This is a genomic window from Methanobrevibacter arboriphilus, from assembly GCF_019669925.1.
Classification (GTDB): Archaea; Methanobacteriota; Methanobacteria; order Methanobacteriales; family Methanobacteriaceae; genus Methanobinarius; species Methanobinarius arboriphilus_A.
This window is the reverse complement of the sequence record NZ_AP019779.1, coordinates 687,051-744,721: the sequence shown is the minus strand read 5'-3', so window position 1 is coordinate 744,721 and position 57,671 is coordinate 687,051. Positions and strand designations below refer to the sequence as shown.

Here is a 57,671-nt window from a genome sequence, read left to right as displayed (position 1 = left end):
AGAAAAGATCTTAAAACTATGCGTGATGCAGAGGAGATCGATGTTACTACTTATCGTAAATTATATAGAATGGCTAAAGGTGGAGCCTTTAGAAGTAAATCTTATATGAAAACCTATGCCAGGGATCATGATTTGATTAAATAAGGAGGAATGAATTTGGCACAAGGATCAAAATATAAAGTAGCATTTAGACGAAGAAGAGAAGGAAAAACTAATTATGATGCTAGAATGAAACTAGTAGATTTAGATAAGTCTAGATTAGTAATTAGGATTTCTAATGCTAATGTTATTGCTCAGATTATTAATGTGGGGGAGAACGGAGATGAAACTGTTGTTTCTGCACATTCTAAAGAATTAAAAAAGTTAGGTTGGTTAGGTGGAACTAAAAACACCAGTGCAACTTATTTGACTGCTTATTTATGTGCTAAGAAAGCTTTAGATAAAGGTGTTGAAAAAGCTGTTTTAGACATTGGATTAAAATCATCTATTAAAGGAGCTAAAGTATTTGCTGGTGTTAAAGCTGCAAATGATGCAGGATTAGATGTTCCTTATGGTGAATCTATTGTACCTGATGATGATAGAATAGCTGGGGTACATATTGCAGAATATGCTAAGTCTTTAGACGATGAAGAAGTTAAAAAACATTTTTCTAAATATTTAGAAAGAGGACTTCAACCTGTAGACTTACCTAATCATTTTGAAGAAATTAAAAATAAAATTGAGAAGGCTTGAGGGGTACTATGAGTTTTAATATGGAAGACTGGGAACCTAAAACAAAAGTTGGTAGAATGGTCAAAGATGGTACCATTACTGATATTGATGAAATATTTGAAAAAGGTCTCCCAATAATGGAATTAGAAATAGTTGATGCTTTACTTCCAGATTTAGAAGAAGAAGTAATGGATGTAAATTTAGTCCAAAGAATGCACAAATCTGGAAGAAAAGTTAACTTTAGAGTAATTGTTGCAGTTGGTAACAAAAATGGTTATGTTGGCTTAGGTCAAGGTAAAGCTCGTGAAGTAGGTCCAGCTATTAGAAAAGCTGTTGATGATGCTAAATATAATATTATCAAAGTTAGAAGAGGCTGTGGAGATTGGGGTTGTGTATGTGGAAGAGAACATACTGTTCCATTCAAAGTAGAAGGTAAAACTGGAAGTGTTAGTGTTATTTTAATGCCAGCTCCTGCTGGTGTTGGATTAGCTGTTGGAGATGTTGGTAAAACAATATTGAAACTTGCTGGAATTGCTGATGTATGGTCTCAAACTAGTGGTCAGACTCAAACTACTGTTAATTATGCTAATGCAACTTTTGAAGCATTAAAACAATTAACTAAAGTTAAAGCTAGTGAAAAAGATCTTAAAAATATGGGTGTATGCTCTAGCTAATAGCTATAAATATAGGCTATTATACAATATTTAGGTGATTAAATGTTTTTTGTTGTTAGAGTTAGAGGTACAACTGGTGTTAAAAAAGATATTGCTGACACTTTAAAAATGTTAAGATTAACTAGAATAAATCATGGAGTTTTAATAGAAGATACTCCTAGTTTTGATGGTATGCTTCAGAAATCTAAAGATTATATTACTTGGGGAGAAATTGACTCTGAAACTTTAGCTGAAGTTATTTCAAAAAGAGGAAAATTTGTTGGTGGAGAAAAAATCACTGATGAACTTTTAGCAGAAAAAACTCAATATTCTTCTATTGAAGATTTATCTAAGGCTCTTATTAATGGTGATGTTAAAGAGGAAGATATCGAGATTAAACCAGTATTTAGATTACATCCTCCGAGAAAAGGTTATGAAGGCATTAGAAGTTCAATTAAAGAAGGTGGATCTTTAGGTTATAGAGGAGAATCTATTAAAGATCTAGTCAAAAAAATGAGCTAATGAGCTATTAATGATCTTTTAACTAATGTAGGTGTTATAATGATTAGAAAAACTCGTAAAATTAATAAAATGAGAGGTTCTAGGTCTATTGGTGGAGGCTGCACTAAAAAAAGAAGAGGTGCAGGTCATAAAGGTGGTAAAGGTAAAGCTGGATTGGGCAAACATCATTGGACTTGGACTGTTAAAAATGATCCAAATCATTTTGGGAAATATGGTTTTAAAAGACCTCAAAAAATGACTAATAAAATTAAACCTGTTAATATAGGATATTTAGATGATAATTCTGAAAAATTATTAGCTAAAGGAATAGCTACTAAAGAAGGAGATACTATAGTTATTGATGTAACTGACTTAGGTTATGGTAAAGTTTTAGGTAAAGGAAATTTATTAAAACCTTTGATAATTAAATCTCCTGCATTTTCTGCTTCTGCAGAAGATAAAATACAGGAAGCTGGTGGAGAAGCTATAAAATTATAGTTACTCTTCTAATATTTAATATATCCTGTATTATATTAGATATTTATTAAAAAGAGATATTAAAAGGTTAATTATTACAAATATCATTATAAATATCTAATTATTAGATATATGGTATTCCAATTACTAAATTATACTATAAATATTAAATATACTATAAATATTAAAAATTAAGATATTAAAAATTAAGAAAAATATTATCATTAAAAAAGATATTATTTAAATTTATTAAATTTAGAACTTTTTAATATTTTCAATTTATATTGAATAATAATGAAATCAAATAATAATCTATAAATACATTGATTTATAGAATACAGTTTACAATTTGTAACAAATATTACAAGTACTGAGGAATAAAATGATCTTAGATTATATAAAACCATTATTTTCTATATTGCCTGAGGTGAAAACACCTATTCATAGGCAAGATTTCAAAGAAAAGCTTAAATGGACTGCCATTGTACTGGTATTATATTTTTTCTTAACACAAGTACCTTTATATGGATTAAGTCCTTTAGCAGTCGATCAATTTGCTCAAATGAGGGCTGTAATGGCCGGTAGTTTTGGTTCAATTCTTACTTTAGGGATTGGTCCTATTGTTACCTCATCTATTGTACTACAACTTTTAGTAGGGGCAAAAATTTTAAAATTAGATCTTTCTCGCCATGAAGATAAGGCATTGTTCCAAGGTACTCAGAAGATTTTAGCTATTGTATTTACAGTATTTGAAGCTGCTGTTCTTGTATATACTGGAAGTTTAATTCCAACAGACCCTTCACTCTTATGGTTATTAATGCTCCAATTAATTATTGGTGCATTATTAATACTTTTCCTTGATGAAGTTGTTTCAAAATGGGGTTTTGGAAGTGGTATTGGACTATTTATTGCTGCAGGTGTATCCGAAGCAATTGTTGTTGGAACTTTTAATTTCTTACCAACTAAAGCAAGTCCTGGTGTTATGCCTGGAATGATTCCTAAATTCATACAATCTATTACATCAGGTTCTCCTGATCCAACTATATTAATTCCACTAATAGCTACAATTGGTGTTTTCTTAGTAGCTGTTTATGGAGAAAGTATGAGAGTAGAAATACCAATTTCTCATGGACAAGTTAAGGGACATGGAAGAATTAGGGGTTCAGTAGCTAAATATCCTTTAAAATTTATATATGCAAGTAATATGCCAGTTATTTTAACTAGTGCACTTCTTGTTAATGTTTCATTAATGGCTAGTGTATTCCAAAAATTAGGATTTCCTATTTTGGGTCAAGTTGAAGGTGGTAAAGCTATTAGTGGCCTTGCTTATTATTTAACCACTCCTTCAAGCTTAGGAGTAGTTTTTACAGATCCTTTAAAGGTTTTAATATATGGTGTTTTCTTTATTGGTTTTTGTATATTGTTCTCTTGGCTATGGGTAGAAATGAGTGGTTTAAATGCAAAAGAAATTTCTAAGCAATTATATAATTCGGGAATTCAAATTCCAGGTTTTAGAAGTAGTAAACGGCAGTTATATAAGATATTAAATAAGTATATTCCTGCTCTTACTGTGCTTGGTGGTGTTTTTGTAGGTTTACTTGCTTTTGGAGCCGATTTAACTCAAGCAGTTGGTGGAGGAACTGGTGTTTTACTTACTGTAGGTATTGTTTACAAACTATATGAAGAAATAGCACAAGAACAATTAATGGATATGCATCCAATGCTTAGAAAATTCTTAGGAGATTAGATATAAATATATAATAATCAATATTGAGGAGATTTAATTGAAATTAGTAGTATTAACTGGGATTCCAGGTTCTGGAAGCACTACTGTTTTAGAGAGTACTTTAAAGAAAGTTGATTATATCCATTTAAATTATGGGGATGTAATGACTGAGATAGCTATAGAAAACAGTATTGTAAAAGATAGAGATGAGCTTAGAAAATTGTCTCCTGAAACTCAAAAAGAAATTCAAAAACAAGCTGCAGCAAAGATAAAAGAAAGCTCTGCTGATAATAATGTCATTGTAGATACTCATTGTACAATATCTACACCATCTGGATTTTTACCAGGGCTTCCTCAATGGGTTCTTGAAGAATTAAAACCAGATATATTTGTTTTAATTGAAGCAGATCCTGATGAGATTATGCTTAGAAGAATTTCTGATGAGTCAAGAACTAGGGATTTAGAGATGTATGAAAGTATTAAGTTACACCAAGAAATGAATAGAGCTGCTTCTATGGCATATGCAACTCTTACTGGTGCTACTGTAAAAATCTTAGAAAATCATAATGATCAACTTGATGTGATTGTTGATAAACTATTTGAAGTTTTATAATATATAAAATATGAAGAAAATAAGAGGATAATAAAATGGTTTTAGAAATAATTTTCGGTGGGCTCAATTGGATTTTTGGTCCGATATTAGCTTTAGATCCTATGCCCAATAATCCGATGCTTACAATTTTTTTGATAGCAACTATCATCGCATTTTTCACTACATTAGCTAATAAATTATTAGTTGATCAAGATGAAATGGAAGCTTCAAGAACGGAAATGAAAGAATTCCAAGAAAAGATGAAAGAAGCTCAGATGAGTGGAGATGCTAAAGCTTTGGCTAAAGCTCAAGCTATGCAAAAAGATGTTATGGCAAAACAAGGAGATATGATGAAAAATTCATTTAAACCATTGCTCGTGACTCTTATTCCAATAATGCTAATGTTTTGGTGGATGGGTCAGCCTACAAATCCAATTAATAATGTGATTGTTCAGCTTCCTGAGTTTGTTTATTATGTATTATTAGTTCCTGTGTGGCATGGTGTTTATGGCATGTTTTATGGAGGAGGACCTTCTGTACCTTTTATTGCAGGTTGGTTAGGTTGGTACATAATGTGTACTTTTGCTATGACACAAATTCTTAGAAAATTTATGGGCTTTAAAACAGGATTTTAATATTAAATATCCTGTAAGCTTTTATTATCATGATTTTTAACCTGTGGATATTAACTATAAAATGAATATTACTATACATATTAAAATATATTCATATATTATATTCAATAGGTTATTAATTTTATAACCTCTCATGATCATCTCGCTAATTACAAATAGATCATGAATTTCAATCTTGAGATAATAATATGAATCATGATGAATCATGGAATTATCTCTAATAGTAAATATTAAATTAAAATAACATTTTAAATGATATATTAAAAAATTAAATAATATTATTAAATAATATTCAAAAATAGGTGAAAAAATGCCTGAATCAAGATATAGATCTAGATCTTATAAAAGAATTAACAAAAAGACTCCTGGTGGACAAAATGTCCTAAGATATAAGAAGAAAAAACCAAGTAAGCATGTATGTGCTGAATGTGGTGCAATTTTGCATGGGGTTCCAAGAGGAAGACCATATGAAATTGGAAAATTATCAAAAACTAAAAAACGACCTAATAGGCCATTTGGAGGAAATTTATGCTCTAAATGTGCTCGTGATTATTTTAAATCAGAGGCAAGGTCCTAATGATTATAACAATCGGTGGTTTAGCGGGTAGTGGAACTACTACAGCAGCTGATGTATTGTCAAAAAAAATTGATATTCCTTTTATTTCTGCTGGAAGTATCTTTAGAGATATGGCAAAAGAAAAGGAAATGTCTCTTATAGAATTCAGTAAATATGCTGAAGATAATACTGCTATCGATATTGAACTTGATAAAAGACAATCTGAAATAGCTAAAAATTCTGAAAATCTTATTGTTGAAGGAAGACTTTCTGCTTATTTTGTTGAAGCAGATCTTCGGATATGGTTACTTGCACCATTAGATATTAGAGCTCAACGTGTTTCAAATCGTGAGTCTAAATCTTTGGAGGTAGTTATTGAAGAAACTATTATTCGTGAAGAAAGTGAGGCTTTAAGATATTTAGATATTCATAATATAGATATTAATAATTTTGATATCTATGATTTAGTGCTTAATACTAATAGGTTTAACCCAGATAGTATTGCAGAGATTATATTAACAACATTAAAGGTGATATAAATGGCATCCATAGAAGTAGGAAGAGTATGTGTTAAAACAGCTGGTAGAGAAGCTGGAGAAAAATGTGTAATTATAGAACTCATCGATGAAAATTTTGTAGAAGTTATTGGAGGTTCTGTTAAAAACAGAAGATGTAATATAAATCATTTAGAACCTCTTGAAGAGACTATAGAAGTTTCTGATGATGTTGAAGCTATTAAAAAAAATTTAGAATCCTTATAGTTTAACATATAATTTTTTATTTTTATTTTTTTATTAATTTTTTATTAATTTTTTATTTAATTTTTTATTTTAGATTTTTATTTATTTTTAATTTTTATATTCTTAATATTTTTAGACAATTATTTTTAGATTAGTTAAATATTTTTAAATACTTTTAAATATTTTTTTATATATTTATTCATGCTTTCATGTTAATACTATATTTTATATTAATATTATTTTTCTTATATTAATATCTTTTTTTATATTAGTATCATTTTCTTATATTAGTATCATTTTTTTTATATTAATGTTATTTTTCTATTTTCTATGTTATAGTATTCTTATTATTTTTGTATTTATTTTTTATATTTTTTTAATTTATTCTAATATTTTTTTAATATTTTTCATATTTTATAAATATCAAAAAACTTATTAATTAGAATACTAAAAATAATGTTACTGTTAATTATAAACTTATTTTAATTTAATCTATTTTGAGGTGTTATATATGACTCTTTTAATAAAATCAAAAGCAAATACAAATCCGAATTATGGTTCCAAACCTCAAGATAGGTCAATTGAAGAACATATATCTAAAGGTGTTATTAATTTAGATAAACCATCTGGTCCAACATCTCATGAAATAGATTCATGGGTTAGAAGAATTTTAAATTCTGAAAAAACAGGGCATGGTGGAACTCTGGATCCAAAGGTTACTGGTGTTTTACCTATTGGAATTGATACTGCAACTCGTGTCATACAGCTTCTTTTAGCTGCTCCTAAGGAATATGTTTGTTTAATGACTTTACATAAAGATGTTGATGAGGAAAGTGTAAGAACTGTTTTTAAAGAGTTTCATGGTAAAATATATCAAACTCCTCCAGTAAAATCTGCTGTTAAACGAGAATTGAGAGTTAGAACAATATATTATGCTGACATTCTCGAGATAGGGGGTAGGGATGTTCTTTTTAAGATAGGATGCGAAGCTGGAACTTATGTAAGAACCTATTGTAAAGATATTGGTGAAGCTTTAGGAGTTGGAGCTCATATGGCAGAATTAAGGAGAACTCAAGTTGGATCTTTTACTGAGGATAATAATTTAGTAACTTTACAAGATTTAACTGATGCATATTATTATTGGAATAAAGAGAATAATGAATCTTATTTAAGAGAATGTATATTGCCAATGGAAACAGCTACTGAGCACTTATCAAAAGTATTTATTAGAGATTCCGCTGTTGATGCAATATGTCATGGTGCAAATTTAGCTGCTGGTGGAATATCTTCTCTTTCCGATGATATTAAAAAAAATGATGAAGTTGTAATATTTACTCTTAAAGGAGAATTAGTGGCTTCAGCTACTGCTCTTTTCAATGTGGAAGATATATTGATGGCTTCTGAGGGAATAATGTTTAATACAAAGAAAGTTTTCATGAATACTGGCGTATATCCGATGATGTGGAAATAATATTTTTATTTTTAATAATTTATTTTATAATTTTTTAATAGACTTTCGTTTTATATTTCTATTAATTTTTGACTTATTTACATGTACAATTATATTAATAGTTTGTATAATTTTTCATGTTTGGGAGAGCATATTTTTGTACTAAAACAATAAGAATCTGCATTGTTAATATGATTTTGATGTAAGGACTATTAAATTAAGTATTATTTGTATTTATAGATATTATTTGCATTCTTTCTTTTATTTTTTATTACCACACTGTTAAATTATCCAGTTATTGTTTTCAATATTAATATTTATAAGTGTATTCATTTACTATTACTATTTTTACTTTTTTAGATTATGATTTTTTAAGATTTAAATATTTATTTAAGAGTATATTGAATATTATTTTTATATTTCATTTTATTTTACTATGTTAAGCATAATTATTGTTATATTAAGGTAAAACTTTCATTGGGCTATTATTATCCTATTAAACTTAAAAACAATTGTTATATTTATTATTACTATTGTTATATTATTTATTACTTTCTATGAAAAGTATTACTTTTTTATTTTATTGTATGCATTAATATTATTGCTAATTTTTTATTTTTAAAGCATTACAATATTTTTTTCCAAGTAATACTTTTTTTAAAAAAATTATTTTTATCTTTAATTGTAATAAAAAGGTTTATTATTCAATGAAAAAGTATTACAAATCTAGGTCGTTAATATTTTTTTATATATAATGCATGTTTTAGTAATAACACAAATCTTATATATGGTATTACTATTTAATAAATTTTAGGCAGATGATCATTGTTTGATTAATTAAATAATGATAAATTTACATTAATTATGTATTTTTAGACTGCCGTAATTAATTTAAAATTTTTTAAGGAGGTAAAAATGGTAAAAACTCTTGAAAATAATCAAAAAAGTAAAAATTTTGTAAAATCAATTTTTGTACTGGCAATTTTTATATTCACTCTATTTATGATTGCTGGAGCTTCAGCAGTTGATAATACTCAAGAGCCAATCGATAACCATAATAAAAACAGCACTGTTAAAATTGATATTAAAATTAATCATGACTATAGTGATGATGAAAAGATAAACCCTAGTATTTCAGTTAAGCACAATAACAATTCTATAAATTATACAAAAAGTTACAATACTGCAACTAAAAAGTATACTTTAATTTTTAATCATTCAGAAGCTACAAAGAATACTATATACAATATATTAATATCAGTACCAGGTTATAATACTAAATCTCAAAATGTAACACTTAATGGAAATTTAACAGCTAGTTCTACATTTCAAATGAAAGCAACTAAAAGCTATAAAATAGGTCGTGAAGCTGCTAAAAAAGCAAATAGCTTGAGAACATTTGCTAATAGTAGTGAAATGTTAGTTATAACTACTGCAGGTATGGTTTATGTTGGTGGTAAAACATCTGAGGATGCATTAGAAGGTATCATAAACGGAGCAAATGGATATGTTGGTTTTGGTTTAGGTAATTTATTAACTCTATCAGCTGTAAGAACAGATCCTCTTAACATAGCTTTTATTTATAAATATAAAAGTAGTGGAAAAGTTTACATGGTATTTTTCAAAAATGGATCTTTAGAACCTGTTTATAATGGGATTATAGGCACTAGTTTAAAATCATCTGAATGGAAAATAATTCAAGATATGCTTGGAAAGGAAGATGCATATTCTTATGTAAGTATTGCTAATTCTTGGGATGCAGGACTACCTGCAGATATTTTAACTCAAGCAGCATATCATGGTCATGTTTGTACTGGACTTATAAGTGGTCAAGCTATGATCGAAGCTTTATTAAAATATTATCCTCCAAAAGGAGAATCTGGTTTACCACTTGAGAATACTGCATACTATGTTTTAGGTGTTCCAGGAGGTTCTGATGATGATGCATTTACTTGGAGTTTAGATATTACTCCTGGTAAAAGAGCTTATATTGGAATTGACACTATGGTTAATAAAACCGCTACTGGTTTTATAAGGTGGAATTCACAGACTAAAACTGGTTTATTAATTATAATGTCTTACAATGAAGACTTAATAATGAAAAAATACAAAAAACTCACGGGTTTAGATCCTAAAGCTAATGTTTCTAATGATTTAAAGTACCAAAAATGGTTAATACAAACTCTTACTAATGATCCTTTATCTTTGGTTGATATACTTTATGAATTTAAAGGTTTAAATGAAACTCATTTGTTTTATTTAATGGGTGAAGAACCAGGTAAAGGCACTGTAACTCAATCAGCACATGGCTTAGACATGGATTATATTCTCAACTTATCTAAAGAGGGATTTTTGACTAATGCAACTCGTGAAACACAAAATACTACAAAACCAAAACCATTAACTAATCATGAACTTGAAAAAATTGGTGAAGATGCAGCTAAAAAAGCTAAACAATATTTCCTTAGTTTAGGTATTGACATAGGAAAAGATAATTCTAAATTTTTTGTTTTAACTTCAGCTGGATTTGTAAGAATTAATGGAACAGTTACTAACAAAGTCTTTGATGGGATTTATAATATATTTGGATCTCAATTAAGTAGAAAAACATTATTACCGGTCCATACCTCATTATGGAAAGATTTAGTATTTGATTTCTTCTGGGTAGATCCTAATAATAGTTCAAATACCTTATCTTATAGTTTGAAATATGATCCTATAACTGGAGAGTTGATTACAACTGGTAATAGTAGTGATGAATCTTCAAATGCGAATTATATTATCCAAGAGGTATTGAAATATGATCCTCCTTATGATGTTTTAATAGCATGGTTATTCCATAACCATGTTTGTGGAGGAAGTAGTCCTGGATATTTAATATCAGACTATATTTATAATGAACATCCTCTTGGTGAAAATGAAAGCTATATTTACATTACAACTAATGCTAATTGTAAAGATGATGTAATTTCAAGACTTTTAGGAGTTTCTCCAGGTATGGGTAATTATTTCAATTTACGTTATGATGATAGTATAACTAATAAATCCAATGTTGGTATCATTATAAAATGGAATAGTGTAACTAAAACAGGTACAGTATCTATTGTTAATTGGGTTCCACCTAAATTTGCACCAGGAAGTGATTCATATGAAGAATATATCAAATTATATAACGGAGATTATTCTTCTCCAAACCTAATCCAAGCACAACAAATATCATTTTTAACTACTAAACTTATCAATGAAGCAGACCTTCAAAAGATAATCTCTGGAGCTAAAAATACTGCAGAAGGAAATGCATTAGCTTTTATAATGGCATTACCTGACAGAACTTTAGATGAACTTATACCACCAATTAATAATGGTTTTACAAACAATGGTGGATCTAAAACTAATAGTTCATCTAATAACCATAAAACAAACAGTGATTCATCATCAAATAGTGATGGAAGTGATTTATTCACTAGTTCAGGAACTTCTCAAGGTTATAGTCCTTTTTCAGCAGGCTTAAATACTGTAAGTGCTTCTGCAGCTACTGAATCTGCTTCTGCAGCTGAAAATGATGGTTCACAAGGTAATTCTTATGAAGTATCTAAAGCTACTACTGAAATTGATGATTTTAACTTAGTTTATGCAATCATTTTAGTTTTAGTAATTAGTGGATTAGCTGGGTTTGGTTATGTAAGACATGCTAGTAAAAAATAAACTTTTTTTGGTTTTTGTTGAATTATCAACAAAAATCTATTTTTTATTTAATTAGTTAGTTTATTAGTTTTTTAGTTATTATCTTTATTATTTTCATTATACTAGATTTTATTTTATTAACTTTATTAAATTAGCCTATATCAATTAATGCACATGTTTAATTTATAATTTTAAATTATATCAATAATTATGGGGGGATACTATTAAAAATGAATTTAAAGTTCTAATAATAATCACAATATTAATATCTGCGGGATGTTTAGGATTTGGATATGCTCATCCAGGACATGGTGACTATACTGAGGTAACTACAGATGATACTCAAAATAGTAATTCTGGTGTTTCTGGATCTTCACAAGATTCTTCTTCAAATCCTTCAAAACAAACTGATTCTTCTTCAAAGAATACAGGAAGTTCTAACTCTCAAGATTCTTCGAAAAATTCAGATGGAGGATCAAATTCAAATAATCAAGGTGATACCAGCAAAACTTCAAGTGTGTCTGATAGTAGTGATAGTGGAAATGGAGTGAATAATCAAAATAATTCTAATAACAGCACTAATAATACTAATGAAACTAATTCCACTAATTTAATAAATGGAGATTCTAATTTAGGAATTTCATTAAATGATGCATTACTTCTTATAGTGGTATTTTTACTTGGATTTGGAGCAATAGTATTTTTATTCAACATATTTAAGAATAAAAACTAAATTTTATTTTATTAATTAACTAGAATGGTGATTTTAATATGGTTGTGAGTATTCCCGGTAGTGATATTTTAACTTCTGGTTTGAATGTTATTTCTCAAAGTTTGTTGATACCTGTGATAGTGATATTGCTGATTTTTGTATTTTATGCGGTGATAACTCTTGGTGGTTTAATTTCAGAGTATACAAGCAGGAAAAAGATAACTGCAAACACAATAAAAGATTTGATCTATGAAATTTCAGATTCTGAAAACCCTGAAGAAGTTAAAAAAGTTATAAATGATTCAATAATTCCCAAAAGTCAAAAAAAGATTCTAACAGAACTAGCATCATCTGAAAATTTAAAAAATAAATCAAGACTTGCACTTGCAAATAAATATATTGAAAGTGAAGAAAACCATATCGACAAAATAGTTGAAAAAACAGACATAGTAACAAGAATCGGCCCTACCTTAGGATTAATGGGAACATTAATACCAATGGGACCAGGACTAGCAGCACTAGGAAGCGGAGATGTAACAGCACTATCACAAGCAATAATAGTAGCATTCGACACAACCGTAGTTGGGATCGGAGCCGGAGCAGTAGCCTACTTAGTATCCAAAATCCGCAGAAGATGGTACGACGACTACCTATCCAACCTAGAGGCACTATCAGACGCTATCCTTGAATACATGGAATCTTCAAATTAACTATGGAGGTAGTATATTAATGGCAAGAAAGGATAGGAAAAACAGAAGGTTTTCAAGGGTTGAAGAGGATCCTATGGCTGGAACAACTAATTTAGTAGATGCAATGTTAGTAATATCAGTTGGATTATTGGTATTTTTAGTAATGTCATGGAATATGCAAAGTGTAGTATTCAGTGACATGACAGCAGAAGAAAAACAAGAAACAATGAAAGAAATGCAAAAAGTATCACAGGTTAACCAAGGAGAAGAACTAAACGACACACCTAACACAACTGAAAGCTCAGGACAAGGATACGTAGAAATGGGAAAAGTATATAAAGACCCATCAACGGGAAAACTCATAATGGTAGAAGGATAAAACTCTCCTTCCTCCAAACAACAAAAATACCAATAAAAAAACCAATAAAAAAACACTAATAAAAAAAATAACAAAAAACCAATATAACAACCAACAAATAAAAAAACAAAAATCAACAATATATTTTTTTTAGAAAAAAATTTTTAATGTTTTAAAAGATTAAATTTAATAAATAACCATTCTTTTGTATAATTATTTATGGTTATAGATAGTTAAGTATTATTTTTTTTAGAATTAGAGATATTTAGTAATAACACAAAACTTATATAATGTATTACTTTATACTATAGATATAATTTATAAAATATCTTTTTATCTAATTGATACTTGTATTATTATAATATTAAAATAGTAAAGGCATTAAAATATTAAAGGAGGCTAATTATTCTTAAAATTAAAAAAATAGGAATTATAATAATTTTAGCTTTGATTTTTTCAATGACTTTTAGTCTTGTAAATGCACATCCTGGACATTCTGGACATGAAAATTATGTAGATGAAGTAACTGTTGAAGATACTGAATATACTGATGATTCAAATCAAAATTCTGAATCTAATACTTCAAAAAAGGAAAATTCTAAAACAAAAACTAATTCTGATAAAAATTTTAAAAATAAGAATTCTAATTCTGAAGATAATACTCAAATTACAAACAATAATACTAATAATAACACTAACAATAATACTAACAATACTAATGAATCCAATAATACTCAAAATAATTTGAATAATAATACAAATAATAGTTTAGATGATGGAATTTCATTAAATAATATATTAATGATTATAATAGTAATTTTAGCTATCATTGGAATAATTGTATTTTTATATTTAAAAAACATTAAATAAAATACTTTTAATAAACTTTTTTATATTTAATTTTTAACTTTTAGTTTTAAAAATTACTTTTAGTTTTAAAAATTATTATTTTTATATCATGTTATTTATTTAGGAGGAAATAAGAATGCATTTACCAGATGGAATAATTCCATTAAATCAAGCTTTAGTTTATTGGGTAATAATGATCATTGCCTTGTTAATATTTTCATATAAGATGTCTAAAAATCAATCTGAGCAGCGTTTTGTCTTAATAGCATTATTATCAGTTGCAACAGTTGTGGCAACTTCAATTTCTATTCCTTCACCATTTGGAGTTCCTATACACTTTTTCTTAATTCCATTAGTTGTGATTTTATTAGGTCCTCTAAATGGGATTGCTGTGTCCTTTTTATCATTAGTAGTCCAATTATTTTTGGGAATGGGGGGCTTAACAACATTAGGTGCAAATGTTTGTGCAATGGGTATTGCTCTTAGTATAGGAACTTATATATTTTACATTCTTGTTTCTAAATTCAGTAAAACTATTGGAATTTTTGTTGCTACATTAATGGGAATTATTTTTGCAACATTAACTCAAATTTCAATATTAGTGATCTCTGGATCTACATCGTTAGAAATATTGATTTATTCATTACTACCTTTCTATTTATTTGTTGGACTAATAGAAAGTTTTGCAACTACTTTGATTGTTTCTACTATTGAAAGAGTAAAACCTGATTTAATGACATTAGATAAATTTTAATCATTGTTATTTATTTTAAACAACTTTTATTAAATAGTTTATTTCAAATAGCTTATTTTAACTTTTTTATATTAAATAGGTTCTGTTAAATATATTTAATTTTTAAAGAGATAAGATTTTAAAGATATAAGAATTACGGAGAAAAGAAGAATGAAAATTAAAGGAATTTTTATTATATTTATATTGTTTTTTGTAATAAATGGAATAAATGCACATGGTGTAGATGTTACTGAAGATGTTATGGTATTATCTGATGATTCAACAGGTGTTATAGCTAAAAAATTAGCTGAACAAATGGATTTTGATGTTAAAGTCTATAAATTTAACTCTGTATCTGATGTAGAACATCAACTTGAACATGCCTTATCAAATAAGAATAAGATGATTTTAGTTGTTGCATATCAGAATGTTAGTAATGAATTTTTACAACAACATAAAGATTTATCTAATAGGATTATCGTGGTTGATTCTGATGATGATTCTATTAAAAATGGTTTGATTAAGTTAAAACAGCTTAATAGTACTGAAAACATTAACTCTAATTCTTCAAAAATTTCTAATAATAATGTTGGGAATATGGATTTAAACTTTACATCATTGATTCTTATAATTGTTATTATTGGATTGGTTTCAGCTATTGGTACATATATAATAAAAAGAAAAAAATAATTTTTTATTTCTTTATTTTTATTTATTTTTAATAATTATTTTTTATTTTAATTTTTTATTTTAATTTTTTATTTAATTTTTTTATTCTAGCTTTTTATTTTTAATTTTTTTATTTATTTTTAATTTTTTGTCTTTGTTATGGAAATTGTAATTTTATTATAATAGTATTATTTTATTGAAAAGTATTACTATTTTTTAAATACTATAATTTTCCTTTAAAATTTAATATTAAATATATAGTAGTTACTTTTTTCCAATATTTATTACCATTGTTATATTTATTGAAATTTACTAAGAATAATAACATTTACTGAATAATTCTTAACTTTATAATGATATTATTTTATCAATGAGTATTACTATCGTACTTTTTAAGGGTTTTTTTAGATTATATAATAGTTTTACAGTTTATTAATAACTTTCACTGGATTTAAGATAATAATATCCTTTTATTTTAATTTTTGCAAGAAATTTTATGGGTTATTTTTTAGAAATCTTTAAATAGTTATTACTAAAAATTCAATTTATATCACGCAATGAGACTAAGAATCAGCTAATTAATACAATTTTTTATGACTATATGTTAATATAAAGAATATATTATTATATTGATATTATATTTATGCTATTTTCATATTATTGGGTATTGTTTGCTGTTTTTAGTAACTTTTTCTTGATATATCAAGTTTAATTTATTAAAATAAATTATAGGAGGTTTAATAATGAATAAAGTTTTAATAACGAATAAAAATAAATTAAGCATATTAATGTTGCTTATTTTTTGTTTATTTGCTTTAACTATAAGTACTGTTAGTGCTAGCGAACCTACCACTATAAATATCAATTCTACTAATGGAACTCTTAATGATAGTATTAATAGTATTGGTGATGGTTCTGAAGGGATTATAAAGTTAGCTGATGGTACTTATAAAGGTGTTAAGAATGTTAATATAACATTTAATAATAAAAATATCACTATTATAGGTAATTCAAGAGATAAAACTATAATTGATGGTGAAGGAGCTAATTGGAATACTAACTGGTTTATTAATGCGGGTTCAAATGCTCGTCTATCCTTGATCAATGTAACTTTAAAAGGTTTTACAAGCTCTGGGGCTTTAAACGATAGTGCAGCAATTAAAAATCAGGGAGATGGTCTTTATATATCTGGTGTAACTATTAAGGAGTCTTATCCTCAAAAAGGAGCTTCAAATCCTGCTAGGCCTGCACTAATTTGGAATAGTGGGGATAATTTTCTTATAGAGAATTCTTTAATTATTAGTCCTGGTATTTTTGAAGGACCTGCAAGAACTATAGCTACTAGTGGAAACTATTGTACAGTAGATAATGTAACAATATATAATCCTAATAGATATGGTATTGATAATTGGGGAGATTATTTTACAATTAAAAACTCTTTATTAACAGAAACAAATCCTTTTGCAATATCTTCAATGGTTTGCTGCCCTATTCAATCAAGTGGAAATCATATATTATTTACAAATATTACTGTTAGTAATTTTCCATGCTGTCCAATAGCTTTTGATGGAGATAATGTTACATTATCATATATTAAAGGATATAATAATTCTGAAACATTAAACTTTGCTGCAACTAATGTAAAGATCTTACATTCCTATTTTGATGGTGGTAAAGATTCTGCAATCTCTATTGTTGGTGGTGGAAATATATGGATAGAAAATTCTACATTTAAAAATTGTAAAGACTCTGCAATTAACAATGCTCCTTCAGCTTCAACTGATAGTCCTGGATACAATGTGACTGTTAAAGATTGTGTCTTTGAATCAAGTGAAAGAGCTATAAAAAATGCTGGAGATAATTTTACTGTTTTAAACTCAAACTTCACAAAAAATTCTGGAGACTTTGGTGCAGGAATTTATAATAAAGCTAAAGGTTTCTTAATAGATGGATGTATATTTACAAATAACTATGCAGATAATGGTGGAGCAATCTATCAAGATGAAAATGGAACTATGAATATTAAAAATTCTAAATTTATAAACAACAGAGCAGAGTATGGTAATGCAATATTTATCCAATACAGTGAAATGAATACTTCTAAATCTGAATTTATAAATAATAATGTATATAGAGGTACTGATGCTATTTATAATGAAAATTCAAATTCTTATAGTACTAACTTAAATATAATTAGTGCAACCCAAGCTAAAAATGGTGGAAAAATTACTGTTAAAGTAAAATCTACAGGAACCAATGGATTTATTGTAAAAGGTCAAATTGTGTCACTTAAAATTGGATCAAAAACTATAACTGGGAAAACGGATTCAAATGGAATTGCAACATTCACATATACACCTACTAAAACTGGAAAACTTAGTTTTCAAGCTATATCAAATGATGCAAAGATTAATTCTACACAATACAAAAAAGCTACTGTTTCAAGTTCTATAGCTGATGTTAAACTCGCTCTTATCAAACAAGCATCAGATAAAACTAAAACTATTAAAAAAGGCAAGATTTATCAAAAAACTATTCAATGGAAAAATACAGGTAATATAGCTGGATCAAAAATTGTTACAATTGATTTGAAAAAATATAAACTTTCCAAAGCTTCTTACAAATATGCTAAAAAAGCTTCTCTTAAAAATGGCAAATTAGCCATTAAATTGAATTTAGCTAAAGGAACTACTGGAAAAGTTATACTTACCCTAAGAAGGTAAATATATGTTTAAAAGTTTATTTAAAAATATTTTCAATTGTTTAAAGGTATAAAACATGTTTTTAAATATTTAAATATTTTTAAACTTTTTCCATGTTTTTAAACTCTTTTTCAATTATTTTTTTATTTATTATAATAAATATTAATTTTTTATTATAATAATATTAAAATCAATATTTGAATAAATATATTTAATAAATCTTAAATTATTGAATAAAATATTAAATATGGAATAAAATATTAAATAGGTGGAATTATAATTAGATTTAAGAGAATTATTTTAATATCATTATTTATTTTTGCGGTTATTGGATTTTCTTCTAATGTTGCATTTGCTCATGATCCATTCCCTCCAGAAATTAAGTTTGTATCACCTATAGATAACTCTAATGTTAATGGAATGGTTAAAATAAAAACTTCTATTAGAACTCATACAGCAATTGATGATAAAGGTGTTATTTATGAAATTTCTGGACCTAACAATTATAAAAAAATCATAACAGATAAAAATCCTAATGATGGATGGGAATGTGTATGGGATACTAGCTCAGCACCAAATGGTAGATATACTATAAAGGCTGAAGCATGGGATGTTGATTATCCTGAGGGACCTGGAATAAAAATCATTCATGTTAATTTAAACAATGTTAAAAAAGAGACAAAGCTTAGTGTTAATAATATAAAAGTTTTGGAAAATACTAATACTAATATAATGGCTACATTAAAGGATAGTTCAAATAAACCCATTCAAAATAAGCAAATACAATTTACAATCAATGGAAAAACATATAAGGGAATAACGGATAATGGTGGAATAGCTAAGATTAATTTTAGAGGTAAAAAAGGTATATATACTATTAATACTAAATTTGCAGGAGATAATTTGTATTCTTCATCATCAGGAAATGGAAAACTAACAATTACAAAGAATGCTTATAATTTGAAAGTGAGTAATATTTTTGCAGATAAAAATAAAAAGACTCAATTGAAAGCTATCTTAACCTACAATAATAAAAAGATATCTAATAAATATATTAAGTTTTATGTTGATAATAAATTAATTGGGTCAGCTAAAACTAGTAAGAATGGTATCGCTGCTATAAATTACAAAGTTAAATTAAATCCAGGTAAACATACGATTCAAGCTAAATATGGCATTGATGTAATTAATTCTGCTATTTTAAAGGTAAAAAAAGCTTGTGTTTATCCTAAAATCACTACAAGTAAAGCTAGACCAAAGGTGGGAAATACTGTAACAATATTTTATAGAATAATAAATCAGGGTCCTGATAGTGCAACAAATACAAAATTAACTTATAAAGTACCAAGTGGACTTAAATATATAAAAGCAATAGGTGCTGGTATTAAAAAATATAGTTCAAAGAAAAATACATTTTCTGTGACTATTAAAAAAGCTAAAGTTGGAACTTCATTGATAAAGCTTGTTTTTAAAATTAAAAAATCTGGAAGAGCATTATTAACTCCAAAAATTACCACAGATACATATAATACATATAATTTAAATAAAAAAACTTATATAACTATCATATAGCTATTTACAGGTTTTTATGGTCGTGATATTATTTATAAGCTTTTTTAGAGATAAATTTTATATATATTTATATTTATTATATATGTACTATGAATTTGTCATTATATATTTTATATTATATATTTTGTAATTATAAACTATTCTTTTTTATTTATTATTTTTATTTTAATCTACTTTTTTTAATCTACTTTTCTTATCTTATTTTTACTTTTATTTTTTATAAATTATATTTTTCATAAATACTACTAAATTTTATAAATATTAAGTCTAATAACTATAAATATTAAGCTTAAATATTTTCATAAACTATAAAATAAACCGTAAAGTTTAAATGTATTAAAGTTAAAATATTTGTTTATCCTTAATATGTTACTATATTATCAATGATTATAATTTAGAAAATATTGTATTTTTACTCTTATAATAATATAATATTAATCATATATTGTAGTTTATTAAGTATTTAATAGTTTATTAGCTATCTAATTGTTTATTAATAGTCTATCAACTATTTAATTTGTTGAAATTGATATTATTTCAAATTCACAATTTTAGTAAGTTTTTGAAGCTTTTTTCTCAATGAAGTATATATTTCTTCTTGTGAATGTTATGTTTCATTTGCTATATTATCTTGCCGAGATAGTCTAGCCTGGTAAGGCGCAAGACTGGAAATCTTGTGGGGATTTTCCCCGCCTGGGTTCAAATCCCAGTCTCGGCGTTTATTAGTATATAAAACGATTGAGATTTTTACTATTTATTCATTAAGTTTTATTGAAGTTAAATAAGTGATTTTTTTATTTTTTAATCTTTTTTAATTTTTTAATCTTTTTGAATTGCTATAATCGATCATTGTTATAATCGATTCTTAATTGTAATATAACTAATAGTGTACTCTTAGGATTTATAATTAATAAAAATCTTTTAATTAATGTTAACTAAGTTTAAATTGTTGAAAACTGTGTTTTGTATTAATAATTTTCATGCAAAACATTCGAATCCAGATTTCACGTCTCATGGATTCGCTCTACTAATCGGAGGTTATTTAATGGAAGACGATTTTAAGCACTTGGTGCGTATTTCCAGAAAGGATGTAGATGGTAATAAAACTATTGAACATGCTTTAACCGATATCAAAGGTGTTGGATTATCCTTATCAAGGTCTTTAGCTTTAGCTATGGGTTTTGATTTAAATCAAAAAATAGGATATATCTCAGATGAAGATGTCTTAAAAATTGAAGAAGCTTTAGAAGATCCTCAAAAATACAACATTCCAGAATGGATGTTAAACAGACAACGTGACTATGCTACTGGTGAAACTACTCATCTAATTGAATCTGATCTTGTTATGACTTTAAGAGATGATTTAAACAGAATGAGAAAGACCAGAAGTTATAAAGGAAGAAGGCATGAAGTCGGCTTACCTGTAAGAGGTCAAAGAACTAAATCTACTTTTAGAAAAGGTTCATCTGTTGGTGTAAGAAGAAGAAGAGGATAATTTAGTTTTATAGGCTTATTTTAATGTTATAATGTTAGGTTGTGCTTTAAACTTATTTTAATAATTTGATTATTATTTCTGGTTATTATAATTTTGTTTTTGGTTATTATAGTTTTATTTATTAGCTTTATTTATGGTTATTATATTAATTTTTTGTTATAATTAATTTTCATAGTAAATGATAGTAACTAATAGTGAATAAAATCTGATATTATATATTAAGCAATTATTAAGCTAATATTTTTAGTTAAATTATCAATAACATTTTATAAAATAATAAAATTTAAGGAGATTATATAATGGGTCATCCAAGAAAAGCAAGAAAAAAATATGATACTCCACCTCATCCTTGGAATGCTGAAAGAATTAAGTCAGAAAATAAATTAATGGTTAAATATGGCTTAAAAAACAAGAAAGAGATTTGGAAAGCTGACACTTTAGTTAGAAAATACAGTAGGGAAGCAAGATATTTATTAGGTTTCTCTCAAGACCAAGTAGAGGAAGAGAAAAACGAATTAATTGGGCATTTATCAAGACAAGGCTTCCTTCCAGAAAATGCTCATTTAGAAGATATTCTTAATTTAACTGTTGAAAACGTTTTAAGAAGGAGATTACAGACTGTAGTACATCAAAAAGGGCTTGCTAGAACAGCTAAAGAAGCAAGAATGTTTGTTGTGCATGGTCATATATCTATGAATGATAAAAAGATTGATTCACCAAGTTATGTAGTTAAACGTGGTGAAGAAGATCTTATAGGTTATTATACTCCTTCAATTGCTAAACAGATTCAAGAATATAATGCTGGAAAAGCAACAGGAAATGATAGTACTGATGCTAAAGGTAAGAATTTTAAAGGTAAATCTGTAGAATCTGATGCATCTTCTGAAAATCCTATCGAAAACACAGAAAATGTGCAAAATCCAGATAAAAATTAATAAATGGTGAAATAATGGCGAAAGATGAAAAATGGGGAATAGCTAATATTTACTCATCATTCAATAACACTATCATCACTGTAACTGATATCACTGGTGCTGAGACTATTTGTCAATGGTCTGGTGGAAAAGTTGTTCGTGCAGATAGACAAGAAGCATCTCCTTTTGCAGCTATGGAAGCAGCTACTAGAGCAGCTGATGATGCTAAAGAAAAAGGATATGTTGGTTTACATATTAAAGTAAGAGCTCCTGGTGGAAACGGTCCAAGAAGCCCAGGTCCTGGTGCACAAGCTACTATTCGTGCTTTAGCTAGGGCAGGTATTAGGATTGGTAAAATTGAAGATATTACTCCAATTCCTCATGATGGTACTGGACGACCTGGTGGTAAAAGAGGAAGAAGAGTCTAAGAAGGGTATATTATGGAAATTGAAGTCAAAAGTAAAGATGAAAATGAAATTGTTTTCATCATTCGTGATGCAGAAGTACCTTTTATCAATGCTATTCGTAGAATTGCTATGATGGAAGTTCCTAAAATAGCAATTGAAGATGTTAACATTGTTCAAAACGATTCAGCAATGTTTAATGAGGTTTTAGCTCACAGATTAGGATTAACTCCTTTAGTTTCAAATTTGGATGCTATTGATGGAATGGAGATGGCAGATGAATGTGATTGTGAGGATTATTGTCCTAGATGTAGTGTTTCTTTTACTTTAAATAAAACAGGTCCTGGAGTTATATATTCTAAGGATTTAGTTTCAACTGACTCAACAATAAAACCAGTATATGACACAATACCACTCTTAAAACTCAAAGAAAATCAAAATGTGGAATTAGAAGCAGTAGCAAAAATAGGTTTAGGTAAAGAACATGCAAAATGGATGCCTACTACTGTTTGTGCTTATAAACAATATCCTAAAATCACTTTTAATGAAGATTCAGAAGTTAATTATGATTTAGCTGATGTTTGTCCGAGAAATATTTTGAAATCTGACAAAAGATCTAAAGTATTAAAAGTGCAGAATATTGAAAATTGTTCTATGTGTAAAGCTTGTATGAGAGCTGATGAGAATAATTATATTGATATAAGTTTTGAGCCAGAGAATTTCATATTTAAGATTGAAACTGATGGATCTATACCTCCTGAAGAGGTTTTATCAAAAGCTTGTGATGTTTTAAATGAAAAAACAGACAAGTTCATCACGTTTAGTAAAAATTAATATTAGGATAAAGGAGAGAAAACTAATGGCTAGAAGAGTTATCAAAACAAATCCTAACCTCACTGAACTTATAAAAAATCTTAAAGATAAATCTTATAATGAGGAAGTAGCTATTTGGAAAGATGTTGCACAAAGACTAGAAAGGGCAAGTAGAAGACAAGCAGAAGTTAACTTGTCTGATATTAACAGGGTTTCTGAAGAAAATCAAACTGTACTTGTTCCAGGTAAAGTTTTATCTAATGGTCAACTTGACCATGAAGTTAGCATTGCAGCATTAAAATTTTCAAAGACAGCTCAAGAAAAAATTGAAAAATCTGGTGGAGAATGTATTTCTATCAGTGAGATAATCGAGAAAAATCCTAAAGGTAGTAATATAAAAATTGTTGAATAATTGATTTATTCAAACTTATATGTAAAACTACGATTTATTTAATAAAGGTGTTATTTATGATTATTGATGGAGAAGGACATATTTTAGGAAGACTTGCTAGTGTAACAAGTAAAAAACTTCTTGAAGGTGAAGAGATTGTTGTTCTTAATGCTGAAAAAATAATGCTCACTGGTTCAAAAGATTGGGCTTATGCTAAGTATAAACAAAGACTTGATAGGGCAAGTATTTCTAATCCAAGAGATTTAGGTCCAAAATATCCAAGAAGACCTGAAGAAATTTTTAGAAGAACTGTAAGGGGAATGTTACCAATTAAAAAATCTAAAGGAAGAACTGCTTTTAAAGGCTTAAAAGCTTATGTAGGTGTTCCAAAGGAATTTAATGATTTAGAAACATCTAAAGTACCTGATGCAGAATATGGGAATATTAAGAAAGGAATAGAATTAGGAGAAATTTCAAAACTTTTAGGAGCTAAATTTTAATTTTTAAATTTTAATTTTATTTAAATAATTTTATTATTTAGATAATACTAGTTAAATAATTTTATTTAGATAGTACTATTTCGATAATGTTATTTAGATAATTTTGTTTAGATAACTTTATAATTTGAATATTTTTATTTAGATTCTTTAATAGTTTTAATTAGGGATGTGTTTTAATGAAAAAAGTTGTTCACACAAGTGGAAAGCGTAAAACAGCTATTGCTCGAGGTACAGTTCAAGAAGGTAAAGGTAGAATTAGGATAAATAAACGTCCAATTGAACTTTATTCACCAGAGCTTGCTAGATTAAAATTAACCGAGCCTTTAACTTTAGCTGGTGATTTAGCTAATGATATTGATATTAATGTCAAAGTTATTGGTGGAGGAGTTATGGGTCAAGCAGAAGCTGCTCGTATGGTTATTGCAAAAGGATTAGTACAATGGACTAATGATATGGATCTTAAAGAAAAATTTGTTCAATATGATAGAACAATGTTAGTTGGAGATCCAAGACGTTCTGAGCCAAAAAAGTATGGTGGTCCTGGAGCAAGAGCTCGTAAACAAAAAAGTTATCGGTGAATCGATAAACTTTTTATATTTTTTTATAAGTATCGATAATTTTATAAATATCAATAATAGACTAATTGATTTTATTTTTAAAAATATTGAATTTTTTAAATTTAAAAATTTTTAAATTTTTTATTATATTATAAAATTAATACTATAAAATTAAATAGAAAATTAAATATAAATATAAAATCAAATAAAAATTAAATAAAATAGAAAATTAAATTTATATTTAAATTCATATATTTTATTATAATTAAAAAGGAAATGATGATTCAATATGATTCCTATACGATGTATAAGTTGTGGAAAGCCAGTTTCTGCATATTTTGATGAATATAATAGTAGGATAGCTGATGGGGAAGATTCAAAAGCTATTCTTGATGATATGGGTATTAAAAGATACTGTTGTAGGAGAATGTTAATTACTCACGTTGAAACATGGGAATAATGTTTGAGCATGAGATTTTTCTCTAATCATGAATTTTTATGTATTTGTTAATATTGGTATTTTTTATTATCAATTTTGTATAGTTAGTTAATTATGGAATTAATGAGGATATAAAATGGCAACAAATAAATTAACAAGATTTGAAAAAGCTAGACTTCTTGGAGCAAGAGCTCTTCAACTTTCTATGGGTGCTAAACCTTTAGTAAAAGTATCCGAATCTATTGATCCAATTGACATTGCTGCTTTAGAACTTGAAAATAAAGTTTTACCTTTAGATGTTAAAAAAAATGAATATAATAAATAATAATACAATAAATACTGAATTAAATACTTTATAAATTAAATACAATAAATTAAATAATGTAGATATAGTAAATAATATTAGAAATAATATTGATTATATAATAATATTAGTCTGATATAATATTTATTATAACAAATAATTAAATAAAAGAAAATAATTAGCTAAAAATTTTTATAATTTTTATAAAAACACATATTTATTATTAAAATATTAAAATAAAGATTAAATTTATATATTAAATAATAAATATAATTATTAAATGATAAACTATTAATAAATAAATTATTAATATATTTACAATACAATATGCTTATTTATTATTAATAATTATAATAAGTTATTAATTAATAAATTATTAATACTTTAATTTAAGTTATTAAAACTTTAATTAAAAATATTTTTATTAAAAATAAATTATATTATTAAATTAATAAATATATAAAATTTAATTATAAATAAGTAATAAATTCAATATTAAATATAAGCAATGGTTTTTAATGGTATTATATTAATCTATAAATCAACTTCTATTTTTAAAAAAGATTTTTAATCTCATTATAGGTTATATGGTTGAAATTATAAAACATTGAGTTATACTAATTTATATGATCGATTCTCAATAAGTACTTATTAATTATACTAAAATAAGTTAGATTAATAGAATAACTTAGATAATTAACTGTTATCTTTATATTAATATTTATTAATCTACTTGTAGTAATTTTTAGTATTCTTAGGATTTATTTTCTACTAGTACTATTATGGGTTTCATGTATCAATAAATCTTAATGAATATCCTTGGGGTGTTTTTTTGGATAGTGTTATAGAAGATGTTCGTGTTAGAAAAATTTTAGATAGTAGAGGAAATGCTACTGTTGAAGTAGATATTCTTACTTGGAATGGGTTTGGACGAGCTGCAGCTCCGAGTGGTGCAAGTACTGGATCTCGTGAAGTTGTTGCATTTCCAGATGGAGGAGTAGACAAAATTATTAGTGAAGTAGAGGATTTAATTTCTTCTGAACTAATTGGGATGGATGCTGAAGATATTGCAGATATTGATTTAGTTTTAAAAGAGATTGATGGAACTGATAATTATGCGTCTATTGGTGGAAATACTACTGTAGCAGTATCTATGGCAGTAGCTAAAGCAGCTGCAGCTTCATATAACTTACCACTTTATAAATATTTAGGTGGAAATTTTGTTAATGAAATTCCCTATCCTTTAGGTAATATGATGAATGGTGGAGCTCATGCAGGTGTTAATGCTCCAGATATTCAAGAATTTTTAATCGTTCCAGTTGGTGCAAATAATATTACTGAAGCGGTTTTTGCAAACTCAGCAGTTCATAAGAAACTAAAAGAGCTTATTCAGACTAAAGATTCTCTTTTTACTGGTGGTAAAGGAGATGAAGGTGGTTGGATTCCTAATGTAAGTAATGATATTGCTTTAGAAATTCAAGCTCAAGCTTGTGAAGAAGTTGGGGATGAAATTGGAATAAAAATTTCTCCTGCTTTAGACATGGCTGCTTCTGAGTTTTGGGATGCTAATCAAGAAAAATATATTTATTCTCAAGATAATGTTTCTAGAGATACTGGTGATCAGATTGAGTTTGTTAAAGATATAATTGAAACTTATAATATGATCTATGTTGAAGATCCATTTGATGAGGCTGACTTTGATGGGTTTAAAGAATTAAATTCTCTTGTTGGTGATAAATGTTTTGTTTGTGGTGATGATATATTTGTTACAAATAAAGAGATTCTAGCTAAAGGAATTGAGATGAATGCTGCTAATGCAATCATTATTAAACCTAATCAAATTGGTTCATTATCTGAAACTTATGCGACTGTTAAATTAGCTAAAGAAAACGATGTTGCACCTGTTGTTTCTCATAGATCTGGTGAGACAACTGATGAGACTATTGCTCACTTAGCTGTTGCATTTGGAGCACCTTTAATTAAAACTGGTGCATTAGGTGGAGAAAGAATAGCGAAATTAAATGAGCTAATCCGTATAGAAGAAGAATTATCCAATCCAATAATGGCTAAATTGAATAAATGAACTATTAAATAAAATTATTTGTAATTAAATTTAAAATATTTAAACTATTATATGCTTAATTCACAATATTTAGGTTATTATTTATACTTAATTTACAATACTTAAATTAATACTTATAATTAATTTATGATATTTGAATTATTATATACTTAATTTACAATATTTAAATTTTTCATGCTTTAAAAGTATAATGCTTAAATTATGATAAAGTCTATATGATATAGAGAGTTTAAAGGAGATATTATGGCAAAAGTAACTGTTGATTATGATAAATGTGATGGTGGAGATTGTGGTGAATGTGCAGATGTCTGCCCTATGGAAGTCTTAGTACTTGAAGGAGATAAAATAGTCATACAAAACCAAGAAGACTGTAGTTTATGTGAAGTTTGTATGGATGTTTGTCCTCAAGAATGTGTTAATGTTGAGGATGATTAATCTTCATAATATATTTTTAATAATATATTTTCATTAATGTATTTCAATAATAGCTAAATTTTTAAATTATATATAAAGATTATAAATTAATATAAAGGTGATATATTGTCAGAATTATTAATACCATTAGAAGAATACTTAGCAGCAGGATTACATATAGGAACTCAGCAAAAAACAAGTGATATGGAAAAATATATATTTCGTATAAGATCTGATGGTTTATATGTTTTAGATATTAGCAAAACCAATGATAGAATAATGGCAGCTGCTAAATTTTTGTCTAAATATGATCCAGAAGATATACTTGTAGTAGCTACAAGACAATATGGTCAAGCTCCTGTTAAGAAGTTTGGAGAAGTTACTGGTTGTAAATCAATTCCTGGAAGATTTATCCCTGGAACATTAACTAATCCTAATTACTCTAAATTCATTGAACCAAAAGTTATTGTTGTAACTGATCCAAGATCTGATTCTCAAGCTATTATAGAGTCTAAACAAATAGGTGTTCCTGTTGTTGCTTTATGTGATACTGAAAACTTATTAAGTACTGTTGATTTAGCAATTCCTGTTAATAATAAAGGTAGAAAAGCTATTGCTTTAGTATATTGGTTATTAGCTAGACAAATGTTGAGAGAAAAAGGTACCATCGGTGAAGATGAAGATATTAGTCTAGATGCAGCTGACTTCGAGTTAAAATTTTAAATTTGTGAATCTAGAGTCCTATTAAACAATATTAGATAAATAGAAATTATTAAATAGGAAATTATGGAATATGGATTCTTAAATATAGATTATTGAATAGAGAATTATTAAATATGAAATTCTTAAATATGAAAATTATTAAGTAATATAGAATTTTCATATTAATTGATTGAATAAATTTATTAAATCTAAAAAACATATTTAATATCATGATAAGAAAACCAGCTGTAGCAGGATTATTTTATGATAAAAATCCATCTGAATTAAAAAAAACTATTGAATGGTGTTTCAATCATAAATTAGGGCCTGGAAAAGTTCCTGAATTGGGAATTTCAGATGATGATCCAAACAAGGATAATATTTATGGTGCTGTTGTTCCTCATGCAGGATATTCTTATTCTGGACCTATCGCTGCTCATGCTTACTGTGAAATAGTTGAAAATGGCTTTCCTGAAACATTCATAATATTATGTCCTAACCATACTGGTTTGGGAACTGGGATTTCAATATTTAAAGAAGGTATATGGAGTACTCCTTTAGGAAATATTGAAGTTGATGAAGAATTTGCAGAAGAAATGATTATAAACTCTGATTTAATCGATTCTGATACATCTGCTCACATTAGAGAGCATAGCTGTGAAGTTCATCTTCCATTCTTACAGTACTTTTCCAATGATTTTAAGATTGTTCCTATAGTTATTTGGATGCAAGATATGGAAAGTGGCTCTGATATAGCTAATTCTATTACTAAAACAGCTAAAAAATTAGGAAGATCTATTTTAATGATTGCTAGTACTGATTTAACTCATTATGAATCTAAACAAATAGCTGAAAAGAAGGATAAATTGATATTGGATGCAATATCAAATATGGATGAACATTCTCTTTTAAAGGCTGTTGAAGATTTTAGAATTAGTATGTGTGGTTATGGTCCTACAATCGCTGTTATTAAAGCATCAAGATCTTTAGGCGCCAAAAAAGGGAAAATCTTAAAATACGCGACAAGTGGAGATATTTCTGGAGATTTAAGCTCAGTTGTAGGATATTGTTCAGCTATTTTTGATTAATTTCATAATTTGGATTATTAGGATTATAGTATTGGGATTATTAGATTAAGGATTATTATATTATCTAAGATTACATATTTAATATCTTGATTATATTTAGGACTATATGATTTCTAGTTATAGTTAGTTATAGTTATAATTTTTTAGTTGTAATGGTTTTAATACTTGTAATTAGTTATAGTTGTAGTTAATCATTGTTATATTGGTAGTTATATATTAGTTATAGCTATAATTAGTCATGATTACATTAATTATGGCTATTATGACTGTTTTAATCATGGTTATAGTAGTTAGGTTAATATGTTATAACTTTTCTAGTTTTAATTATCCTAATATGTATAATTATTATAATTATTGTAATTATTATAATAATGTTATCTTAGTAATTTTAATTTCTCAATTATTATTTTCATGGATTTCAAATGATTTAATTTAGTATTAAGTCTATAATTATTTAGATGTGTAAAAATGGAAATTATTGCTTCAGCTCCTGGTAAAACAATACTATTTGGGGAGCATGCTGTTGTTTATGGTGAACCTGCTATTGCAGGGGCTGTTAATAAAAGAGCAACTATAAGATTAAAAGAGGCTTCTGATGTTTCTATTTTTAAATCTAATGATTTGGGATTTGAGGCAGAATTAGACACTGTTGCTAAAAGATATAGGCTGAAGAAAGGAAAACCTGGTATAATAAAATATATTTTAGAAATTTTACATAAATGTCATGATCATAGTCCTATTGAATTGGATCTTTCTTTAGATATTCCTATTGGTTCGGGACTTGGATCTTCAGCAGCTGTAACCGTAGCTACTCTTGCAGCACTTTTTAAATATCAAGGAAAGAAATTTAATAAGAGTTTTATAGCTAAAAAAGCCCATGAGATTGAAAATAATGTTCAAGGTATGGCAAGTCCACTTGATACAAGAGTAAGTACTTTTGGAGGATTAATATATCTTTCAAAAGATAAAAAGATATCTAAATTTGATACAAATCTTAAATCTTCTTTTGTTATAGGTTACACTTCTAAACGTGGTAATACTGGAAGAATGGTTAAATCTGTAAAATCTTTAAAAAATAGGCATCCTATGGTTGTAACTCCAATTATAAAGACTATTGGTAAAATAACTGATGAAGCTAAAATAGCTATCATTAAAAAGCAAGAATTTAAGTTAGGGGAATTAATGAATATTAATCAGGGTTTACTTGATTCTCTTGGTGTAAATACTAATGAACTTTCTCGTATGGTTTATCTTGCAAGAAAAGCAGGAGCTAGCGGTTCAAAAATTACTGGAGCTGGTGGAGGAGGTAGTATTATTGCATGCTGTCCAAGAAATCAGGATAGGGTATTTAAAGCTCTTAGTTATCATGATAATGCTATAAAAGTCAACTTTTCAAATAGGGGAGTTTTTGTTAAAGAAATTAGATAAAATTAATATTGATAAAGTTAATATTAATAACTTTAATATTAAAAAATCTAATGTTATAAAAAATAAATCTATTATTAATAACTATAATATTAATAAGTTTAATATTAATAAATCTAATATTGATAAAATTAATTCAATAAATTTAATTTTAATACTGTTTATATCAATAAACTTAATATTCATAAAATTTTTAATACTAATTTATATTAATAAATTTAATATTCATAAAACTAATATTCATAAGATTAATATTCACAAAATTAATTCACAAAATTAATTCAGAAAATTAAAATAGGAGATTAAATGATAATTTTAAAGCTTGGTGGAAGTATACTAACTAATAAAAACTCAAAAAAAGCTGAGGTTAATTATACTAACTTAAATAGAATAGCTAATGAAATTAAAAATGCTCTTATTAATAAAGGAATGGATAATTTTATTAATAACAATTCTAGTGATCAAGGTTTAGTAATTATTCATGGTGCTGGTTCTTATGGACATCCTCCTGCAAAAAAATATGAAATTGGAAATAATTTTAATAATGATGAGTATCCTAAAAAAAGAATAGGATTCTCAAAAACTCAAATTTGTGTAAAAAAATTAAATACTATAATATGTGATGTTTTGGTTAATCATGGGTTGCCATGTGTATCTATTCAAGCTTCTTCGTTTATTACTACAAAAAATAAAAGAATAAATAATTTTAATTTAGATTTAATTGAGAGATATATTGATGAAGGATTTATACCTGTAATATACGGAGATGTAGTCCTTGATGATGAACTAAAGGTAGCTGTACTTTCTGGTGATCAAATTTTACAGTATATAGCGATAAATTTAAACTTATCTTCAAAATCAAATAAAAAAGAAGTTATTTTAGGAACAGATGTTAATGGTGTTTATACAAAAAATCCTAAAAAATATGATGATGCAAAGCATATTCCAGTACTTACTTCTTTAGATGATATTGATGAATTAGATTCAACAACCAATATTGATGTTACTGGTGGAATGATTGGTAAAATAAAAGAATTATTGGAGTTGGCAGAGCTTGGTATAGAGTCTAAAATTATCAATGCTAATGAAGATGGTAATATCTTAGATGCATTAAATAATAAAGATATTAAAGGAACTAGAATAAAATAATAAAAAGTATAAAATTTAAAAACAAAATAAGAAAAATAATGTTCATATGATAATATAACATTAGGAGATTTAAGCTAAATTTAAATTATTTAATATAAATTATTTAATATAAATTAGTTAATTATATAATATATTTAACTTATTCAATTTATTTGACTATTAACTTATTTAAATATTTAACTTATTTAATATTATTAGTTGATATTTTATATTTAACTGTTTATTTACTATTTAATTTATTTAAATTATTAATTTAAAAAAATAAGGAAAAATTAAGGAAAAACAAAATGATTTCAGATAGAAAATTAGAACATCTATTATTATGTAAACACTATGATGTTCAATACAAAAATAAAAATTCTGGATTTAAGGATATTGAACTTGTTCATAATGCCTTACCAGAAATAAACAAAGAGGAAATTGACATATCTACCAATGTTTTTGGAAAAAAATTAGAATCTCCTCTTTTGATAACTGCTATTACTGGGGGACATCCCTCAGCTTTTAAGATTAATAAAGAATTAGCTATAGCTGCTGAAAGTGAAAAAATTGGTCTTGGTCTAGGTAGTCAAAGAGCAGCAATCGAGAACCCAGAACTTTCAAATACTTATGAAATAGCTAGAGAAAATGCTCCCAATACTCTTTTAATTGGAAATATAGGGGCTCCTCAAATAATTGGAGATTCAAAAAACTCTAAAGAATTTGCTCAAAAAGCTATTGATATGATTGATGCAGATATACTAGCTATTCATTTAAATGCACTCCAAGAGTCAATACAGCCTGAAGGAGATGTCAATGCTACTGGTTATGTTAATTCAATTGAGAATATTGTTGAGGAGATTGATGTTCCTATAATGGTTAAAGAAACTGGAACTGGCATTGCATTTGAGGAAGGTAAAACTCTTGAAAGTGCAGGTGTAGATTTTATTGATGTTGCAGGTGCTGGTGGAACTAGTTGGGCTGCTGTAGAAACTTATCGTGCTGAAGATAGATATATTGGTGAGTTATTCTGGGATTGGGGAATTCCGACTGCAGTTACAACTGCTGAACTTTCAAATTCATTAGATATTCCTATTATATCTTCAGGCGGGATTCGTTCAGGATTAGATGCTGCTAAAGCAATTGCTCTTGGTGCAGATGCGGTTGGAATGGCTTTACCGATATTAAAAGAAGCTTTTGTTGGACATGATGAAATTATCAAATTTATTAATATATTTAATGATTCTTTGAAAATAGCTATGTTTTTAGTAGGTGCAAAAAACTTAGAAGAACTTAAAAATTCAAATCTGATTATAAAAGGCGATACTAAAGAATGGCTAGTGGAAAGGGAATTTAACACAAAAAATTATTCAAGGAGGAACTGATTTGACTGTAGAAGTTATTGCAATAGGTGGATATGAAGAAGTCGGAAAAAATATGACTGCTGTAAAGGTAGGTGAAGAAGTTATAATCTTTGACATGGGAATCCATCTTGATAGAATAAGTATCCATGAGGATACTGATATAGATAGAATGCATAGTTTAGATTTAATTGAAAGAGGAGTAATTCCTGATGATACTTTAATGAAGGATGTAGATGGGAAAGTTAAGGCGATTGTCTTTTCTCACGGGCATCTAGATCATATTGGGGCAGTAGCTAAGTTAGCTCATCGTTATGATGCTCCAATTATAGCTACTCCTTATACTATAGCGCTTATTGAAAGAACAATAAAGGGTGAAAGGAAATTTTCTGTTTCAAACCCTTTAAGAAACTTAAATCCGGGTGGTAAATTACAATTATCAAAAGATGTAACATTGGAATTTGTACAATCAACCCATAGTATTCCACAAGCAGTATTGCCTGCTCTTCATACTCGTGAAGGTGTTATTGTTTATGCAAATGATTTTAAATTTGATAACCATCAAAAAATATCTCCACCTCCTGACTATAATAGGTTAAGAGAATTAGGTAAAAAAGGTGTTTTATCTCTTATTGTTGAAACTACAAGAGCTAATGAGTTTCATGAGGTTAAAACTTATTCTGAAAGAGTGGCTAAGATTATTTTAGAGGATTTGATGAAGCAACCTCTAAAAGAAAAAACTGGAATGATTGTAACTACTTTTTCATCTCATGTTGAGAGAGTTCAAGCTATAGCTGATATTGCTAAAACTAGTGATAGACATATTTTCTTTTTAGGTAGGTCTATGGAAAGATACTGTGGTATTGCTGAAAATTTTGGAATATTAGATTTACCTGATAATGCTAGTGTTTATGGAAGTCCAAAGGCAGTTACAAAAGCACTTAATAAGGCTGAAGATAATAGGGAAGAATATTTACTTGTTACTACTGGACATCAAGGTGAACCTGATGCTTTACTTCCAAGAATAGCAAGTGGTAGAACTCCTTTTACTGTAAGGCCTGGAGATAATGTTATAATCTCTGCTCCAATTATTCCAAATCCTACAAATAAAGCTAATAGACATATGATGGAAAGAAGATTAATTTCAAGTGGTGCTAGAATATATTCTAATGCTCATGTATCTGGACATGCTGGAAGGGAAGATCATAGAGACTTTATTAGAATGCTTAAACCAAAACATATAATCCCTGCTCATGGGGAATTAGAAATGTTAGCTGCATATGGTGAATTAGCAGAAGAAGAAGGATATAGGATAGGTAACAACGTACATATTTTAAGAAATGGTCAAGCTCAAGTGTTTAATGAAGGATTTTAGGTTGTTTATATTTAAAAACTAAAATTATAGTTTGTTTAATAATTAGGAGGGATAGTCATGTCAAATATTAATGAAGATGTAGGTAAAGTATTAGGACAATATTCTAAAGATATTCATAAAGAAATAGGAAATACTCTTTCAAATATAGGGCCAGAAGATCTTCGTGAAGCTTCAATTTATCTTACAGAAGCTGGTGGTAAAATGTTAAGACCTGCTCTAACAGTTTTAGTCTGTGAAGCTGTTGGCGGGACTTTTTCAAGTTGTATAAAAGCTGCTGCTGCTATAGAATTAATTCATACGTTTTCACTTATTCATGATGATATTATGGATAAAGATGATATGAGACGTGGAAAACCTTCAGTTCATAAAGTTTGGGGTGAACCAGTAGCTATATTAGCTGGTGATACTTTATTTTCAAAGGCTTATGAACTGGTTATTAACTCAAAAAATGAGATTGATTCTTCAAATCCAGAAGAGTGTTTAAATCGTGTAAACAGAACTTTATCCACTGTTGCTGATGCTTGTGTTAAAATATGTGAAGGTCAAGCTCAAGATATGGGCTTTGAAGGGAATTTTGATGTAAGTGAAGAAGAATATATGGAAATGATATTTAAAAAAACTGCTGCATTAATTGCTGCTGCCACTGAATCTGGAGCTATAATGGGTGGTGCTAATGAAAAAATTGTTTCAAATATGTATGATTATGGTAAACTTATTGGTTTAGCTTTTCAAATTCAAGATGATTATTTAGATCTTGTTAGTGATGAAGGTTCTCTTGGAAAACCTGTTGGTAGTGATATTGCTGAAGGTAAGATGACAATTATAGTTGTAAATGCATTAAACAGGGCTAATCCTGAGGATAAAAAAAGAATTTTAGAAATTTTAAAGATGGGTAATGAAAGTGGTAATTGTGATCAGGTATACGTAGATGAAGCAATATCTCTTTTTGAAAAATATGGTTCTATTCAATATGCTCAAAATATTGCTCTTGCAAATGTTAAGGAAGCAAAACAACTACTTGAAATATTGCCTGAATCTGAAGCTAAACATACACTTTCATTAGTTGCAGATTTTGTACTTTATAGGCAAAATTAGTTACAGAATTAGTATATAAAATTAGTATACAAAATTAATATATAAAACTAGTATATAAAACTAGTATTAAAATTGCTAATTTTGTATTAATAAAATAAAATTAACAATACAAAATTTATTAATACATTTATTATACCTTTATTATATAAATTTATTAATTGGGTCTTATTAATAAAAAAATTATTATATAAACATAATATTATTAATATAAAAATATAAAATTACTTAAATGTTATTATTTATATCTTTCATTATTATTTAAAAAAATTAAGGTGTTAATTTGACTGATGAATTAGAAATAATTGAAAAGCTATTAAAAGTCAGTATTGATGATAAAGATAATGGTATTTTCAATTCACAAATTGAAACAATTAATGATTTAGTTGTTAGTGATTTATCTACTGGAGACTTAATTGATGTATTAATTGGAATTCAAATCCAAAGGGTTTCATTAGGTTTTAGAAATGAATTAGACAATAAAAAATTAGATAATTCTTGTGAATCAGCTGTTGAAAATTTGATTCAACTTCTGAATTTAAAAGGAGACAATGAATGTGAAGCCTTTGATGGTGATGCATCAATAGAAATAAATCCTTTTAATTTTAATCCTTAATTGAATAAAACATGATTGAATATATAATTATAGTTTGAATTTAAATATAATAATGTTTTTTAAATATTATATCTAATATTTTTTAAATATTTATTATAATATTCTTTTAAACATAATAGCTAAAAAATAATAATATTCATTTAAAGTTTGAAGTTTTTTATTTTTTCCACCAAATTAAAATCCAATCTGCTTTATCATTAGGATTTTCTAACATTCCTTCATTATTTTTTCTTAGATTTTTTTCAAGGTATTTATATAAATTTTCTTTTTCTTCTTTTGTAAAAGTGTCTAATTGCCATTTACCATTATCCATTGCGTCTTGAACAGACTTATATTTCCTATTTGTTTCAATTTCAAGATTTTCTATATTTGGATAAATATTCATACTTATAAGAATATTAAAAAGATAATCATAAGGTACAAAATCATTTTTTTCTTTTCCAATACTTTCATAAAAATCATTTTCAAATTTCCAATTCTTTGGACCAAATATTGTTATATAAACATATTTATTAGCTATGCTGTTTACATTATTTATGGTATCTTTTATTGGTGATATTCCATTGATAGATCTTGATAAAAGGACAATATCCTTATTTCCAACTTCCTTCAATGTCACATCTTCAAGATTTTCTTTCATGGTTTTGATATTATCAATATTTTCAGCTTTACATTTATCATCTAAAATTTCAAGCATTCTTTTTGATGAATCAACAGCAGTTATAGATTTAACCTTTTTAGATAGAGGTATTGTAATTGATCCTTCACCACAACCTAGATCAATAACAGTATCACCTTTATCTATTCTCATTTTTGAAAATAGTTTTTTTTGATATTCATCTTGTTTGGAACGTTTAGAAAATTTATCTGCTTCATTATCCCAGTTTTTTGGCTTTCTTCTTTTTTTATGTAATTTTTCTTGCCAAAAAAATTCCCAGTCTATATCTTCAGGATCACTTATGCAATTTTGCTTTTTAATTATAACACTCTCTATTAATTATCTTTTAAATACTATTATCTTTTAATAATATTATATTTTATGTAATATTATTTTATATATTATTATAATTTTATAATATTATTGTTCTTAAATATTATAATTCAAATATCCATATTATCATTATTATTATTTTTTAATTTTTTTTTTTTTTTAAAAAAAAATGATGATACTACTTTTATAATATTAGTACTTTTCATTGTTTGAATATTTGTTATAATTATTATGTTGAATTTGTAGGAGGAATCATGATTAATTTGCCCGTAGTCGGATCTTTATAGACTGTTCCCATATTTTCCATTCCTTCACTTTCTCCAGATTCAACATCAACCGTTCCATTATAATTTTCTCCCTCTTCTACGGACACTGCTTCTTTTATTCTATTTGCCATTTTCTTTTTTTCTTCAGGTGTAGCATCATTAAATATTATACTTTGCATATTCATAGACATAACTGCAAATATTAAGAAACCAACAGCTAATACAAGCATGGCATCAGTTAAATTTGCCATTCCTGCGAGAGGATCATCATCACCACTACTTTTTCCTAAAAATCTTCTTTTCTTAGACATTGTACCAACTCTTTTTTATTATCTTAGAGTTTATTTTTTTCCAGAATTTCTAGAGTAGAGTTGATTAAAACTTCAAAATTAGATAGATCTTCTTCATACCAACGTTTTCTAAGTTTTGAAACAACATAAGATACAGCTGAAGCTGCTAATCCAGTTACCGTTGTGTCAAATGCTATTATTATTGCTTGAGCTAATAATTCTATATTCCCTGCTCCAAGTGCTGCAAGTCCTGGTCCCATTGGAATTAAAGTTCCCATAAGCCCAAATGTTGGTCCGAGCCTTACCACCATATCTGTTTTCTCAACGGCTTTTTCCATTCTTAACTCTTCTTCTTCAATAATTTTATCTGCAAATGCTCTTTTAGTTTCAGTTCCAAAATCTTCATTGTTGATAACTTTAATCATAGCTAATTTGTATTCTTCATTAATATCTGATTCTTTTATTGCTTCTTTCATTTGATTTGTGTTATTCAAGCTATTAAGTGATCTTATTAATGATTCACTTTCTTCTAATTTGAATTTTTTTCGAGAAGTGTATTCAGCTATAAGCCCTCCAACACTTATTAATGCAAATATAACAAATAATATTAGTATAATTATTACTGGTATTAGTAAACTTTGAGAGATTGCGTGTAAAATGCCTGTTAGAATTCCGCTTCCTATAATGTCCATGATATCTTTCTCTTTTTTAATTGATTTTCATTATTTTACTTTTTGATAATCTTTTTAATATTAATCTTTTAGCTATAATCTTTTAGTTGTAATTCTTTAGTTGTAATTTTTAATATTAATTTTTAAATAATAACTTTTTAACAGTATTAATGTTCATATAACTTTTAAAATTATAATATTATTAATTTAAATTATATTTAAAACAAATTCCTAAACCTTTTAGATTTTTTAAATACAAATCCAAAAGCTACTGATATTAATACAATTATTAATATGTATATCATCATATTAGTTTCTGGAAAACTCAAAGGAGTCATATTTTGACTTAAAACATTTTGTAGATTTGGAACAAACATATATAATGTAAAATATAGTATTCCTGAGAGCATTAAAAAAAATCCAAAAATCCCATTAAACATTCTTTTTGGAGTTCTTATTTTTCGGTATAATATAAAATATGAGGCTATTATTAAAATAATTGAAATTCCTACCGAGATTAATCCTAATTCAAATATAGATAACCAAATTGAAGGGGCAACATAAATTATATTAATTAATATTGCTGCATAATAACTAAAAAACAATAATATTAATGAGAGTTCTTCATTTATTTTATAAATTATTTTAGGATACTTTCTTTCTATACTTTTTTTTGATTTTATTTTAAAATCTAAAATAAACCTATAACCAGTATAAATCAATACCATTCCAATTATTGTCATTATGAAACTTATATTATTATTTATTGTAGGAATTATTGATTTACTAAAAATATTTGAAATAAAAACTGACACTAAGATTAACAAACCTAAATATACTGCTATCAATATTGAATTATTCTTATTTATAGAATTATTTATTAAAGAAGTAGATATAGCTATAGAAGACAACACAATAACTATTATATAAGATAAAACTTGTAAATCAATCATTTTTCCACCTTAAAATGAGGTTTTTTTATCTCTTCTTAACATATATCCCACAATTATCGAACCTAAAAGTAGTCCAATAATTAATATTCCTAAAGCTTGACTATCTTCTATTTTAAATAAGTTCTCTCCATCATCAATATTTATTACTTTAGCTTGTTGTGTTGAAGATTGAGCTGCAGAACTAGATCCAGAAGAAGAAGAGGCTCCTTCACTTAATTGATTTGAAGAAGGATTTGATCCTCCAGGTGACCCAGTACCTATTCCAATAGTTCCAAGACCATTTCCGCCAATACCTAAGCCTCCTAGACCTCCATTTCCAGGATTTCCAGTTCCTCCATTAACAGGAGTTTTTCCATTATTATTGTTATTGATATTTTCAGTGTAGGTAATTCCTAATTGGAATCTTTCTACTCCTGCTATTGCGTTTAAAATTCCTCCTGCCTGATTTTTATCAAAATTTTTGCCAAAATTAACTGTAGCTACTCCGTTTACTGTAGTAACCCATATTTTTTCTCCATTAACTATGAAAAGAACATCTATTGGAGGTAAATCAGTCATAGTCTGACCATTATATGTAAAAACTCCCATATAAACTCCATTTCCACCACTTTTAAGTTTAAATTGTATCATTCCTGATTTTAACTTAGGGCAAATATTAGCTAAATAATCAGCATTAGCCCCATACCAATTGGGTCCAATTTCTAATGTATCATAATAGCTTGAATCTCTAAGTTCAACATCTTTACCTGTGTTTGATGAAATATCATTAGATGATATATCTTTTGCTTTATTATCAATATAATTTGGACCAAAACTAATTCCTTCTACATTATACCTGATGGAATTAGTTTTCATTGTTACATAAGAATTATCAATAGAATCTAAACGTATTCCATAATGATTGTAAGAAATGTTATTATGGGTTAGATTGAGATTTGTAAGAATACCTTCGGCTAATATTCCAGTTTCTTCATTATTTTTTATGTTATTATATTTAATCTGAGTATATTGAGTTTTATAGGAGTATATACCTGATTTTTTATTATTGTATACTTTATTGTTTATTATGTTTGTTTTTTTAGTACTTTTTAAGCTAATTCCATTCTTGTTATTTGTAATGTTGTTACTTTTAATATCCACGTTATTTGTACTATCTAAAGAAATTCCTTCATTATTATTATCTAATTTGTTGTTTTCAACATAGATATTATTACTATCTTTTAAAGAGATCCCTTCATCCGATTTTGTAATATTGTTATTGTTTATAGTTATATTGGAACTTTTAGAAACTGATACTCCAGAATCTTTAGCAGTTATATTATTTTTTGATGCTTTAATGTTTTTAGTGTTGTTTAATGTTATTCCGTTTCCATCCTCATTATCCAAATTAAAACCTGAAATTGTTGTACCTGATGCAGAACTTCCATTTATGAAAAATATTGTTTTTAATGAGCTACTATCAGAACCACTTATTATTGTTCCAGAATTACTTATAATATTTAATTTTTTGTTTATTGTTAAAGTTAAGTCTTCGTAAAAACTTCCTAAAAACTTAATTGTATCTCCTGCTGTAGCTGTATCAATTATTTTTTGGATTTGTTTACTTAATGATAATCCAGTTTGATTATAAGATGAAGCATCATTAATACTTATTGTTTTAGCCGTAGCTGTATTAATGCTCATTATAGCTATTAAACTAAGAAATAATAAAACAATTAATATATTTTTTTTGTTTTTCATAATTTCATCTTTGGTTTATTTTACGAATAATACAAGTTAATACAAACTTTTATCAATAGGATTAAGTTATCATATCTTACATTGTATTCTTATTAAAATTATTAAATTTATATAATTCATATAATTGTGATTTTAAAATTTATTGATAAAAGTCATTAAAAACTATTATAATCTACTGAATTTTGTTTTAATTTAATAAAATTTCTATTTAATTTATTTTAAATTAATATTGGATTCAATATTAATTTTAAACTTAATTTAAAATTTTAATTTTTATAATATATATAGTAATATATGTTTATCACGTTATATATATTATTTCATATTGTATTTAAAAATTAGTATTTCATTTTTGATAATTTTCATATTTTTGATAATTTTTAGAGATGACTTTAGAAATAGTTTTTAACTTTTATTAATACAGATAATATAAAGAAATAATTATATTTAAAAAAAAATTTAAAAAATAATCAGAATAATATGTAAATTTGGAATAAATTGAAATAATTATAAATTTGAAATATTCTGAAAACAATATGAAAAATATTGTAAAAATAATTATAGTAATTGATAAACATGATTAATGTATGAGTTTAAGTTAAATAATCTACTAAAAGATTTATTTAACTTATTTACATTAAATTTTACATACATTTAATTTGTAAATGGATTTTAGATAGAATTTAGAAGTTAAATTTAGTTTTAAAATATTTTCTAATTCTAAACCACTTTCACATATTTATTTTGTTTTTTACCATTTACATTGAATGCAACTTTTTTAGTTCCTTTACTGGTTCCTTTTAGCTTCATTTTCAATGTCACTGATTTTTTAGCAGGTAATTTCACTATCCATTTATTTGTTTTTTTACTGTATTTAGTTTTATAGTTTACGTTGTAGGTTTTAAGTCCTTTAGAGGGTGAAATTCTAACTTTTATATTTTTAGAAGATGTTCCGTAGTTTTTAATAGTTGTGTATGCTGTGACATATTTGTTCTTTCTGATTTTTTTAGTATTAATTTTATTGGAATTTTTAACTTCAACTGCAGGATTAACTTTTAAACTAGTTAAACTTGATTTTTTATTGAAACTATCACCAGTTAATGTAGCTGTGTTTTTAAAGGTTCCTGCTTTATTAGGAGTTATATAAACATTTAAAATTGCTTTTTCATTAGCTTTTAAAGAATTCACTGTCCATATTTTATTATTTTTATTGAATGATCCTATATTTGTGTTAAAACTTTTTATAGCAAAGTTAGGGATCATATTTTTGATATTTATGCTTTTAATTATTTTTTGCCCAATATTTGAAACAGTTATTGTGTATTTAGTGGTTTGACCAGTTTTAATAGTTGGAGATGAAATTTTTGAATTAATACTTATTGATTTTTGAGGTATATTATTGTCATTTATAGATAATGCAGTTTTAGTTAAAAAATATGTATAAATCTCGTTTCCAGTAGAACTATAATTATATTCTCTAAAATCAGCTATTCCAGTTCCATTTTTGATTAAAACATATTGGTATTGACTATTGTTATTAAGATTGACTTTCACATAATTAGGAATCATTTCTTTAATTATTTTTCCAGTATCATTTGTTGTATAAGCTATTTGGAAAATACCTTTTGATATTTCTGATAACTTTATTAGTATTATTCCAGTAGTTGTTTTAGAACATACACTTACTCCACTTCTATCATTTGTACCATAGAAATTATATCCTATAACCAAAACTGCACGATGTTGATCATCTGTCTGAACTCTTTGAATCTGAAATGTATTAAACCCAGTATTATATAATAGATAGTTATATTCAATGGTTGGTTGACCTGAGGTATTTGTACCAGAATCCATATAAATTCCATTTTTTTGATTGTTAGTTATCATATTACTTATAATACTAAGAATATTATAGCTACTATTAATATAAACTCCAGATTGGCCTTGATTTTCGATATAGTTATATAATACTTTTATATTATCTTGTAATTCCCCATTATTATTGAAGTACACACCAAAACCATTATTATTTGAAATATTGTTATATGATATTTCAGTGTTGTTTGTATTTCCAGTGGAGATTATACCTTCATCGTTATTTGTGATAGTATTGTTTTTTATTACTGTATTATTTGAATTATTTGATGATATTCCAGTTCCTGAGTTATTTATTCTATTATTAGTAATAACTGTATTTAAACTATCTAAAATTGTAATTGCTATACCTTCAGCTGTAATATTATTACTACCTATTTTTACATTAGTCGCATTATCAATTATAATTCCCGCTTCTTTTGCATTAATGTTGAATCCTTCAATTTTAGTTCCACTTCCACCACTTAATATTCTAAATATTGGCTCTTCAGGATGATTATTACAACTATTAAGTACAGTTCCAACATCACTTACTATATTTAATGTTTTATTTACAATAATATTAGCTAAATGTGTGTATTCACTTCCTTTAAATAGTATTGTATCTCCACTTGAAGCATTGTCAATTATTCCTTGTATATACTCCATATTTCCTGGCATTCCTTTATCTTCAACATCAATTATCCAAGTATTATTTGCTCCATAAATTGTATTAAATCCTAAAGGAGATGATATTAATAATATAGAAAAGATAGCTCCTAAAAGAATGATTTTTTTTGTTTTTATTTTAAACACCTCTCTTAATTAATTTAAATTAAAACCTAAAAATTCTAATAAAAAATATATAATTTGTTATATATAAGGATAATATTAATATTAATAAAAGTATTATTGATCTTAATAATTATTAATTTTAATAATTTTAATAATATTAATTATATTTAATAATTAAATTTTGAAATTTAGAAAAATATCAAAAATAAGTTAAAAAAAATTAAAAGTATGGATTAGTATATAAATTTTAATCATATTTTTATTCTAATCATACTTTTTATTTAGATATTAGTTATTTGACAACTTTTACAGATTTGGTTTGTGATTTGCCGTTTGTTGTTACTTTTACTTTTTGTGTTCCGGTTTTTGTTGCTTTGACTTTCATTTTTAGGGTTATTGTTTTTTTAGCAGGAACTTTTTTGACTGTCCATGTTTGGCTTTTTTTGTTGTATGATGCATAGCTACTTTTACTTACTGCTGCTACTTTTAATCCTTTGGTGGTTGCTATTTTACTATTGAATGTACTTGAGTTATCTAATCCAGTGTTTTTAATTGTAGTTGTTATATAGAAATATTTATTTCTCTTTACTTTATTTGCACTGAATGCATTACTACTAGATACTTTAATATCTTTATTTACAGTTAATTTTGTTGGATTTGTTGAAGTATCATTTTGTGTTGAAGTTTTTAATGTTGAAATAATGTTTTTAGTTCCTGATTTTTTAGTTTGAACTTCAAGTACTAAAGATGCAGTATCTCCACCTTTTAAGCTGTTTATAATCCATTTGTTATTAGAAAATGCTCCAGTAGATTTGTATGTTACAACAGAGTTTGCAATACTTGATAATAATCCTGTATCAATAGTTATTACATCTGATGTTCCATTTCCAATATTTTTAACAGTTAAAGTATATATTAGTTTTCCACCATTTTTCACGACGTTTGTGCTTATTGTGTCTGTAAGTGTTAGGTTTGCATTTGGTGTTGGAGTAGTATCTTCAAAATAGTTCATGAACACATCAAAATTTCCTATTTCATTACCCCATCCTGATTTTCCAGTTGATGGTTGATCTGAGGTTGAATTCCACCAATCACCACCAACATATTCAGCATATCTCCAACCATTTTCTGAAAAAGTATTATTATCTAATATTAATTCTTTTCCTACTGTACTTTGAATTATATTTTCTAATAATATACCAAATAAATAACTTTTAGAAATATTATTTCCTGATACAATTATACTTTCAAGTGTTGTTGGTGCTCCATGTTGTGTGTCATTAGCTTTTATAATAATGCCTATATTATTCTCTATAATATTATTATTTTTGATTATAGCATTATTACATGATTTTATTATAGCTAATCCAACTATACTCATATTAGATATGTTATTTCCTTCAATTTCTATATATTTAACTCCTCCACCAAAAAATACACCATATTGAGCATTATTCATTGTGTTATTTTTAACAAATATATTTCCTGCATTTTGGTAAAATGACATTGCATTTCTTCCAAGATCATGGAAATCATTATTAGTTACAACTGTATTGTTTCCTCCGCCAACACCAATAGCATCACGGAAGTTACTTGCATTAACATTTTTTATTGTAAGGTCTCTCACTTGACTAGCAGTAATTCCAGTTCCATTATTTTTATTAGCTCCAGTAAGTGTAAGATTGTCTAATGTTATATTAGCTCCATTAGTTACAGTTATTGCAGACATAGCATTTAATGTAAAATTAGATATTGAAATATCTTTAAATACATCTGGATCGGAAGTATTAATTGCTAATTTGAATATAGGTGTGTTAGCGTCTTGAATTCCAGTTATTGTAGCTCCATTACCTAATATTGTCAAGGTTTTACTAATGTTTATTGAACCAGCAAGGTTATAAGCACCATCAGTCGCAAAACTTATTATGTCTCCTACTCCCGCATTATCAATTATAGATTGGATAGCAGATAAATCAGCGTTATTATCTATATTCCATGTTTGTGCTGCTGATACAGACGAAGTCATTGTTCCTATAGCTACAAAAAGTACTAATAGGAACATTAATCTTAGTTTGATATTCTTAATTTGATCATCTCCATTTTTTATCATAAATTAGTTTTTAGTTTCTAAATTTCTATTTATTTACTTTTACTAATTCAATCTAGTTTTTTAATTAATTTTTAAGAGATTTTAAAAATTAATTATTATCTAAACTATTTTTAAACCATTTTTACAGCTATTATTTAAAATTAGCTACCCTGTTTTCAATAAAACAACAATAAATATTAAAATAATTTATTGGGGTATTAATTTTTTGGTTTATAATTATTAATTGTATGATAATAATAACTGCATAATAATAATATTTCGTATTGAATATATATACATTTCGACTTATTTTTTCATTATTTTATTATTAATTTTGAACTATAACGATAGTGATGTTTTATAGTATTCACATGACTATATTTTTTTTAAAAATTTTATTTTCTTTTTTTAAGGTTTTAGATAGCTTTAAATATAATTATGAGTAAAATGTTATGTATAATAATACATTTCGTTTTGTATTTAAGACATTTCGTTTTGTGTATACTTGATTATAATTTAATTCAAATTTAAATAAATTAAAAATAGGTAATATTATGGATTCTAATGATTGTATAAAAGATCCCAATGATTTTGACTGGGAAAAAGCTTGGGCAAACGAAGTTGGATCTAAGAAAAGAGAAAAGAAATGGACTAAAGATACTCCTAAAATTCATTTTGAAAAAATAGCTGTTAAAGATGAATATCATGAAAAGTTAATTCCTAAGTTAATACTGGAGGATGATGACACAGTTTTAGACTTGGGAAGTGGTGAAGGTGCTGTAACTTCATTGATAGCTGAAAAAGTTAAATCTGTAACTGCTCTTGATTCTTCACCAGTTATGCTTGATATGCTAAAACAAAGAATTGAACATTATAATATTGATAATATTGATATTGTTGAGAGTGATATTGAGGATGCAACTGTTGATAATGTTGGAAAATTTGATGTTGTTGTTGCTTCAAGATCTTTTATGGGAATTCATGAGATTAAAGATACAATTCTAAATATTCAAAAAATAGCTAAGAAATATGTGTTTTTAGTGGTATTTGGAAGGAATAATTGGAAATTAGAGAAGAAATTCTATGAGGAAATTGGAAAAGATTATCCTGATTTTGCACCTTATGATTATTTATTTAATTTATTGATTAGTTTAGGAATCTATCCTAATATTGAAAATTTTGATCTTTTAGGTAATAGGAAGTATGATGATATTGAAGATGCATTTATCAGAATGAAATGGAAGATGAATAATCTTTCTGAAGAGGAAGTTGAGAAAATAAGGCCATTTTTAGAAGAAAATCTAAAGCTTAATAAAGAAGATGGGAAGCTAGAGAATCTTGAAGATAAAGCTGATTTAGTATTAATGTGGTGGAAAAATAAGTAACTTAGCATTAAATATGATATTTAGCATTAAACATAATGAGATACTCAAATATCAATGAATAATTTAATACTAATAACTAATTTATGGTTAAATAGATAGTTTAATAATAAATAGCTAATTTTTATTTATTTTTTAATGGGGTTGTAAATATTAATAAAAATATTATACTTGTGGTCGTAGCTATATTGATAGTTTCTGGTGTTGGAATCGCTTACTACTTTAACCCAGGTTCATCTATATCTCAAGATGGAAATATCACCATAACTGACATGGTTGGTAGGACAGTTACTGTTCCTAGTGATGTTTCAAATGTAGTAGCTACTTCTCCTCCTATGACTACAATGGTTTATATGCTTACTCCTGATAAATTAGGTGGACTGAATTATCAGTGGACTGATATTGAAAAAGAATATGTAAATAGTAAATATCTTAATTTACCAGTAATTGGTGGATGGTTTGGACGACAGGATGGTAGCTATGAACAGATTATTTCTGTTAATCCTGATCTTGTAATTGAGGGAGCTATGGGTGATGTTGATTTAGCTACTGTAAATGAAAGACAAACTAAATTTGGAACTATTCCTGTTGTTGGAGTTACTGATAACTCTGATGTTACTAAAATTACTCCTTCAATTGAATTTATGGGGAAATTACTTGGTGCTGAAGATAAAGCTAATAAATTGATTGATTTTACTAATAAATATCTTGATAAAACTGAAAAAGTTTCAAGTTCTATTCCTGATAATGAGAAAAAGAAGGTTTATTATGCTGAAGGTGATGAAGGTCTTCAAACAGACCCAAGTGGTTCTTTACATGCTCAATTAATTGATATTGTTGGTGGAAAGAATGTTGCAGATATTCAACTGCAAGAAGGAGTTGGACAAGTTGATGTTTCAATTGAACAAGTTATTAAATGGAATCCTGAGGTTATAATAACTACTAGTCCTGACTTTTATCAAAAGGTTTACAATAATTCTAAATGGGCTGATATTGATGCAGTTAAAAATAAACAAGTTTATTTGTCTCCACAATCTCCATTTAAATGGTTTGACAGGCCTCCTGGTGCAAACATAATTATTGGTATTCCATGGACTGCTAAAGTCATATATCCAGATAAATATTCTGATATTGATCTTAAATCTGAAGTTAAGATGTTTTATAAAGAATTTTATCACTATGACTTGAGTGATGAGGATGTTGTAAATATTCTTAAAAGCAGTGGTTTAAAAGAAGAAAATATGTAACTTTAATAAATGTTTAGTTTTATTTATATAAAATTTTATTTATATTTTTATATAAATTTATATTATTTATATAATTTTTATAATTCAGATTTAATTTATATAATAAGTTTTATATAATAAGTTTTAATTTTTTATTAAGACTTGATTTTCTTTATTTATCATTTTTATTATAATTTTTCATTATTTTTAAATCACTAACCAATAATTTTATTATTAATATATATTATATAATAATATATTTTATATATACATATTAAATGAATATAGATTAAAATAATAAATATTGGTGGTGAAAAAAATGTGTACGAGTATTTTTACTAAAACTGAGGACAATAAACATTTTTTAGCAAGGACAATGGATTTTTCATTTCCTTTAGAGGGGAATCCTGTTTTTTTACCAAGAGATTATAGCTGGCATGTTTTTGGTAAGGAAATGACAAATAAATATGCTATGCTTGGTACTGGTCGAGGAATAGCTGGAAATTATATTTTTACTGATGGAATAAATGAACATGGTCTTGCTATGGCTGAACTTTATTTACCTGGTGAAGCTGTATATAATAAAAATGAAGTTAAAGGTAAAAATAATTTAGCTCCATGGGAATTTTTGAATTGGGTTTTAGGTAATTATAAGTCAATTGCTGATTTAGAAAAGAATTTAAAAAATATTCGGTTAATAGATACTGAAGTACCTATAATGAATAAGTCAATTCCTTTACACTATATCTTTGCTGATGTTACTGGTCGTGTTGTTGTAATTGAGCCTAGTGGTGGTGAATTAAAATTTAAGGAGAATCCTGTTGGTGTTATGACTAATACTCCTAATTTAGAATGGCATACACAAAATCTTAGGAATTATCTCCATGTTCAACCTAAGCAATTTAGTCCAAAAAAGTATGGTGAATTTAATGCAACACCTTTTTCACAAGGAACTGGAACAACAGGTCTTCCTGGGGGATTTACACCTTCTAATCGTTTTGTTCGTGCAGCATTCTTCAAAGAATATATTAATAAAGCTAAAAATGAGGAAGAGGGAATTACTAATATATGGCAAATTTTAAGTACTGTCCGTATTCCAAAAGGTGTAGTTATTGAAGATTCTGAAGGTGAGGATTATACTGAGTATTTAGCTGGAATATGTTTGGAGAGCAGATCTTTTTATTTTACTCCATATGAAAATAATCGAATTACAAAAGTCAGATTAACTGATGAATTGATAGATGATGGTAATGTTGTTATATTTGAAGCTCCACGAAATCAATCATATTATTCTCCTGAAGGAGTAATAGATCGTAATGATACTATAACAACAATAAAAGAAGTAATTGAACTTTTAGATGATATTAAGACTACTAAAAAAGGCCAAATAGAAGGTAAAAACAAAGATATTTTAGAAAATGTTGATGACAAATTTTTAAAAGAAAACATTTCTAATATAAAAGAATTTTTAGATGTTATTGAAAAAAATAAATAGTAAATAATTGAATTAATAATAATTGAATGAAAAGCATTTCTTTTTATTCATTATTTTATATTATTTTCACATTACTTTTATATTATTTATATTATTTGCACGGTTCATTATTTTTATCATTTTTATTATTTTTATAAATATTTTTATTATCATTTTATTCTTATTAGTTTTGATTTTTATAGAATTTACCAATTAAAACTGTCTTTACTCCACCATATTAGAACTAAATCGGATTTATCAAGAGGGTTTTCTAGCTTCCCATCTTCTTTATTAAGCTTTAGATTTTCTTCTAGAAATGGTTTTATTTTGTCAACTTCCTCTTCAGAAAGATTATTCATCTTCCATTTCATTCTGATAAATGCATCTTCAATATCATCATATTTCCTATTACCTTTAAGGTCGAAGTGTTCAATATTAGGATAGATTCCTAAATTAATTAGCATATTAAAGATATAATCATGTGGTGCAAAGTCAGGATAATCTTTTCCAATTTCCTCATAGAATTTCTTCTCTATTCTCCAATTTCTTCTTCCAAATACAGCTAAAAACACGTATTTATTAGCTATTTCATTAGAATTTATTAAAACATCTTTTATATCATGTATTCCCATAAATGATCTTGATGCTAATACAACATCGAATTTCCCAACACTTTCAATAGAAACATCCTCGATTTTCATTTTTTTAGTTTCAATATTTTTAATATTATCATGATCTATTCTTTGTTGTAATAAATCTAACATCATAGGGGAGGAATCTATTCCAAGAATTTTTGATACTTTTTCAGCTATTAAAGTAGTAACTGCTCCTTCTCCACATCCTAAATCTATTACTGTATCAGTTTCATCTAAAACTAATTTTTCCATTAATTTTTCATGATATTCATCTTTAACAGCTATTTTTTCAAAATGAATTTTTGGTGTATCTTTAGTCCAAAATTTTTTTTTCTTTATTTCTTCACCGAGTTCATTTTTCCAGGCGTTTTCCCAATCATCTGCATTTAAATTGTTTATACATTTAATATTATCCATAAAATTACTCCATTATAAATTAGAATATTTAAAAGTTTTTAATAAAAATTAAATTTATATAATAACAAAATAATTGTATAAATATTTTAATTATAAAATATTTTAATTATTAAATTATTAAATTAATTAAATAAAATAAATAAATCATAAAAATAATAAATAAAGAAGTATATTAAATTCTTTTATCAAACTCCTTTTTTTTTATTGATTCTTTATTTAACTCCTTTAATTGTAATTGTTTTTATTAGTTTACCGTTTGCATAAATAGGAACTTTTAATATGCCTTTTTTAGTGACTTTAACTTTCATTTTGAGAATTATTGATTTTTGCCCATTTGCACTAAATTGCCATTTAGAAGATTTAAATATAGATTTATAATTGACAAAAACATTTTTTAAACTTTTTGGTAACTTATTATAAATTTTTATTGGGCTAGACTTATCTTTTCCACTGTTAGTAATTTTAACACTTATTATAGCAGTTTTACCTACTTTTACTTTATTACTACTAACTGAAGCTGAATAAGATAATTTAACATCAGGATTAACAGTTAATTTTAAAGTTTTTGCTTCTGTAGTGTTCATCACTGGTTCTATACCTGCATCATAACTAACTTCAGTATTAGTACTATATGTTCCTTTTTGCACTGGTTGAACAGTAACAGTTAACAGTGCATCTCCATCAGCACCTAATGTTTCGATATTCCATGTTCCATTAGTAAATGTACCTCTGGAAGCTTGATAAGATACTATTTTAGATCCAACTGGGATTATATCAGATATTCTCAAATTTTTACCTGCAAGATCTCCATTATTAGAGAGCAATATTGTGTATGTTACAGTTTTTCCATTGACTATTGATGATTGTGATACTTTAGATGAAATACTTATATTTGCTCCATTGTATACTGTTGCATTTGGAATAGAACTACTTGTATTAATATAACTTCCATTTAATATTGAATCTCTTAAAGCAAATTTAGTTGTAACATTGGTGAACGTATTTCCAGATAAATAGTATGAAGCTCCTTTTGCATATTGATAGATAGCTGTACTCATATTATAAAAACTGTTGTTAATAATTTGAGTGTTTGTTCCTTGAAGTTCAACAGCCCAACTACTTGCATTTATCCAAGTATTATTTATAATATAATCTCCACCTCCACCATGTTTAATAAATACTCCATATTTAAATGTATCTGCAGTATTATTAATCAAAGTAGAGTTAGATCCTGAATGCCATATTCCAAATCCATTATTTGCCATATTATAAACATAATTATTACTAGCTAATGTGTTTGAACACTGTACAGAAATACCATCATAACCATTTATAATATTATTTTTATTTATTATATTATTTCTTCCAGATTCATCTTCTCTAACATTAATTGCATAATAAGAACTATTAGTAATATTATTTTCTTCAACTAAAATATTCTGTGAATTTGCAATAGCTATTGGAACACCTGCACCATCAAAGTTATTTTTTATTATATTTACATTAGAAGTATCTATAACTAAAATATGTGAAAAACTTCGAGATGTTGAATTTCCAGGATTAAATAGTGTGCTTTTAAAATTAAATCCAGTTATTGAACTATTTTCACTACCTGATAATAAATAAAAAGCAGCAACAGTAGTATTTATATTATTTATTCCACTACCTACTCCATAACTCCCATTTTGTGATTTAACAGCATTTGATAAATAACTTTGATTTTGGACAGTATTGATTGTAGTTCCACCATTAACTGTTGAAACAAAGTTTAAAGATTTATTTATAATCAGATTGATGTTATTATAATTGGATCCTTTAAAATTTAGAGTATCTCCATTTTCTGTGTTTGGATCATCAATTTTTGCTTGTATCTGATCATTATCCATACCATCATCTATATCTATGACTTTAGATCCATTAACATCTTCAGCAGCAATCGTAGCTACTGAAATTAGAACCATAAGAAATATAGAAATATTTAAGAGGTATTTTAACTTTTTTGTCATTTTTTAAAACTCCTGTTCTATATTAATTTTTTATTTTTGTAATAAGTATTACTTAAAAAAATATTAAATGTATCTTATTACATATCGTATTAAATCTATACCTATATTTAAATTTTACTATTATTATTTATAATATTAAAAAAACTAATTAAATTTATTTATATAATTAAATAAACTAAAATAAAACTTATAAAATGAAATAAACTATTTATATAAATATTTATTAAATCGAAATGTATATATATTCATTTATATTACATTTATATAGTACTATAATTTTAGTAATAATTTTTCAATGTTTAGCATTGTTTTAAGTAAATAACTGTTAAATTATAATTAATAATATAAATTAACTAATAACAATAGTTAATTATTTAATAATTTACTATTTATTAGTTAAAATTTTATTAGGAGAATCAAATTCTAATATATTTAATAAAGTTGGATAATATGAAAATTCATTAGATAATATGGAAATTCAAAACAATTATTTTAAATTAATAATTCTATTATTAATATTCATTTTTGCAATAAATGGAAATTTCATTCTTAATAATGATTTTAGCTATGCTAAGGATTATAATATTGGAGTAGGGTTAAATAATAATGAAATTCAGAATATTATTGATAATGCTATTTCAGGGAGTAGAATAATATTTTCTGGATCAAATTACAATAATATTTCTCTTGTTATTAATAAAACCTTAATACTAATAAGTAATGTAGAAACAAAGCTTTACGCTTCTTCAAATAATTTAAATGGAGAATCTTTTTCTTCAGTTTTTTATTTTAAAGAGGGTAGTAATGGTTCTTCTATAAAAGGATTCAATATAATTGCTGATGATTATGGGATAATAACTTATAACACATCTAATGTTAGTATTTACAATAATAAAATATCAAATGCTTCAAAAAGCGGGATTTTGATAGAATCTTCAAAGAATGTTAGTACATTAAACAATAATATAACGAAGAATAATATAGGTGTAACTGTTGAAAAGTCTGATAAGGTAAATATTAAGAAAAATAAAATTTATAACAATAAAAAAAATGGAATAAATGTTCATTCATCAAATAACACGGTCATTGACAATAATCAAATCTATAACAATATTAATGGGGTAAATATTGAAAATACAGTTAAATCTAATATTACTAATAATGAAATTAAGAATAATGATTTACATGGTATTGAATTTAGTGGTAAAACTGAAAAAACTTTTATTTCAAAGAATAATATTTCTAAATCTACAAGGGGGATTTATATAAATTCCTATTCTAAAAATGATGTAATTATCTCTAATTATATAAATAATAATATTTATCGAGGCATTGAACCAGATGATGATTTACCTTATGGTATAGGTATACTTTTTGGTCGTCAATTTAATTTTGATGATACTGATGTTGATATAAAATGGAATGCAATAACTGAAAATTCACAGTTTTCTATAAGAGCTCCTTCAGATGGGGATTTAGTTCATATTGGAGCTAATTGGTTAGGGAGTAATGATCCAAAAAAGACACAACTATGTCATAGAGTTGATTCTCCTTTAATTAAAGCATATTTTCAAAAAACTGCTAATGGATATCAATTAATATTTTATGATGGTAATAGTATTGTCACTAATTTAGCTTCTTTTCCTGTCATTTTCTATCTAAATGGAAAACCAATTCAAATTTCACAAGTATTAAATGGAGTAGCTACTTTTAATGGAAATATTGATAGATATAACCTCAATAATCTATCTGTTTCATTTGGAAAAGATGTTCTTTCGATGGAAATATTGCCGACATTATCTCAAAATAAGGATTATAAGGATCCATATACTGTTGTTGAATCAACTGATTCTGAAAGTTCAAATGGAAATAATTATGTTGATAATAATGGTAATGGATTTGGAAATAATGATGGGGAGGGTAATGGAATTGCTGGTTTAAATAATATTAGAAAATCTAATTCAAATGTTGGTGGATCTTCAGGAAATGGAATATCTGGAGAAAATGCTAAAACAATAACAGCTAAAGAGATACAAATGGAAGATGATAACTATAAAATCAAGGAAAGTGATAATAGTATACTAATTATTACTATAATATTGTTTTTAACTATTATTGTAGGATATATCTTCCAAAGATTTAGAAATAACTTCAATTTTTTTAGAAACTTCTATAAATGATTTTTTATAAATTATTTTTATTTAAATGAATCTTCTTTAAATAATTTTTTTTTAAATAATTTTTTTTAAATTAAATTTTAACTTTTTATAATTAGCTCCTTATTTATATTATATTGATGTGTGAATTGAATATGACAATTTTTGCTTTTGGACTTTTTAGAAAAATTTAAATACTTGTTTATATTAATTTAGGTATAACTAAAAAATATTTAGGTAAACCTAAATTAAATCTAAATTATTTTTTAGAATATTAATTTTTAAAGTTCTTATTTTTATCTATATTTGGCTTTGAAAATTAAATAGTATTAAATAATATTGAATAGATTAAATAGCTTAAATATATTGAACAGATTAAACAGTTTAAACAGCTTAAATACGTTAAATAACTTAAATAATTCAAATAATATGGCTAAGTATATTTTTAAGCTAAAAAGGAGAGATTTTTAATGAAAGAAAATTTAAATAAAGTTATTAAACATAAAAAATTATTATTGTTTGCAGGAGGAGCTATTACTGCAATAGCTGCTAAAAAAATATTGGAGAGTGATGAAACAAAAAAATTTTGTGTTAAGACACTTGCTAAAGTAATGGAATTACAAGATCAAGCAGAAGAAGCATTTCAGGATGTAAAAGATAATGCTGAAGATGTAAGGCATGAAGCGAAATTAAAGACCAAAAATGAAGTTTTTAATGTTGAAGTTGGGAAAAGTAAAAAATAATATTATAAATATTATTTTTTATAGGGTCCTGTTAATTAATGACTATTTTCCTATAAAAAATCTTTTATTTTTGTGATTTTATGAAATATGAAGTTATGCATGATTTTCCAAATAGACTTAGAATTAGATGTGGTAGATATGCATTTACAGAAAAAGAGGGATATGGATTAGCTAGGTTGTTTTTAAAATTCGATTTTATTAATGAAATAATTACATCTCATAGAAATGGCAGTCTAATAATAAAATATGATAAAAATAAGGATATTATTTTGGATTTTATTAATAAAATCAGAATTGAAGATATTAAAGAAGCAGAACCTACTGAAGAAGAAATTCTTAAAAAAATAGACACAGAATTCCAGCTTAAATTAACAAAAACGATTTTAAAAAGGATTTTTATTAAATTATTTGTACCTTATCCTATAGAGATTATAAAAGTTTTATATGATTCTATACCTTTTATAAAAAAAGGTTTAAGAAGTATGTGGGATTTTAAGATAGATGTTCCATTACTTGATTCAATAGCTATACTAACATCAATATTTATGAAATCATTTAATTCTGCAGGTTCTGTGATATTTTGGGTATCTTTAGCTGATTTACTTGAAAGTTACACTGTTAAAAGAACTAAAAATACTTTAAAGAATAGTTTAGCTATAAATATTGATACTGTTTGGCTAGTGAAGAAAGATAACAATAAGGATAAAAGTAATAACAAAGACAACAATAGAAACAATGATTTTGATTTAAAAAATAATTTTGATCTAAAAGAGATAAATGAAATAAAAGTACCAATTTCAGAAATATCTAGGGGAGATTGGATTCGTATTCGAACTGGAAGTGTGATTCCTGTTGATGGGGCTATAGTTAGTG

General features: G+C 26.2%; 55 protein-coding genes and 1 tRNA gene (2 of these 56 cut by a window edge). 47 read left to right on the top strand and 9 right to left on the bottom strand.

The genetic code is table 11. The annotated features are described in order from the left end of the window. The 41 genes from MarbSA_RS03240 to MarbSA_RS03040 form a co-directional block, all read left to right on the top strand. Positions 1-144: the final stretch of a 50S ribosomal protein L19e gene (locus MarbSA_RS03240; protein WP_042701544.1), read on the top strand. 303 nt of this gene lie to the left of the window's left edge; the window shows 144 of its 447 coding nt (coding positions 304-447); its start codon lies off the left edge, out of view; it ends in the stop codon at positions 142-144. 12 nt (positions 145-156) lie between these two features. Further along, the gene (locus MarbSA_RS03235; protein ID WP_221061842.1) at positions 157-732 is read left to right on the top strand and encodes a 50S ribosomal protein L18; all 576 of its coding nucleotides are present in this window, start codon (positions 157-159) and stop codon (positions 730-732) included. 8 nt (positions 733-740) lie between these two features. Next, complete coding sequence (gene rpsE, locus MarbSA_RS03230; protein ID WP_042704375.1) at positions 741-1,385, top strand: 30S ribosomal protein S5; 645 nt, start codon at positions 741-743, stop codon at positions 1,383-1,385. A 42-nt stretch (positions 1,386-1,427) separates the two neighbouring features. Next, the gene (gene rpmD / locus MarbSA_RS03225) at positions 1,428-1,886 is read left to right on the top strand and encodes a 50S ribosomal protein L30 (RefSeq protein WP_042701538.1); all 459 of its coding nucleotides are present in this window, start codon (positions 1,428-1,430) and stop codon (positions 1,884-1,886) included. A gap of 39 nt (positions 1,887-1,925) precedes the next feature. Further along, entirely contained in the window at positions 1,926-2,363 is a 438-nt protein-coding gene (locus MarbSA_RS03220) for an uL15m family ribosomal protein (RefSeq protein ID WP_042701535.1), read from the top strand. Positions 2,364-2,724: 361 nt separating this feature from the next. After that, positions 2,725-4,089, top strand: a complete 1,365-nt coding sequence (gene secY / locus MarbSA_RS03215; protein ID WP_221061841.1) for a preprotein translocase subunit SecY — start codon at positions 2,725-2,727, stop codon at positions 4,087-4,089. 37 nt (positions 4,090-4,126) lie between these two features. Further along, positions 4,127-4,681, top strand: coding sequence for an adenylate kinase (locus MarbSA_RS03210; RefSeq protein WP_042701529.1), 555 nt, complete (start codon positions 4,127-4,129; stop codon positions 4,679-4,681). A 35-nt stretch (positions 4,682-4,716) separates the two neighbouring features. After that, complete coding sequence (locus tag MarbSA_RS03205) at positions 4,717-5,295, top strand: EMC3/TMCO1 family protein (protein WP_042701526.1); 579 nt, start codon at positions 4,717-4,719, stop codon at positions 5,293-5,295. 310 nt (positions 5,296-5,605) lie between these two features. Beyond that, entirely contained in the window at positions 5,606-5,872 is a 267-nt protein-coding gene (locus MarbSA_RS03200; RefSeq protein WP_042701523.1) for a 50S ribosomal protein L34e, read from the top strand. Next, a complete protein-coding gene (gene cmk, locus MarbSA_RS03195; RefSeq protein WP_042701520.1) occupies positions 5,872-6,390 on the top strand; it encodes a (d)CMP kinase in 519 nt (172 codons plus the stop codon). The genes MarbSA_RS03200 and cmk overlap by 1 nt, the downstream gene beginning before the upstream one ends. After that, positions 6,391-6,612 (top strand): 50S ribosomal protein L14e, encoded by a 222-nt coding sequence (locus tag MarbSA_RS03190; protein ID WP_042701517.1) that lies wholly within the window; start codon positions 6,391-6,393, stop codon positions 6,610-6,612. It begins immediately after the preceding gene. 490 nt (positions 6,613-7,102) lie between these two features. Continuing rightward, positions 7,103-8,062, top strand: a complete 960-nt coding sequence (locus MarbSA_RS03185) for an RNA-guided pseudouridylation complex pseudouridine synthase subunit Cbf5 (RefSeq protein ID WP_054835254.1) — start codon at positions 7,103-7,105, stop codon at positions 8,060-8,062. Between the two features lie 894 nt (positions 8,063-8,956). Continuing rightward, positions 8,957-11,746, top strand: coding sequence for an FmdE family protein (locus MarbSA_RS03180; RefSeq protein ID WP_054835253.1), 2,790 nt, complete (start codon positions 8,957-8,959; stop codon positions 11,744-11,746). 496 nt (positions 11,747-12,242) lie between these two features. After that, complete coding sequence (locus MarbSA_RS03175) at positions 12,243-12,458, top strand: hypothetical protein (protein ID WP_221061840.1); 216 nt, start codon at positions 12,243-12,245, stop codon at positions 12,456-12,458. Positions 12,459-12,496: 38 nt separating this feature from the next. Next, positions 12,497-13,147: a MotA/TolQ/ExbB proton channel family protein gene (locus MarbSA_RS03170; RefSeq protein WP_221061839.1), complete on the top strand. Its 651-nt coding sequence runs from the start codon at positions 12,497-12,499 to the stop codon at positions 13,145-13,147. A gap of 19 nt (positions 13,148-13,166) precedes the next feature. Then, the gene (locus MarbSA_RS03165) at positions 13,167-13,505 is read left to right on the top strand and encodes a DUF2149 domain-containing protein (RefSeq protein WP_054835671.1); all 339 of its coding nucleotides are present in this window, start codon (positions 13,167-13,169) and stop codon (positions 13,503-13,505) included. A 438-nt stretch (positions 13,506-13,943) separates the two neighbouring features. Next, positions 13,944-14,354 carry a hypothetical protein gene (locus tag MarbSA_RS03160; RefSeq protein ID WP_054835669.1) on the top strand — a complete coding sequence of 137 codons (411 nt, stop codon included), beginning with the start codon at positions 13,944-13,946 and terminating at the stop codon, positions 14,352-14,354. Positions 14,355-14,469: 115 nt separating this feature from the next. Continuing rightward, entirely contained in the window at positions 14,470-15,087 is a 618-nt protein-coding gene (locus MarbSA_RS03155) for an energy-coupling factor ABC transporter permease (RefSeq protein WP_221061838.1), read from the top strand. Positions 15,088-15,237: 150 nt separating this feature from the next. Further along, positions 15,238-15,756, top strand: coding sequence for a hypothetical protein (locus tag MarbSA_RS03150; protein WP_221061837.1), 519 nt, complete (start codon positions 15,238-15,240; stop codon positions 15,754-15,756). Positions 15,757-16,478: 722 nt separating this feature from the next. Beyond that, a complete protein-coding gene (locus MarbSA_RS03145) occupies positions 16,479-18,458 on the top strand; it encodes a right-handed parallel beta-helix repeat-containing protein (protein WP_054835665.1) in 1,980 nt (659 codons plus the stop codon). 399 nt (positions 18,459-18,857) lie between these two features. Next, positions 18,858-20,009, top strand: coding sequence for an Ig-like domain repeat protein (locus MarbSA_RS03140; protein WP_221061836.1), 1,152 nt, complete (start codon positions 18,858-18,860; stop codon positions 20,007-20,009). Positions 20,010-20,642: 633 nt separating this feature from the next. Beyond that, positions 20,643-20,727, top strand: a tRNA-Ser gene (locus MarbSA_RS03135). Positions 20,728-21,054: 327 nt separating this feature from the next. Continuing rightward, positions 21,055-21,504, top strand: a complete 450-nt coding sequence (locus MarbSA_RS03130; protein ID WP_080460118.1) for a 30S ribosomal protein S13 — start codon at positions 21,055-21,057, stop codon at positions 21,502-21,504. A 299-nt stretch (positions 21,505-21,803) separates the two neighbouring features. After that, on the top strand, positions 21,804-22,439 hold the full coding sequence (locus MarbSA_RS03125; protein ID WP_081719989.1) for a 30S ribosomal protein S4: 636 nt from the start codon (positions 21,804-21,806) through the stop codon (positions 22,437-22,439). A gap of 14 nt (positions 22,440-22,453) precedes the next feature. Continuing rightward, positions 22,454-22,846: a 30S ribosomal protein S11 gene (locus MarbSA_RS03120; RefSeq protein ID WP_042701483.1), complete on the top strand. Its 393-nt coding sequence runs from the start codon at positions 22,454-22,456 to the stop codon at positions 22,844-22,846. Positions 22,847-22,858: 12 nt separating this feature from the next. Continuing rightward, entirely contained in the window at positions 22,859-23,656 is a 798-nt protein-coding gene (locus MarbSA_RS03115) for a DNA-directed RNA polymerase subunit D (RefSeq protein ID WP_042701481.1), read from the top strand. Between the two features lie 25 nt (positions 23,657-23,681). Continuing rightward, on the top strand, positions 23,682-24,047 hold the full coding sequence (locus MarbSA_RS03110) for a 50S ribosomal protein L18e (protein ID WP_042701478.1): 366 nt from the start codon (positions 23,682-23,684) through the stop codon (positions 24,045-24,047). Positions 24,048-24,103: 56 nt separating this feature from the next. Next, complete coding sequence (locus tag MarbSA_RS03105) at positions 24,104-24,526, top strand: 50S ribosomal protein L13 (RefSeq protein ID WP_042701476.1); 423 nt, start codon at positions 24,104-24,106, stop codon at positions 24,524-24,526. 176 nt (positions 24,527-24,702) lie between these two features. After that, on the top strand, positions 24,703-25,104 hold the full coding sequence (locus MarbSA_RS03100; RefSeq protein WP_221061835.1) for a 30S ribosomal protein S9: 402 nt from the start codon (positions 24,703-24,705) through the stop codon (positions 25,102-25,104). Positions 25,105-25,372: 268 nt separating this feature from the next. Then, positions 25,373-25,543, top strand: coding sequence for a DNA-directed RNA polymerase subunit N (locus MarbSA_RS03095; RefSeq protein ID WP_042701470.1), 171 nt, complete (start codon positions 25,373-25,375; stop codon positions 25,541-25,543). A gap of 115 nt (positions 25,544-25,658) precedes the next feature. Beyond that, complete coding sequence (locus MarbSA_RS03090; RefSeq protein WP_042701467.1) at positions 25,659-25,847, top strand: DNA-directed RNA polymerase subunit K; 189 nt, start codon at positions 25,659-25,661, stop codon at positions 25,845-25,847. Between the two features lie 811 nt (positions 25,848-26,658). Further along, positions 26,659-27,909, top strand: a complete 1,251-nt coding sequence (eno, locus tag MarbSA_RS03085; protein WP_042701464.1) for a phosphopyruvate hydratase — start codon at positions 26,659-26,661, stop codon at positions 27,907-27,909. A gap of 243 nt (positions 27,910-28,152) precedes the next feature. Beyond that, positions 28,153-28,344: a 4Fe-4S dicluster domain-containing protein gene (locus MarbSA_RS03080; protein WP_042701461.1), complete on the top strand. Its 192-nt coding sequence runs from the start codon at positions 28,153-28,155 to the stop codon at positions 28,342-28,344. Between the two features lie 105 nt (positions 28,345-28,449). Then, on the top strand, positions 28,450-29,046 hold the full coding sequence (rpsB, locus tag MarbSA_RS03075; protein ID WP_042701458.1) for a 30S ribosomal protein S2: 597 nt from the start codon (positions 28,450-28,452) through the stop codon (positions 29,044-29,046). A 209-nt stretch (positions 29,047-29,255) separates the two neighbouring features. Beyond that, on the top strand, positions 29,256-30,113 hold the full coding sequence (amrB, locus tag MarbSA_RS03070; protein ID WP_054834965.1) for an AmmeMemoRadiSam system protein B: 858 nt from the start codon (positions 29,256-29,258) through the stop codon (positions 30,111-30,113). Positions 30,114-30,581: 468 nt separating this feature from the next. Continuing rightward, positions 30,582-31,541: a mevalonate kinase gene (gene mvk / locus MarbSA_RS03065; RefSeq protein WP_054834963.1), complete on the top strand. Its 960-nt coding sequence runs from the start codon at positions 30,582-30,584 to the stop codon at positions 31,539-31,541. A 303-nt stretch (positions 31,542-31,844) separates the two neighbouring features. Beyond that, positions 31,845-32,687 carry an isopentenyl phosphate kinase gene (locus tag MarbSA_RS03060; RefSeq protein ID WP_054834961.1) on the top strand — a complete coding sequence of 281 codons (843 nt, stop codon included), beginning with the start codon at positions 31,845-31,847 and terminating at the stop codon, positions 32,685-32,687. A gap of 287 nt (positions 32,688-32,974) precedes the next feature. Then, positions 32,975-34,051 (top strand): type 2 isopentenyl-diphosphate Delta-isomerase, encoded by a 1,077-nt coding sequence (gene fni / locus MarbSA_RS03055; RefSeq protein ID WP_221061834.1) that lies wholly within the window; start codon positions 32,975-32,977, stop codon positions 34,049-34,051. 1 nt (position 34,052) lies between these two features. Continuing rightward, positions 34,053-35,402, top strand: a complete 1,350-nt coding sequence (locus MarbSA_RS03050) for an RNase J family beta-CASP ribonuclease (RefSeq protein WP_221061833.1) — start codon at positions 34,053-34,055, stop codon at positions 35,400-35,402. A gap of 57 nt (positions 35,403-35,459) precedes the next feature. Further along, positions 35,460-36,497, top strand: coding sequence for a short chain isoprenyl diphosphate synthase IdsA (gene idsA, locus MarbSA_RS03045; RefSeq protein WP_054834959.1), 1,038 nt, complete (start codon positions 35,460-35,462; stop codon positions 36,495-36,497). Positions 36,498-36,777: 280 nt separating this feature from the next. Beyond that, positions 36,778-37,110, top strand: a complete 333-nt coding sequence (locus MarbSA_RS03040; protein WP_042701441.1) for a hypothetical protein — start codon at positions 36,778-36,780, stop codon at positions 37,108-37,110. A gap of 157 nt (positions 37,111-37,267) precedes the next feature. On the opposite strand, the gene MarbSA_RS03035 is transcribed toward MarbSA_RS03040, so the two are convergent. The 7 genes from MarbSA_RS03035 to MarbSA_RS03005 all read right to left on the bottom strand — a co-directional run bounded on the left by MarbSA_RS03035 (position 37,268) and on the right by MarbSA_RS03005 (position 46,780). After that, the gene (locus MarbSA_RS03035) at positions 37,268-38,053 is read right to left on the bottom strand and encodes a class I SAM-dependent methyltransferase (protein WP_280636285.1); all 786 of its coding nucleotides are present in this window, start codon (positions 38,051-38,053) and stop codon (positions 37,268-37,270) included. Positions 38,054-38,330: 277 nt separating this feature from the next. Continuing rightward, positions 38,331-38,678, bottom strand: a complete 348-nt coding sequence (locus MarbSA_RS03030; RefSeq protein WP_054835178.1) for a DUF2149 domain-containing protein — start codon at positions 38,676-38,678, stop codon at positions 38,331-38,333. A gap of 23 nt (positions 38,679-38,701) precedes the next feature. Continuing rightward, entirely contained in the window at positions 38,702-39,349 is a 648-nt protein-coding gene (locus tag MarbSA_RS03025) for a MotA/TolQ/ExbB proton channel family protein (RefSeq protein WP_042701436.1), read from the bottom strand. 197 nt (positions 39,350-39,546) lie between these two features. Next, positions 39,547-40,281 (bottom strand): DUF2162 family putative transporter, encoded by a 735-nt coding sequence (locus tag MarbSA_RS03020; RefSeq protein ID WP_054835177.1) that lies wholly within the window; start codon positions 40,279-40,281, stop codon positions 39,547-39,549. A gap of 9 nt (positions 40,282-40,290) precedes the next feature. Further along, positions 40,291-42,021, bottom strand: a complete 1,731-nt coding sequence (locus tag MarbSA_RS03015; protein WP_221061832.1) for a right-handed parallel beta-helix repeat-containing protein — start codon at positions 42,019-42,021, stop codon at positions 40,291-40,293. A 720-nt stretch (positions 42,022-42,741) separates the two neighbouring features. Continuing rightward, a complete protein-coding gene (locus MarbSA_RS03010) occupies positions 42,742-44,691 on the bottom strand; it encodes a right-handed parallel beta-helix repeat-containing protein (protein WP_221061831.1) in 1,950 nt (649 codons plus the stop codon). Positions 44,692-44,962: 271 nt separating this feature from the next. Next, positions 44,963-46,780 carry a right-handed parallel beta-helix repeat-containing protein gene (locus tag MarbSA_RS03005; protein WP_221061830.1) on the bottom strand — a complete coding sequence of 606 codons (1,818 nt, stop codon included), beginning with the start codon at positions 46,778-46,780 and terminating at the stop codon, positions 44,963-44,965. A gap of 533 nt (positions 46,781-47,313) precedes the next feature. On the opposite strand from MarbSA_RS03005, the gene MarbSA_RS03000 reads away from it, so the two are divergent. The 3 genes from MarbSA_RS03000 (at position 47,314) to MarbSA_RS02990 (ending at position 50,862) form a co-directional block, all read left to right on the top strand. Beyond that, entirely contained in the window at positions 47,314-48,144 is an 831-nt protein-coding gene (locus MarbSA_RS03000; protein ID WP_054835408.1) for a class I SAM-dependent methyltransferase, read from the top strand. A 170-nt stretch (positions 48,145-48,314) separates the two neighbouring features. Then, a complete protein-coding gene (locus MarbSA_RS02995; protein ID WP_394325779.1) occupies positions 48,315-49,388 on the top strand; it encodes an ABC transporter substrate-binding protein in 1,074 nt (357 codons plus the stop codon). A gap of 298 nt (positions 49,389-49,686) precedes the next feature. Then, a complete protein-coding gene (locus MarbSA_RS02990) occupies positions 49,687-50,862 on the top strand; it encodes a choloylglycine hydrolase family protein (protein WP_081719985.1) in 1,176 nt (391 codons plus the stop codon). Between the two features lie 185 nt (positions 50,863-51,047). Here the strand turns inward: MarbSA_RS02990 and MarbSA_RS02985 are convergent, their stop codons facing one another. Together MarbSA_RS02985 and MarbSA_RS02980 are read right to left on the bottom strand one after the other, a co-directional pair. Continuing rightward, on the bottom strand, positions 51,048-51,893 hold the full coding sequence (locus MarbSA_RS02985; RefSeq protein ID WP_221061829.1) for a class I SAM-dependent methyltransferase: 846 nt from the start codon (positions 51,891-51,893) through the stop codon (positions 51,048-51,050). A 212-nt stretch (positions 51,894-52,105) separates the two neighbouring features. Next, the gene (locus MarbSA_RS02980; protein WP_054835807.1) at positions 52,106-53,899 is read right to left on the bottom strand and encodes a right-handed parallel beta-helix repeat-containing protein; all 1,794 of its coding nucleotides are present in this window, start codon (positions 53,897-53,899) and stop codon (positions 52,106-52,108) included. Positions 53,900-54,369: 470 nt separating this feature from the next. On the opposite strand from MarbSA_RS02980, the gene MarbSA_RS02975 reads away from it, so the two are divergent. The 3 genes from MarbSA_RS02975 to MarbSA_RS02965 form a co-directional block, all read left to right on the top strand. Beyond that, a complete protein-coding gene (locus MarbSA_RS02975) occupies positions 54,370-56,079 on the top strand; it encodes a right-handed parallel beta-helix repeat-containing protein (RefSeq protein WP_221061828.1) in 1,710 nt (569 codons plus the stop codon). A 446-nt stretch (positions 56,080-56,525) separates the two neighbouring features. Continuing rightward, complete coding sequence (locus MarbSA_RS02970) at positions 56,526-56,798, top strand: DUF6110 family protein (protein WP_221061827.1); 273 nt, start codon at positions 56,526-56,528, stop codon at positions 56,796-56,798. Between the two features lie 80 nt (positions 56,799-56,878). Beyond that, a protein-coding gene (locus MarbSA_RS02965; protein WP_221061826.1) for a heavy metal translocating P-type ATPase crosses the window boundary here: on the top strand, positions 56,879-57,671 show its beginning. Its footprint extends 1,370 nt past the window's final position; only the first 793 of its 2,163 coding nucleotides appear in the window; it begins with the start codon at positions 56,879-56,881; its stop codon lies off the right edge, out of view.

Coding starts and splice junctions, on each gene's coding strand:
- MarbSA_RS03170 (WP_221061839.1), top strand. CDS start 12,497: ATGGTTGTGAGTATTCCCGGTAGTGATATTTTAACTTCTGGTTTGAAT.
- MarbSA_RS03015 (WP_221061832.1), bottom strand. CDS start 42,021: ATGAAAAACAAAAAAAATATATTAATTGTTTTATTATTTCTTAGTTTA.
- MarbSA_RS03190 (WP_042701517.1), top strand. CDS start 6,391: ATGGCATCCATAGAAGTAGGAAGAGTATGTGTTAAAACAGCTGGTAGA.
- MarbSA_RS03115 (WP_042701481.1), top strand. CDS start 22,859: ATGGAAATTGAAGTCAAAAGTAAAGATGAAAATGAAATTGTTTTCATC.
- MarbSA_RS03120 (WP_042701483.1), top strand. CDS start 22,454: ATGGCGAAAGATGAAAAATGGGGAATAGCTAATATTTACTCATCATTC.
- fni (WP_221061834.1), top strand. CDS start 32,975: ATGATTTCAGATAGAAAATTAGAACATCTATTATTATGTAAACACTAT.
- amrB (WP_054834965.1), top strand. CDS start 29,256: ATGATAAGAAAACCAGCTGTAGCAGGATTATTTTATGATAAAAATCCA.
- MarbSA_RS03005 (WP_221061830.1), bottom strand. CDS start 46,780: ATGATAAAAAATGGAGATGATCAAATTAAGAATATCAAACTAAGATTA.
- MarbSA_RS02985 (WP_221061829.1), bottom strand. CDS start 51,893: ATGGATAATATTAAATGTATAAACAATTTAAATGCAGATGATTGGGAA.
- MarbSA_RS03160 (WP_054835669.1), top strand. CDS start 13,944: ATGACTTTTAGTCTTGTAAATGCACATCCTGGACATTCTGGACATGAA.
- MarbSA_RS03150 (WP_221061837.1), top strand. CDS start 15,238: ATGAAAATTAAAGGAATTTTTATTATATTTATATTGTTTTTTGTAATA.
- MarbSA_RS03060 (WP_054834961.1), top strand. CDS start 31,845: ATGATAATTTTAAAGCTTGGTGGAAGTATACTAACTAATAAAAACTCA.
- MarbSA_RS03000 (WP_054835408.1), top strand. CDS start 47,314: ATGGATTCTAATGATTGTATAAAAGATCCCAATGATTTTGACTGGGAA.
- MarbSA_RS03020 (WP_054835177.1), bottom strand. CDS start 40,281: ATGATTGATTTACAAGTTTTATCTTATATAATAGTTATTGTGTTGTCT.
- MarbSA_RS03105 (WP_042701476.1), top strand. CDS start 24,104: ATGATTATTGATGGAGAAGGACATATTTTAGGAAGACTTGCTAGTGTA.
- MarbSA_RS03200 (WP_042701523.1), top strand. CDS start 5,606: ATGCCTGAATCAAGATATAGATCTAGATCTTATAAAAGAATTAACAAA.
- MarbSA_RS03130 (WP_080460118.1), top strand. CDS start 21,055: ATGGAAGACGATTTTAAGCACTTGGTGCGTATTTCCAGAAAGGATGTA.
- MarbSA_RS03125 (WP_081719989.1), top strand. CDS start 21,804: ATGGGTCATCCAAGAAAAGCAAGAAAAAAATATGATACTCCACCTCAT.
- MarbSA_RS02990 (WP_081719985.1), top strand. CDS start 49,687: ATGTGTACGAGTATTTTTACTAAAACTGAGGACAATAAACATTTTTTA.
- cmk (WP_042701520.1), top strand. CDS start 5,872: ATGATTATAACAATCGGTGGTTTAGCGGGTAGTGGAACTACTACAGCA.
- MarbSA_RS03030 (WP_054835178.1), bottom strand. CDS start 38,678: ATGTCTAAGAAAAGAAGATTTTTAGGAAAAAGTAGTGGTGATGATGAT.
- MarbSA_RS03145 (WP_054835665.1), top strand. CDS start 16,479: ATGAATAAAGTTTTAATAACGAATAAAAATAAATTAAGCATATTAATG.
- MarbSA_RS03025 (WP_042701436.1), bottom strand. CDS start 39,349: ATGGACATTATAGGAAGCGGAATTCTAACAGGCATTTTACACGCAATC.
- rpsE (WP_042704375.1), top strand. CDS start 741: ATGAGTTTTAATATGGAAGACTGGGAACCTAAAACAAAAGTTGGTAGA.
- MarbSA_RS03110 (WP_042701478.1), top strand. CDS start 23,682: ATGGCTAGAAGAGTTATCAAAACAAATCCTAACCTCACTGAACTTATA.
- MarbSA_RS03090 (WP_042701467.1), top strand. CDS start 25,659: ATGGCAACAAATAAATTAACAAGATTTGAAAAAGCTAGACTTCTTGGA.
- idsA (WP_054834959.1), top strand. CDS start 35,460: ATGTCAAATATTAATGAAGATGTAGGTAAAGTATTAGGACAATATTCT.
- MarbSA_RS02980 (WP_054835807.1), bottom strand. CDS start 53,899: ATGACAAAAAAGTTAAAATACCTCTTAAATATTTCTATATTTCTTATG.
- MarbSA_RS03220 (WP_042701535.1), top strand. CDS start 1,926: ATGATTAGAAAAACTCGTAAAATTAATAAAATGAGAGGTTCTAGGTCT.
- secY (WP_221061841.1), top strand. CDS start 2,725: ATGATCTTAGATTATATAAAACCATTATTTTCTATATTGCCTGAGGTG.
- MarbSA_RS03165 (WP_054835671.1), top strand. CDS start 13,167: ATGGCAAGAAAGGATAGGAAAAACAGAAGGTTTTCAAGGGTTGAAGAG.
- MarbSA_RS03100 (WP_221061835.1), top strand. CDS start 24,703: ATGAAAAAAGTTGTTCACACAAGTGGAAAGCGTAAAACAGCTATTGCT.
- MarbSA_RS03095 (WP_042701470.1), top strand. CDS start 25,373: ATGATTCCTATACGATGTATAAGTTGTGGAAAGCCAGTTTCTGCATAT.
- MarbSA_RS03185 (WP_054835254.1), top strand. CDS start 7,103: ATGACTCTTTTAATAAAATCAAAAGCAAATACAAATCCGAATTATGGT.
- MarbSA_RS03140 (WP_221061836.1), top strand. CDS start 18,858: ATGGTTAAAATAAAAACTTCTATTAGAACTCATACAGCAATTGATGAT.
- rpmD (WP_042701538.1), top strand. CDS start 1,428: ATGTTTTTTGTTGTTAGAGTTAGAGGTACAACTGGTGTTAAAAAAGAT.
- MarbSA_RS03155 (WP_221061838.1), top strand. CDS start 14,470: ATGCATTTACCAGATGGAATAATTCCATTAAATCAAGCTTTAGTTTAT.
- MarbSA_RS03080 (WP_042701461.1), top strand. CDS start 28,153: ATGGCAAAAGTAACTGTTGATTATGATAAATGTGATGGTGGAGATTGT.
- mvk (WP_054834963.1), top strand. CDS start 30,582: ATGGAAATTATTGCTTCAGCTCCTGGTAAAACAATACTATTTGGGGAG.
- MarbSA_RS03205 (WP_042701526.1), top strand. CDS start 4,717: ATGGTTTTAGAAATAATTTTCGGTGGGCTCAATTGGATTTTTGGTCCG.
- MarbSA_RS03180 (WP_054835253.1), top strand. CDS start 8,957: ATGGTAAAAACTCTTGAAAATAATCAAAAAAGTAAAAATTTTGTAAAA.
- MarbSA_RS02975 (WP_221061828.1), top strand. CDS start 54,370: ATGGAAATTCAAAACAATTATTTTAAATTAATAATTCTATTATTAATA.
- MarbSA_RS02970 (WP_221061827.1), top strand. CDS start 56,526: ATGAAAGAAAATTTAAATAAAGTTATTAAACATAAAAAATTATTATTG.